The sequence below is a fragment of the Rheinheimera mangrovi genome, assembly GCF_003990335.1.
Taxonomy (GTDB): Bacteria; Pseudomonadota; Gammaproteobacteria; order Enterobacterales; family Alteromonadaceae; genus Pararheinheimera; species Pararheinheimera mangrovi.
This window is the reverse complement of record NZ_CP034683.1, coordinates 4,026,715-4,084,385: the sequence shown is the minus strand read 5'-3', so window position 1 is coordinate 4,084,385 and position 57,671 is coordinate 4,026,715. Positions and strand designations below refer to the sequence as shown.

Annotated in this window: 45 protein-coding genes and 2 pseudogenes (1 of these 47 running past the window's edge); 39 read left to right on the top strand and 8 right to left on the bottom strand. The window is 46.6% G+C overall.

The genetic code is table 11. The features are described from left to right. The 15 genes and pseudogenes from EK374_RS18405 to EK374_RS18340 form a co-directional block, all read left to right on the top strand. A protein-coding gene (locus tag EK374_RS18405; RefSeq protein ID WP_127025991.1) for a hypothetical protein crosses the window boundary here: on the top strand, nt 1-611 show its 3' portion. Its footprint begins 40 nt before the window's first position; the window shows 611 of its 651 coding nt (coding positions 41-651); its start codon lies off the left edge, out of view; the stop codon is at nt 609-611. After that, entirely contained in the window at nt 589-918 is a 330-nt protein-coding gene (locus EK374_RS18400; protein WP_127025990.1) for a hypothetical protein, read from the top strand. The genes EK374_RS18405 and EK374_RS18400 overlap by 23 nt, the downstream gene beginning before the upstream one ends. After that, nucleotides 915-2,609, top strand: coding sequence for a pilus (MSHA type) biogenesis protein MshL (gene mshL, locus EK374_RS18395; RefSeq protein WP_127025989.1), 1,695 nt, complete (start codon nt 915-917; stop codon nt 2,607-2,609). Before EK374_RS18400 ends, mshL begins: the two co-directional genes overlap by 4 nt. 2 nt (nt 2,610-2,611) lie before the next feature. Further along, nucleotides 2,612-3,523, top strand: a complete 912-nt coding sequence (locus tag EK374_RS18390; protein WP_233280280.1) for an ExeA family protein — start codon at nt 2,612-2,614, stop codon at nt 3,521-3,523. After that, complete coding sequence (locus EK374_RS18385; protein ID WP_127025987.1) at nt 3,520-4,767, top strand: tetratricopeptide repeat protein; 1,248 nt, start codon at nt 3,520-3,522, stop codon at nt 4,765-4,767. The genes EK374_RS18390 and EK374_RS18385 overlap by 4 nt, the downstream gene beginning before the upstream one ends. A 4-nt stretch (nt 4,768-4,771) precedes the next feature. After that, entirely contained in the window at nt 4,772-6,517 is a 1,746-nt protein-coding gene (locus EK374_RS18380) for a GspE/PulE family protein (protein ID WP_127025986.1), read from the top strand. After that, nucleotides 6,517-7,734 carry a type II secretion system F family protein gene (locus tag EK374_RS18375; protein WP_127025985.1) on the top strand — a complete coding sequence of 406 codons (1,218 nt, stop codon included), beginning with the start codon at nt 6,517-6,519 and terminating at the stop codon, nt 7,732-7,734. Before EK374_RS18380 ends, EK374_RS18375 begins: the two co-directional genes overlap by 1 nt. A gap of 104 nt (nt 7,735-7,838) precedes the next feature. Further along, the gene (locus EK374_RS21100) at nt 7,839-8,531 is read left to right on the top strand and encodes a prepilin-type N-terminal cleavage/methylation domain-containing protein (RefSeq protein WP_127025984.1); all 693 of its coding nucleotides are present in this window, start codon (nt 7,839-7,841) and stop codon (nt 8,529-8,531) included. A 23-nt stretch (nt 8,532-8,554) separates the two neighbouring features. Further along, nucleotides 8,555-9,157: a prepilin-type N-terminal cleavage/methylation domain-containing protein gene (locus tag EK374_RS21095; RefSeq protein WP_127025983.1), complete on the top strand. Its 603-nt coding sequence runs from the start codon at nt 8,555-8,557 to the stop codon at nt 9,155-9,157. A 3-nt stretch (nt 9,158-9,160) separates the two neighbouring features. Further along, nucleotides 9,161-9,685 (top strand): prepilin-type N-terminal cleavage/methylation domain-containing protein, encoded by a 525-nt coding sequence (locus EK374_RS18360; protein WP_127025982.1) that lies wholly within the window; start codon nt 9,161-9,163, stop codon nt 9,683-9,685. Further along, nucleotides 9,679-10,326, top strand: coding sequence for a type IV pilus modification PilV family protein (locus EK374_RS18355; RefSeq protein ID WP_127025981.1), 648 nt, complete (start codon nt 9,679-9,681; stop codon nt 10,324-10,326). The genes EK374_RS18360 and EK374_RS18355 overlap by 7 nt, the downstream gene beginning before the upstream one ends. Further along, nucleotides 10,326-10,409 (top strand): annotated as a pseudogene (locus EK374_RS21170) (prepilin-type N-terminal cleavage/methylation domain-containing protein); the annotation flags it as partial. The gene EK374_RS18355 and the pseudogene EK374_RS21170, both read left to right, overlap by 1 nt. Nucleotides 10,410-10,442: 33 nt before the next feature. Continuing rightward, the gene (locus tag EK374_RS18350) at nt 10,443-11,156 is read left to right on the top strand and encodes a hypothetical protein (RefSeq protein ID WP_233280279.1); all 714 of its coding nucleotides are present in this window, start codon (nt 10,443-10,445) and stop codon (nt 11,154-11,156) included. Next, the gene (locus EK374_RS18345) at nt 11,146-11,577 is read left to right on the top strand and encodes a type II secretory pathway component (RefSeq protein ID WP_127025979.1); all 432 of its coding nucleotides are present in this window, start codon (nt 11,146-11,148) and stop codon (nt 11,575-11,577) included. Before EK374_RS18350 ends, EK374_RS18345 begins: the two co-directional genes overlap by 11 nt. Before the next feature lie 240 nt (nt 11,578-11,817). Then, complete coding sequence (locus EK374_RS18340; RefSeq protein WP_164731907.1) at nt 11,818-16,965, top strand: DUF6701 domain-containing protein; 5,148 nt, start codon at nt 11,818-11,820, stop codon at nt 16,963-16,965. 422 nt (nt 16,966-17,387) lie between these two features. Here EK374_RS18340 and EK374_RS18335 read toward each other — a convergent pair. Continuing rightward, nucleotides 17,388-18,550 (bottom strand): IS3 family transposase gene (locus EK374_RS18335; protein ID WP_206099215.1). Its coding sequence is split into 2 segments (ribosomal slippage): nt 17,388-18,295 and nt 18,295-18,550, totalling 1,164 coding nucleotides; the frame shifts between segments, so codons are not numbered across the junction. A gap of 228 nt (nt 18,551-18,778) precedes the next feature. Between EK374_RS18335 and EK374_RS18330 the strand changes: the two genes are divergently transcribed. From EK374_RS18330 to pssA, 9 genes are all read left to right on the top strand, one after another. After that, entirely contained in the window at nt 18,779-19,822 is a 1,044-nt protein-coding gene (locus tag EK374_RS18330; protein WP_046521342.1) for a rod shape-determining protein, read from the top strand. A 14-nt stretch (nt 19,823-19,836) separates the two neighbouring features. Further along, entirely contained in the window at nt 19,837-20,724 is an 888-nt protein-coding gene (gene mreC / locus EK374_RS18325) for a rod shape-determining protein MreC (RefSeq protein WP_127025977.1), read from the top strand. Beyond that, entirely contained in the window at nt 20,724-21,206 is a 483-nt protein-coding gene (gene mreD, locus EK374_RS18320) for a rod shape-determining protein MreD (protein ID WP_127025976.1), read from the top strand. Before mreC ends, mreD begins: the two co-directional genes overlap by 1 nt. A gap of 8 nt (nt 21,207-21,214) precedes the next feature. Beyond that, nucleotides 21,215-21,778, top strand: coding sequence for a Maf family protein (locus tag EK374_RS18315; RefSeq protein WP_127025975.1), 564 nt, complete (start codon nt 21,215-21,217; stop codon nt 21,776-21,778). Beyond that, complete coding sequence (rng, locus tag EK374_RS18310) at nt 21,775-23,244, top strand: ribonuclease G (protein ID WP_127025974.1); 1,470 nt, start codon at nt 21,775-21,777, stop codon at nt 23,242-23,244. The genes EK374_RS18315 and rng overlap by 4 nt, the downstream gene beginning before the upstream one ends. After that, nucleotides 23,244-27,230, top strand: coding sequence for a YhdP family protein (locus EK374_RS18305; RefSeq protein WP_325049684.1), 3,987 nt, complete (start codon nt 23,244-23,246; stop codon nt 27,228-27,230). The genes rng and EK374_RS18305 overlap by 1 nt, the downstream gene beginning before the upstream one ends. Then, nucleotides 27,223-28,062 carry a carbon-nitrogen hydrolase family protein gene (locus EK374_RS18300; protein ID WP_127025972.1) on the top strand — a complete coding sequence of 280 codons (840 nt, stop codon included), beginning with the start codon at nt 27,223-27,225 and terminating at the stop codon, nt 28,060-28,062. Before EK374_RS18305 ends, EK374_RS18300 begins: the two co-directional genes overlap by 8 nt. Beyond that, entirely contained in the window at nt 28,059-29,498 is a 1,440-nt protein-coding gene (gene tldD / locus EK374_RS18295) for a metalloprotease TldD (RefSeq protein ID WP_127025971.1), read from the top strand. Before EK374_RS18300 ends, tldD begins: the two co-directional genes overlap by 4 nt. A 152-nt stretch (nt 29,499-29,650) precedes the next feature. Further along, nucleotides 29,651-30,994, top strand: coding sequence for a CDP-diacylglycerol--serine O-phosphatidyltransferase (gene pssA, locus EK374_RS18290; protein ID WP_127025970.1), 1,344 nt, complete (start codon nt 29,651-29,653; stop codon nt 30,992-30,994). 32 nt (nt 30,995-31,026) lie between these two features. On the opposite strand, the gene yjgA is transcribed toward pssA, so the two are convergent. Next, a complete protein-coding gene (yjgA, locus tag EK374_RS18285; protein WP_127025969.1) occupies nt 31,027-31,554 on the bottom strand; it encodes a ribosome biogenesis factor YjgA in 528 nt (175 codons plus the stop codon). Between the two features lie 303 nt (nt 31,555-31,857). On the opposite strand from yjgA, the gene pmbA reads away from it, so the two are divergent. Beyond that, nucleotides 31,858-33,204, top strand: coding sequence for a metalloprotease PmbA (pmbA, locus tag EK374_RS18280; protein WP_127025968.1), 1,347 nt, complete (start codon nt 31,858-31,860; stop codon nt 33,202-33,204). A 240-nt stretch (nt 33,205-33,444) separates the two neighbouring features. Continuing rightward, nucleotides 33,445-33,987 carry a hypothetical protein gene (locus EK374_RS18275; protein WP_127025967.1) on the top strand — a complete coding sequence of 181 codons (543 nt, stop codon included), beginning with the start codon at nt 33,445-33,447 and terminating at the stop codon, nt 33,985-33,987. 108 nt (nt 33,988-34,095) lie between these two features. On the opposite strand, the gene EK374_RS18270 is transcribed toward EK374_RS18275, so the two are convergent. Both EK374_RS18270 and EK374_RS18265 read right to left on the bottom strand, forming a co-directional pair. Then, a complete protein-coding gene (locus EK374_RS18270) occupies nt 34,096-36,279 on the bottom strand; it encodes a M3 family metallopeptidase (RefSeq protein ID WP_127025966.1) in 2,184 nt (727 codons plus the stop codon). 273 nt (nt 36,280-36,552) lie between these two features. Then, the gene (locus tag EK374_RS18265) at nt 36,553-37,467 is read right to left on the bottom strand and encodes a pirin family protein (RefSeq protein ID WP_127025965.1); all 915 of its coding nucleotides are present in this window, start codon (nt 37,465-37,467) and stop codon (nt 36,553-36,555) included. 384 nt (nt 37,468-37,851) lie between these two features. On the opposite strand from EK374_RS18265, the pseudogene EK374_RS21090 reads away from it, so the two are divergent. The 7 genes and pseudogenes from EK374_RS21090 to EK374_RS18235 all read left to right on the top strand — a co-directional run. Beyond that, nucleotides 37,852-38,181, top strand: a pseudogene (locus EK374_RS21090) (GreA/GreB family elongation factor); the annotation flags it as partial. 96 nt (nt 38,182-38,277) lie between these two features. Next, a complete protein-coding gene (gene rnk, locus EK374_RS20950; RefSeq protein ID WP_233280408.1) occupies nt 38,278-38,706 on the top strand; it encodes a nucleoside diphosphate kinase regulator in 429 nt (142 codons plus the stop codon). 175 nt (nt 38,707-38,881) lie between these two features. Then, complete coding sequence (locus EK374_RS18255; protein ID WP_127025963.1) at nt 38,882-39,910, top strand: FAD:protein FMN transferase; 1,029 nt, start codon at nt 38,882-38,884, stop codon at nt 39,908-39,910. Between the two features lie 39 nt (nt 39,911-39,949). Beyond that, complete coding sequence (locus EK374_RS18250) at nt 39,950-40,351, top strand: cobalt transporter (RefSeq protein ID WP_127025962.1); 402 nt, start codon at nt 39,950-39,952, stop codon at nt 40,349-40,351. Between the two features lie 57 nt (nt 40,352-40,408). Beyond that, nucleotides 40,409-41,716 carry a TolC family protein gene (locus EK374_RS18245; protein WP_127025961.1) on the top strand — a complete coding sequence of 436 codons (1,308 nt, stop codon included), beginning with the start codon at nt 40,409-40,411 and terminating at the stop codon, nt 41,714-41,716. After that, nucleotides 41,713-42,948 carry an efflux RND transporter periplasmic adaptor subunit gene (locus EK374_RS18240; RefSeq protein ID WP_127025960.1) on the top strand — a complete coding sequence of 412 codons (1,236 nt, stop codon included), beginning with the start codon at nt 41,713-41,715 and terminating at the stop codon, nt 42,946-42,948. Before EK374_RS18245 ends, EK374_RS18240 begins: the two co-directional genes overlap by 4 nt. A gap of 9 nt (nt 42,949-42,957) precedes the next feature. Beyond that, nucleotides 42,958-46,077, top strand: coding sequence for an efflux RND transporter permease subunit (locus EK374_RS18235; protein WP_127025959.1), 3,120 nt, complete (start codon nt 42,958-42,960; stop codon nt 46,075-46,077). A 68-nt stretch (nt 46,078-46,145) separates the two neighbouring features. Here the strand turns inward: EK374_RS18235 and EK374_RS18230 are convergent, their stop codons facing one another. Then, nucleotides 46,146-47,213, bottom strand: a complete 1,068-nt coding sequence (locus tag EK374_RS18230) for a pectate lyase (RefSeq protein ID WP_127025958.1) — start codon at nt 47,211-47,213, stop codon at nt 46,146-46,148. A 268-nt stretch (nt 47,214-47,481) separates the two neighbouring features. Between EK374_RS18230 and EK374_RS18225 the strand changes: the two genes are divergently transcribed. The 3 genes from EK374_RS18225 (at nt 47,482) to EK374_RS18215 (ending at nt 50,741) form a co-directional block, all read left to right on the top strand. Beyond that, entirely contained in the window at nt 47,482-48,834 is a 1,353-nt protein-coding gene (locus EK374_RS18225) for a GGDEF domain-containing protein (protein ID WP_127025957.1), read from the top strand. Nucleotides 48,835-48,935: 101 nt separating this feature from the next. After that, the gene (locus EK374_RS18220; RefSeq protein ID WP_127025956.1) at nt 48,936-49,706 is read left to right on the top strand and encodes a substrate-binding periplasmic protein; all 771 of its coding nucleotides are present in this window, start codon (nt 48,936-48,938) and stop codon (nt 49,704-49,706) included. A gap of 159 nt (nt 49,707-49,865) precedes the next feature. Beyond that, the gene (locus EK374_RS18215; RefSeq protein ID WP_127025955.1) at nt 49,866-50,741 is read left to right on the top strand and encodes a hypothetical protein; all 876 of its coding nucleotides are present in this window, start codon (nt 49,866-49,868) and stop codon (nt 50,739-50,741) included. Nucleotides 50,742-50,745: 4 nt separating this feature from the next. On the opposite strand, the gene EK374_RS18210 is transcribed toward EK374_RS18215, so the two are convergent. Further along, complete coding sequence (locus tag EK374_RS18210; RefSeq protein ID WP_127025954.1) at nt 50,746-51,627, bottom strand: SMP-30/gluconolactonase/LRE family protein; 882 nt, start codon at nt 51,625-51,627, stop codon at nt 50,746-50,748. A gap of 497 nt (nt 51,628-52,124) precedes the next feature. Here EK374_RS18210 and EK374_RS18205 point away from each other — a divergent pair, with 497 nt between their 5' ends. The 3 genes from EK374_RS18205 to EK374_RS18195 are packed head-to-tail and all read left to right on the top strand — an operon-like array spanning nt 52,125 to nt 56,404. Next, nucleotides 52,125-53,387, top strand: a complete 1,263-nt coding sequence (locus EK374_RS18205) for an efflux RND transporter periplasmic adaptor subunit (protein ID WP_127025953.1) — start codon at nt 52,125-52,127, stop codon at nt 53,385-53,387. After that, the gene (locus tag EK374_RS18200; protein WP_127025952.1) at nt 53,380-54,057 is read left to right on the top strand and encodes an ABC transporter ATP-binding protein; all 678 of its coding nucleotides are present in this window, start codon (nt 53,380-53,382) and stop codon (nt 54,055-54,057) included. Before EK374_RS18205 ends, EK374_RS18200 begins: the two co-directional genes overlap by 8 nt. After that, on the top strand, nt 54,050-56,404 hold the full coding sequence (locus EK374_RS18195; RefSeq protein ID WP_127025951.1) for an FtsX-like permease family protein: 2,355 nt from the start codon (nt 54,050-54,052) through the stop codon (nt 56,402-56,404). The genes EK374_RS18200 and EK374_RS18195 overlap by 8 nt, the downstream gene beginning before the upstream one ends. Before the next feature lie 51 nt (nt 56,405-56,455). Here EK374_RS18195 and EK374_RS18190 read toward each other — a convergent pair whose 3' ends face one another. Both EK374_RS18190 and EK374_RS18185 read right to left on the bottom strand, forming a co-directional pair. After that, on the bottom strand, nt 56,456-56,980 hold the full coding sequence (locus tag EK374_RS18190) for a hypothetical protein (RefSeq protein ID WP_127025950.1): 525 nt from the start codon (nt 56,978-56,980) through the stop codon (nt 56,456-56,458). Nucleotides 56,981-57,028: 48 nt separating this feature from the next. Continuing rightward, nucleotides 57,029-57,553 (bottom strand): hypothetical protein, encoded by a 525-nt coding sequence (locus tag EK374_RS18185; RefSeq protein ID WP_127025949.1) that lies wholly within the window; start codon nt 57,551-57,553, stop codon nt 57,029-57,031. Nucleotides 57,554-57,671 lie beyond the last annotated feature (118 nt).

The window sequence follows — 57,671 nt, the reverse complement described above, 5'->3', positions numbered from 1 at the left end:
TACAAGAACGGGAAAAGTACACAGCTCTGGCTGGAGCATTGTTGTTATCTTTGTGGCTTTTTATGCTACAGCTCCTGGTGCCTGCTTTTGAAGAGCTGAAAAAAGCCGATCAGCAAATAGCCAGTGCCACAGCGATGTTGCAACAGCAAAACACGACCCTGACGACGTTGCAGCAACAAGCAGGGATTGATATTGATGCCAATTACAAACTCGAACTGCAAAGCCTGCGACATCAGGAACAGGATTTGCAGCAACAAATTTCTAAACTGACCAGCTACTTCATAGGTTCGGAACGCATGGCGTCTGTGCTGCAAGATGTGCTAAAAAGTAGCAATAATGTAAAAATGAAATCAGTGATTGCCAATCCGCCTGTTCCTTTAACCTTTTCAGAGCAGGGTACAGATAATAAAGCGGTTATTTATCAACACTCTACAGTTGTAATCTTAACAGGTAATTATTTTGCACTAACGGCTGTGCTGGAACGGCTTGATACGTTGCCCTGGTCGTTGGGTTGGCAAAGTGTTGACTATAAAGTAACTGAATACCCTGATGCAGAGCTGACTTTGCATTTACTGACTGTGAGTGACAATGAAAGTTATATTAAGTTGTAGCCTCTGTTTGGTGCTGAGCCTTACTGTGCATGCGGCTTCAGACCCAACCAAACCTGATATAGCCATAGCTGTGTCTGTAAGTACGGCTGCAGAGCCGGAACCAGTGGACCTGGATGCGAAATTCAAATTGGGTCTGATCAAAACTGTGCAGGGACAACATATGGCGTTTATTAATGGCCAATCAGTGAAGCAAGGTGATGAAATTGATGGCTATAAAGTGCTGAGCATTAATCACAAGCAGGTGGTGTTACAGCGAGAGAATGAACGTTTAACCTTAAGTTTGTTTAAAGCGATGAAAACTCGATGAATTATTTTAAGAAAAACTATTTTACATTAGCTTTCATCAGCCTCAGTTTAGCTGCTTGTCAGGGCTTGCAGGAAACTAAAGTGCCGCAACAGGCGCAAGCTGCTTTGGCTGAGTCGCAGAACCAGTCAAAACCTGCTGCACCTGTTGTGCCTGATAGCGTCACTCAAGACTTGTTAGCTTTAGCTGCACCCATGCAACAAGGCCAGTCGATGCAGCCACGTTTTAATGTGGCTGCAGCAAATGTAGATATAGCAGATTTCTTTACTTCGCTGGTTGCAGATACAGATTACAGTGTTGCGATTCATCCTGCCGTGTCGGGACAGATCACGCTGGATTTAAAACAAGTGACGTTAAACGAAGCTTTTGCGGTGGTTGAGCAGCTGTATGGTTATCATATTCAGCAGGTCGGCTCCATATACAAAATCATGCCTGGCGGTCTGCGCACAGAAACAATACCAGTAAACTATCTACTGATGCAGCGTTCAGGTAGTTCCTCCATTTCAGTCACTGCAGGCGGTATATCGTCATCACAAAATGGCGGCAGCGGTAGTAATTCGGGTGGGAGTAACCAGAGTAATAGTCAGAATAATGGCCAGAACTCCAATCAAAATAATAACGGTCAGAATGGCAATCAGAATAATCAGGGGGGACAGGGAAATGGCAGTTCGGTACAGAGTTCCAGCCAGACTGATTTCTGGAAAGATCTAAAAGAAGCAATCACAGGTGTGATGGGCGCAGGACCTGATAGGACTGTAGTTATCAGCCCTCAGGCAGGTTTAGTCACAGTACGGGGTTTACCTTCGGAGATCGAAGCTGTGCGGGCTTATCTGGGCCAGACTGAGGAGAGTTTGCAGCGTCAGGTAATACTGGAAGTAAAAATTATCGAAGTGACCTTAAATGATGACTACCAACAAGGTATTAACTGGACCAAAATTGCCGGCACTATAGGGTCCACTGATATTAATTTCAGCAATAATACTTTTAGTCTCGGTAATAACATCACTGCTCAGGTAGGCGGATTAGGCAGAATAGGCTTTGAGGGTGATGATTTTAGCGGTGTAATTAACCTGTTGGAAACCCAAGGCAATGCGCAGGTGCTGTCAAGCCCTCGAGTCACCGCCATTAACAATCAGAAAGCCGTGATTAAAGTAGGCTCGGACGAATATTATGTGACAGGAGTAAACAGCAGTTCCAGCGTCACAGGCAACAACAACGGTGGTGTGACCAACATTGATGTACCTATCCCTACGCTGGAGCCGTTTTTCTCAGGTATTGCGTTGGATGTAACGCCCCAGATTAATGTCGAAGGTGATGTCATATTGCATGTGCATCCATCTGTGTCTGAGACCACCGAGTTGTCAAAATCGATCAGTGTTTCAGGCCAGGCACCTTACTCCCTGCCTTCAGCTCAAACCAATATCCGCGAATCAGATACCATAATTAAAGCCCGCAATGGGGAAATCGTGGTGATTGGCGGATTAATGCAATCGACTATAAGTGACAATGAATCCAAAGTACCAGTGCTTGGCTCAGTGCCTTTATTGGGCAAGTTGTTTACTAACATAAGCAAAGTGGAGCGGAAAAAGGAATTGATTATTCTGATCAAACCTACGGTCTCGTCCGGTAATGCTATGCAGCAACAGCTGAAGCAGTCAGCCGATTTGATTGAACAATGGTATCCGAAGAACTGATTATGTTGTATTTACGCCACTTTGGTTTACAGCAAACCCCTTTCAGTCTGACTCCAAATACGGCGTTTTATATAGATTTGCCCCAGCACCATGAAGCCTTAGAAGTGCTGACCACTGCTTTGAATGTGGGCGAAGGTTTTATCAAAGTGACAGGCGAAGTGGGCACAGGAAAAACCATGTTGTGCCGCAAGCTAATGAATGAAGCGCCAGACGATTGGGTTATTGCATATATTCCAGATCCTTATTTATCTCCGCTGGAATTGCGTTGGGCTTTGGCCTGCGAATTAGGCTTAAAACAATCAGATACTATTGATAGCCAACAGTTAGTGCAATTAATACAGCGACATTTAGTGGTGTTGGCAGGCCAGGAAAAAAGGGCAGTGTTGATCATCGATGAAGCTCAGGCTTTGCCAGACGAAACATTGGAAGCTTTACGCTTATTAACTAATCTCGAAACTGAACAACGTAAATTGTTGCAAGTGGTGTTGTTTGGTCAGCCCGAGCTCGATACCCGTCTGGCCAGCTATAAATTTCGTCAGTTGCGTCAGCGCGTTAGTTTTTCTTATTTGTTACGTGGCATGTCTTATTACGAAGTTCAGGCCTATGTCAATGCACGCGTCGATATTGCTGGTGTTCGACAGCCATTGTTCTCACCCGGTGCGTTAAAAGCGATTTGGAAATACAGCAGAGGGATCCCACGCTTAGTGAATGTGTTAAGTCATAAAGGTCTGATGTTGGCTTTTGGCGAAAATAAGCTGCAGGTGGATGCCAAACATTTACGTTATGCCGCAAAAGACACCGAAGATGTATATGAGACTATATCTGCTCTTCATCCCATAGTGATTGGTTTGCTGGTTTCTTTGTTGGTAATTGCCGCCGCAGCTGCCTGGCATTTTCGAGGGTTGTGGTTATGAGTGTGATCAATAAAATGCTGCGTGATTTAGACAAGCAGCAACAGCAGCAACATCACAGAGGTTTTATCAGCTTCAAACCACAGCGTAAATCATATCTGTTATTGTGGGTGGCAGTGCCTCTGGCGTTATTAGCGGGTTGGTGCGGTCAGGCCTGGTATAAAGAACGTTTTTCCATCAAAACAGAACAAGCAGCAACAGCAACTGAAGTGCAAAAAGGCCAGGTTCATCCATTAGCTGCCGTGACACAATTGGTGCCACAGGCTCAAAGCTTAGCGGCGGTCACAAGTCTTTCTACAGCGCAGTTAGCAGAAGAACCGATCACCTTGCAGGATGTAGTCGCGACCCGTGTGTCACCAGAGGTGGCGGCTCAGCTTGGCAAGAAAAAGACAGCAGAACCAGCCGCAGTTACAGAATCAGGTTTGAAACCTTTTGTGGAGCAACCTGTTGCCGAAGAGCGTGTTGTGCAGGTTGTTTTAGCTGATCCTGAACCAGCTGCAAGTACAGATCTAATGTTAGCTGGTTCAGCTGACACAGCCGAAGTTCAGGTTACAGAATTTGATCAAAGCGGAGACTTTGCCGCAGATTCGGAAACGACTGTAGAGCCGGATTGGAGCGACCAGCCGCCAGTTTCGGACAAACCCCGCTCTTTGGCTATCGAAAAAGTACAACTGAGCCCGGAGCAGCAAAAAGGGCTGCTGCTGCAAAAAGCAAAAAAGGCTGAATCGGTAGGCAATTTAAATCGGGCTGTGGAGTTTTGGCAACAAGTACGTCAGCTCGACCCTTCCGGCAGCGAGGCTTATTTAGAGTTATCGCGTTTGGCTCAGCTTCAGCGTAATGATGCGGCAGCGGTACAAATTTTGGAACAAGCCAGCGCGACAGGAGTGCAGGATCCAAAGCTGTCAATGGCGCTGGCCGCTTTAGCTTTAAAGCAGCAAGACTGGACCAAAGCTCTGACTTATTTGCAGGACGAGCCTGACATTTTTAATTACACAGACTTTTATGCATTAAAAGCAGCTGCTTTGCAGAAAACGAATCAGCATGCGCAATCCGTGCAAGTGTTCCAACAACTGGCGCGGCAACAACCTGAACAAGCGCGTTGGTGGTTAGGTATGGCATTAAGTTATGATGCGATGCAACAAAGTGAACAAGCATTACTGGCGTATCGTCAGGTGGCAGTCAATGGGGTTGGCTTATCTCCGGCCAGCCTGGACTATGTAAAAAAGCGCATAGCAGCGCTAGAGTGAATTTATGTTAAAACCCAGACTGAAAATGCGACTTGGTGATCTGTTGGTGCATGAAAACATCATCAGTGAGCAGCAATTGCAGCAAGCGTTAGCACAGCAGCAAAAAACGGGCCGCAAGCTGGGTAGTAGCCTGATTGATATGCAGTTTTTAACTGAAGATCAGTTACTACAGTTTTTATCGCAACAGCTCAAAGTGGATTTGCTGGATATCAGCTCGCAGCAAATTGACCCTAAAGCTGTTGCCTTATTACCAGAAGTGCATGCCCGTCGTTTCCGCGCTTTAGTGCTGGAAGACAGAGGGACCTCCGTCTTGCTGGGCATGAGCGATCCTGCCGATTTGTCTGTGCTGGATCAGATAGCGCCTATGCTGGCGCCGAAAGAAATCTCTATTGCGATAGTGCGTGAAAGCCAACTGATCAGCGCTTTTGACCGTTTGTACCGCCGCACTAAACAAATTGAAAGTTTTGCCACTCAGCTCAAAGAAGAGTACGCCGAAACCGATATTCTTGATTTTGGTGCTTTAAGCGACCCAACAGATAACGACAACACTATCGTCAAACTACTGCAATCCATTTTTGAGGATGCTGTGCAGGTTAGGGCTTCGGATATTCATATCGAACCGGACGAAAAACTGCTGAGGATCCGCCAGCGGGTGGACGGTGTGTTGCAGGAAAACGTATTAAAAGAAGTCAGTATAGTGCCGGCTTTGGTTTTGCGTTTAAAGCTGATGGCGCAGCTGGATATATCGGAAAAGCGTTTGCCGCAGGATGGCCGTTTTCAAATCAAAATTAAAGGCCGCACTATAGATGTGCGGATGTCGACTATGCCGGTGCAATATGGCGAGTCGGTGGTAATGCGTTTATTGGACCAATCAGCTGGTTTGCTGACGATGGAACAAACCGGTATGCCGGATGCGCTGCTAAAACGTTTGCGCCGTATCTTAAAAACACCTCACGGTATGATTTTGGTCACAGGTCCTACAGGTTCGGGTAAAACCACCAGTTTGTACGGCATGCTCAGCGAGCTGAACAAAGAAGGCAATAAAATTATTACGGTGGAAGATCCGGTGGAATACCGTTTGCCCCGTATTAATCAGGTGCAGGTGAATCACAAAATTGGCCTGACCTTCAGTAATGTATTAAGAACCAGCTTGCGTCAGGATCCAGACATTATCATGGTCGGTGAGATGCGGGATCAGGAAACCGCAGAAATTGGCTTACGTGGAGCTTTAACTGGTCACTTGGTGTTGTCGACTTTGCACACCAATGATGCGATCAGCAGTACCTTGCGTTTAATCGATATGGGCGCTGCCGAGTATCTGGTCGCCAGCGCACTGCGGGCCATTCTGGCACAGCGACTGGTTCGGCGTTTATGCCCACATTGCAAAAAGCCGTACACGCCGGATTCGTCTGAAATCAGCTGGTTACAACATAAACATATAACACCAAGTCAACAGTTTTGGCGTGGTGAAGGGTGTCAGAACTGCAACCATACGGGGTATTCTGGCCGTATAGGTGTGTTTGAATTGTTGGTAATGAACCGCGAGCTGGCTGATGCGCTGCGCCGCAGTGACGCTGAAGGTTTTGCTATTGCAGCCCGCAACAACGAAGGCTTTAGGCCTTTGGGCGATATGGCGCTGGATTATGCGATGCAAGGGCTGACCAGCATAGAAGAAGTCATTAAGGTTTCTGAGTATCTTGAACTGGAAGAGCCGGTCAGTATCATTACCACAGAGCTGGATCCTCTCTAATGGCTACCTTCAGCTACACAGCAAGGGACAGGCAAGGTCAAGCGGTCACTGGCAGCATTGAAGCCAGTAGTGAAACGGCCGCTGCCGATATGCTGCTGCAACGCAGTCAAATACCGATCAAAATTCAACTGCAGGAAGAGAAGCAGGCTGGTGCCGCTATCGTCTGGCCATGGCAACGGGTCAGCATGACCGAGTTGATTATATTCTCCCGTCAGATGTACTCACTGATGAAAGCCGGTATTCCTATTATCCGCGCTATTGTCGGCTTAGCAGAAAGCACCAGTTCTAATGCTTTGAACACTGTACTGTTGGATTTAGCGGATCAACTGGAAAAAGGTCGTACTTTATCTGCGGCCATGACCATGCATCCCAAAATATTTAGCCGCTTAGTGGTTTCTCTAGTGCATGTTGGCGAAAATACCGGCCGCCTTGACGAGTCATTTTTACAACTTTCCGGCTATTTTGAGCAGGAAATGGAAACGAAAAAGCAAATTAAACAAGCCACCCGTTACCCAACCTTTGTGCTGATCGCCATTACCGTAGCTATGGTGATTATGAATGTTCTGGTGATCCCACAGTTTGCATCTATGTTTGCCAAATTTAATACCGAGCTGCCCTGGGCGACCAAGGTTCTGCTTGCCAGCTCGAACTCTTTTGTGAATTACTGGGAATTGATGTTAGCGGTGTTGATAGGATTTATCTGGGCTTTGAAGATATATTTACAAACAGATAAAGGTCGTTATCAGTGGAGTTACTGGAAGTTAAAAATGCCACTGATGGGTTCTATTTTAGTGCGGGCAAGCTTAGGACGTTTTAGCCGTAGCTTTTCGATGATGTTAAGAGCTGGTGTGCCATTAACCTCTGCTTTAACTTTAGTGGCAGAAGCGGTGGATAACGACTTTATGGCGGAAAAGATCCGTGATATGCGAAAAAACATCGAACGGGGCGAAAGCTTGTTGCGTGTTTCGGTGCAAAGTGAATTATTTACGCCTTTAGTGCTCCAAATGTTAGCTGTGGGCGAAGAAACAGGTCAGGTTGACGATATGTTGACGGAAGTTGCGTCTTTTTATGAACGAGAAGTGGCATACGACTTGAAAGGACTCACCGCAAAGATAGAACCTATTTTGATTTGTATAGTGTCCGGCATGGTGCTGATATTAGCTTTAGGTATTTTTACTCCAATGTGGGATATGTTGAATGCATACAAAGGTGGTTAGTAAATATTTGTAAAAATGAAAAAAATAGAAGACAACTTAGAGATTGTGAGTAAAATAAGCACAATTAGCGATATACTAACAAATAAAGATGTGGAGTTAACAAAATGAGACGACAGAGTGGTTTCACTATTATCGAAATTATCATTGTAGTGATAATTTTAGGTTTACTTGCAGCTACTGCTTTGCCGCGGTTTCTGGACGTTGTGGATGATGCTGAGGATGCCTCGTTGGAAGGTGTAACAGGTGCTTTTGCAACTGGCGTTGGCTTGGTGCGCGGACAATGGGAAGTGGCTGGTCGTCCAAGTGGTTCTTCAGCCAGTGGCAGTACTGGTACTAACCAGGCCAACCTGACCTTTGTAACTATCGATAACCGAAGAGTGGGCGTGGACGCTAGTACAGCTCAGGTTTTGGGTGGTTTCACCCGTGGTTACCCTAGTGCCGGTGTCACAACTGCAGCAACTGCAGCGGTTGTTAGCGGTACAGCCAACAACACACAAGTAGCGAACATGACAGAAGCACGTTGCCTGGAAGTGTTTAACCTGCTATTGCAAAACCCGCCAGCAGCCATTGTGGGTACTGGTGCTACAGCTGCTACTTTAGCGCAAAATAAATTTGTTGTTGTAGAAGGAACTGGTACTGCTGCTAACATTTGTTTCTATTTTCAGACGGCAGGCAATGCGGCTGTGCCAACACCACCAGCAACGGCAACAAACAATATTCCGACCTCTGTTGCATTTAACTATTTTTGGTATAGTCCCGCTACTGGTGTAGTGAACGCGGTACGTAATAAACCGTAAAACATTTTTAAATGAGGTGAAGTATGAAGACTTTAAATAAACAACAGGGTTTTACTTTAGTAGAACTGATTATAGTAATAGTTATTTTAGGTATCTTAGCTGTAACAGCAGCGCCCAGATTCTTAAATATGAGTGGTGATGCTACCCGTGCAGTATTGACCTCTGTACAAGCATCACTTGAAACAGGAGTTCGTTTCGCAAACAACAAAGCTTTGATTCAAGGCGTGCAGAACGTTAACCCTACTGCTGCAACTGCAACTTCTACGGTAGATGGAATTACCATCACTCACGGTTACCCTGATGCTATTGCAACGGGTGCAGGTGCTGTACTGGATTTACCAGCTGGTTGGGTTGTGGCTTACCCTGATACTGTAGTTGCAAATCAGATTACAGCTGCAGAAGTAACAGCTGCAAACATTACGGCAGCAGTGTTAACTCCGGCATCTCCTCCGGCTCCGGCTTTTATCGCTACAGCAGATGGCGGTATCATGCGTATAGCTCCGAGCTATGATGATCTGAAGGCTACAGGAACTTGTTATATTCAATATAAATCTGCAACCAAAGCCAGTGCTGTAGCTGCTGTTACTCCGCCAGTTATCACAGCTGTGACTACAGGCTGTGATTAATAAATGAATGCTCTGCCAACAAAAGCTCATTCAGGGTTTACGTTGGTTGAGCTTGTGATAGTGCTGGTATTAATTGGTATTTTGGCTGCGACTGCGGCTCCTAAAATCCTTGGACGTTCCAGCACTGATGCATTGACAACGCGGGATCAGATCATCTCTGTCCTGCGTTTGTTGCAGTTGCGCGCTATGCAGAAAACTGATTTGACAAGCTGTCGGCAAGTGTTGATCACTGCTACTTCTGCAGGCTTGTCTGATCCTGCGACATGCAGCCCTGCGACCATAGACAACTCTGATCAATTTGTAGTGAATTCAACCAGCCAGCTTGGTATTAGTGTGTTTAACCAGGTAAGCGGTGGTGCGCAATTATTACCTCCTGCCAATGAGTTCCGGTTTTTATTCAGTATTAAAGGCCAGCCCTTGCAAGACAGTACCGGTGTTCAGTATCCGGATGGCCTGCGCATTGAGATCTCGGCTGGTGATACCTATAACATCTGTATTGAGGATGAGGGGTACATTCACCCATGCTGAGCGCACGCATTTATTTCAGATTATCCCCTTCTAAAGGCTTCACCTTAATAGAGCTGGTGGTCGGCATTGTTATGTTGTCAGTAGCTTTACTGGTCATTACCAAGGCATTAGGACCATTATTTCAACGCACCGCAGATCCATGGCATCAGGTTCGGGCTGCTGAGTTGGGTCACAGTTTCCTGAATGAGATTATGGCACGGTCTTTTGATGAAATGTCTGACAAAGCAGGTGGTGAGTTCAGATGCAGCCATGATGGTGTCAGCTACGAGCAAGGTGCTGTTAATTGCACAGTCGGTAATCCGCCTGAGCCTGTAGCTTGCATAGATAGGACGCTCTCGACACCGGACTGTGGTGTTTCATCTTGTTGGGGGCCAGAGAATGATGAAGACAGAACTCAAACCAGTACTTTTGATGATGTTGATGATTTTCACGGCCTGGTGCTGACGGGCAAGGACCTAGTGAAGAATATAGTCAATGAGAGTCTGGCCGCTGATTACAATAGTTACACTATCTGTGTGGACGTACGTTATGCAGGTTCAGAGTTAGGTTCGGCGCAGGAATCTGCAAAAAAAGTGACAGTGAGTGTTGTTACCCCTTTAAATGAACAGATCAATTTTGCGGCTTACCGGAGTAATTGGTAATGATAGTGTCGTTGCGATCGCATCAGGGCTTTACGTTAATAGAGCTCATTCTAGTGATCGTTATCATTGGTATACTTGCAACTTTAACTAGCAGCTTTTTAAGTCTGGGTTCCCGCATGTATACTGAAACTGCAGACCGTGACAAATTACTAAGTCAAAGTCGTTTCGCGTTGGAACGTCTTACCCGAGAGCTGCGAAATGCGATACCAAACAGTGTTCGAGTTCATAGTGCTGCAGGGCGTTGCATTGAGTTTGTGCCTGTGGAAGTGGCGTCCCGCTACACTTCAATTCCATTAGCGGCTCCTGGTAAGGCAAGTATCAGCTTTTTTGGTTTAGCCAGTGAATGGCAAACTTTGGCTGCACCAGGCGCAGGAGTAGACGGCTACAGAGCTTATATCTATGCGACTGACCAGACGCAGATTTATTTAACTGGTTCAGGTTCGAGCCCCGGGCGTTTTTTTGAGATAGATTCAGCGCTGTTTGACGCTACCACAAACGGTTTCAATGTGACTTTAAATTTTGCCTCAGACATCTACTTTGCAGTGAATTCTCCAAGTAACAGGATTTATCTGGCGAAAAGTCCTGTTAGTTATTGTATTAACAATGCTGGGCAGTTGCACAGGTATGCAGGTTACGAATTTGCCGCCACCCCAAATCTGAGTGATGGCTCGTTAATGGCAGAAAATCTGGATCCTTCGCTATCCACTTTTCAGGTAGACAATCCTTCACTAAGCCGTAATTCCATATCTCATCTGGTATTAGTTTTCCACACGACATTGAGCGGGAAGTTGTTTTTCAACCAAGAGGTTCATATTCCCAATGTACCCTGAACCTAAACTGTTTACCTTGAAAAGACAGCAAGGCAGTGCGCTTGTTATCGCCATTTTTATTAGCGTGATCATGGTATTGCTAGTGTTGTCGATGTCGCAGATACTTAATAAAAGTAAAGCGAGTATTGCTTATGAAGTTTTAGGAACCAGGGCTTTTTTTGCGGCGCAATCAGGTATGGAACGTGCTCTTTCGTTATTGTTCCCACTTAATTCTGTGGCATTAACGGCTTGTCCTGCTTCACTAGCACCTCTTACTATTGCCTTTAATAGGATAAGTGGTTTGGAGTCGTGCAGAGTAGACGTTAGCTGTATCCCAGAAACTAATGGTACTGTTACACATTTCAGACTTCGTAGCACCGGAAGCTGCGATGGCGAAACAATCCAAACCTCCCGCACTATAGAAATGGAAGTATGGCAGTAATGGTTTGTCTGAAGGCAGTGAATTATGAAATGTAATGCAGCAATGACTTCTGTCCGACTGTTTTTTCTGTTAATTGTTTTAGCTCTGCTGGAAATGTCGCAGGCAAGTGCTGCCACTTATAGCCTTACCCCAGGTAGTACTCCAATCAGCACACCAAGTAACGCACCAGCATTGTGTAGTGGTAATCAGGGCAGCTGGAGTGGCAATACCTATCGATGTGACTGGAATCAGCATTTATCGTTGCAACAAGGCGATGTAATTACATCGAATGCAGCTGTAACCATTCATTCTAATAGTGGGATGAATCTAACTAATGTTACTTTAGGTAGCGGCAGTAACCCTATAACCTTGACTGCAGAAAGTGGCAGTACCATCCAACTGAATAACTCCGTTTTATATAGCTCTATTGGCGGCGGCAGCACTCAGAATGTTGTTTTAACAAATAATACTATTGTGCATGGCAGCATCAGTGTTAGTGGGACTATCCAGTCCACCAATTCAACTGTAATGGGCACTATTACTTCAAGCAATGGAGCTGTAACTTTTACCGGTGGTCAGGCATTTGGCCATATTAATGTTCAATGCTGTAAGGTTACCGTGTCGGGTGGCGCTGTTATCCACGCGGGGATTCGTGCCGGTAACAACGGTATAGATATTAGTAATAGTACGGTAACAGGTGATTTAAACGCGGGTGACAACGAAATTATTCTGACCAATGTCACTATGCTTTCAGGGAATATCAGCGCAGGCTCAAACAATGTCACTATTAACGGTGGTGATATTACCGCCAATGTAACTAACTCCAATAGAGTATTTATCAATAATGGCGCTGTGGTGCACGGGGATCTGCAGGCTCGTTACCTGGTGGAAGCCAGTAACAGTACAATATATGGTGATATTGAAACTACGGATAATTTCCCTGAAGGTTTGCACCATGTAAAACTAACAGATTCAACTGTATATGGTAATGTCACTGTGAGGACAGACTGGGGGACCATTATAGGTAACTGGCCAAGCAGTGCTATATACGGTGATTGTGATTATAAATCGGTAACACCTTCCCTGTGTAGAGCGCCAGCAGCACACTGGAAGTTTGACGAAGCTCAGTGGAGCAACACTGCTGATGAAGTTTTAGATTCATCTACAAATCAACGGCATGGCAGGGCTCGTAATGGTGCTGTAACTGCCACTAACAGTCCATCGCCAGCTTCATGTACATATGGGGATTTCCAGCAAAGCTCTTCCTCGGACTATCCTTATGTTGATATAGGCAGAAATTCATTTTTTCACGATGCTGACAACTTCAGTTTTTCTTTATGGCTCAAGATGAATGGCAATGAACAGTCGGGCAGTCGCCAAGTGATTTTGGCTTATGGTGATGAAGAGGGGGTTATTGATGATGATGATGGCCGCTTTGAACTGTATCGGAGAAATTCGGATAATGCCTTAGTTTTCGCCGTGCGAATGCAAAACGACAATTTACGTTATGTTGAAGCAACAGGCAATGTGTTTAACGGACAATGGCACCATGTGGCGTTTAGCTATTCGAAAACTGAGAGACGCATGCGTCTTTATATAGATAATGTGTTGGTTGATGATAATCCGAATCAAAATATAGGTAACTCGGACGATCAAAAAACGCCAAAGAAAGGCGATGATGAGGGGCTATCAATAGGTGCTTTACCTGATGGTTCTCGCGGTATTAAAGGCCAAATCGACGAAGTGCGGTTTTTGAATTTTGAGCTAACAGCTGCAGAAGTTGCTACTTATGCAACTGAAACAGCAAGCTGTGCAAGTGCAGCACCCGTTTTGTCGTGGAATTTAAACGTGTCAGCCTGGACTGGGGCTGCCAGCGAAGTACTTGATACGTCGGGTAATAGTTTAAACGGTCGTACTTACAACAGCCTGTTATCCTCTGTAAGCGCTCCGGCACTGACTGGAGACCCTGGTACCTGTGCCTTTTCGCAGTTTAATGGTAGTAATCAGTATATTGCTGTAGCAGATAATGCGAAACTCGATATTACTGACGAGCTAACAGTTGCTATCTGGGTAAGACCAAGAGCTTATCCTGGCTCAGATCTCATGACTATTTTGTCAAAAGATACTAACTATGAATTCCATTTAACTCCTGCGGGCAAAATATATTGGTGGTGGCATGATCAGGATGGAGTTGAGAGAACTCTAACCAGTAACGGTAGTGTTCCGCTTAATCAATGGACTCATGTAGCTATTACTTATAAAAATGGTGCGCAACGCATTTATATTAATGGCACCCAAGATACAAGTACTGGCAGTTATACAAAGAAACTTGCAACCAACAATCTGGCGCTGGAAGTTGGTCGTGATAACGCAGCAAATCGCTATTTTAATGGTGATTTAGACGAGGTGCGCATTTATGCCCGAGCCCATAACCAAACTAAAATAGAAGAGATCAGGCAGGAACGTAACAGCTGTGGTTTGATTGCAACTTGTTTGCTGACAGAGGAATTTACTGATTATGCCCAGTGGTACAGAACAGTTCGCAGTGGCACAGTGCCAGACCTTGTGAATGGTCGTTTACAATTAACAACTAATGACCAAAATCAATCCACTTCAATTACTTTTAAGCAAGCCTTTCCTACAGAAGGCAATAAGCTGACGATAGAGTTCGATCATTTTGCATATGGTGGCAACGGAGCTGATGGCATAGGTTTGGTGTTGTCTGATGCTACTAAGACACCAGTCCCGGGCAGCTTTGGTGGGAGCTTGGGTTATGCACCGCGAAATAATGTCAGTCCCGTGCAGCCTGGCTTTGCCGGTGGTTGGTTGGGAGTTGGCTTTGACGAGTTCGGTAACTATGCCAAAGCTACAGAAGGCCGATCAGGCGGTGTGGCAAGTAATACGGACAGTGCTCAGGCTATAGGTATTCGTGGAGCGGGTTCTGGCACCAACGGCTATCAATGGTTAGGTTGGAGCGGTAAGTTGTCGCGCAGCCTGAGCATTAGCGGAAGCACTCCTGGGCGAGGTGACAGATTCAGGATCACTATTGATACGGCTACTAATGCCAGCCAGGTTGCTTTTAGTCTGGAAAGGCGACCAGCCGGAACCAATACTTTTACCGAAGTATTAAATTCATCGAATGTGGATTTAGCGAATCAGCCCGCAATGCCCGCCAATTTTTTGTTGTCTTTTACAGGCTCTACCGGCACCAATACTAATTTTCATGCTCTGGACAATGTACAGGTATGTAGTATAAAAGCCCCTATTCCTATCGCTATAGGTGAAGAGAGTATTCACCATTTTGAACTTAGTTATGGTAATTCGCTGACATGTAGCCCAACTGAAGTAACGGTAAAAGCTTGTGCAAACTCAGATTGCTCGCAACTTTATGCAAATCAGGTTTCATTGCAACTGACCGCAACTAACGGCGCTGTTTTTGAGTCCTCAGGCAGCATTACCTTTACGGGCAGTCAAAGCATTAATTTAGTGAAAACTGTTGTGGGCGCAACAACTATTGGTATTCAGCCCGGTTCTGCTTCTGTGTCTACAACAAATGCTCTGCAATGTAAACAAAACGGAGTAACAAGCAATTGTTCTCTGAGTTTTGCCGACAGTGGTTTTGTGTTTGATGTACAGGATATGATTGCGAACCAGTCGCAAAATGTATTGATCCGCGCTGTGCGCAAAGATGATTCCAGCCAACAATGTGTACCTGGTTTTAGAAATGTCACCAGGCCGGTAAAACTTTGGTCTGACTATATAGAGCCAAATGCATCTGCCAGACCAGAAAGTCGCTCTGTGCTAGTGAATGGAATAGCTATACCAAAAAGTTATGACTCTAATACATCGCAAGATCTGGCGTTCAATGCTAACGGTCAAGCAAGTGTAGCGCTCAATTATACAGATGCTGGCCAAATGCAATTGAATGCTCGGTATGACGGTGCAGCCGCTACTGGAGATAATAATCTGCTAATGACAGGTAATGATCAGTTTGTGTCAAGGCCGGCAGGTTTGTGTATCAGAGAAGGTAATGATAGTGCTGCTCCTGTGAGTTGCGGATTGCCATATAGCAACTGTGTGGCATATAAGAAGGCAGGTGAAGATTTTAACCTGTCAGTGATTGCTAAAGCTTCTGAGAATAATGGCGACACCAATATATGTGCTAACGCTATAAACACACCAAACTTTAAACTAAATTCTATTGCATTGTCTCACTCTTTGATTGCCCCACTAGTGGCTGATGGTGCAAGTCCTGGAGCTCTTGGGGTCGGATCTTATAATCATATACAATCTAATGGTGGCATTGTCACAACCGCTCAGACCGTCTCCGAAGTGGGGGTCTATACCTTTACTGCAACCCCAACTGTGAATAGCTATTTTGGTTATACCATAGCTCCTGCAACCACTGCTCCTGTAGGACGTTTTACTCCAGCTTATTTTACTGCAACAGTAAATACGCCTGTATTAGCCGCTTGCAATGCAGACAACCCGAATCCTGTGTTGACAAGGTTTGCTTACCTTGGACAACCTGTGGGTTATCAGATTTTTCCTCGTGCTACGTTAACCGCAAAAAATGTACAGAATCAAATTACGATTAACTATGGCCTTAGTTTTTTCAAAGCTCAATCGATGACTGCAGCTTTAGGCAGTGAAATGCTTAGCGCAACCAGTTATTCCACTTTAAGCACTGTAGCAACGCCTTCAGCCACCAGCAGGGGCAAACTGGAGCCAGCAAGTTTTGATAATTATGATGGTCAGTTTGACCTGACTATGAGTGATGTATCAACACCGACTGCTAGTGCAGAGCAGCTTAGTTTTGCCCGAACTTTACCTTATAGCCCGCCTGTTTCAAGTTCTGCGTTAGGTTTGAAACTAGACTTGGTTGATACCTTTGTAAGAGACGGTGATGGGGTTTGTGTGAAAACTGCGGACAATGGCAGTTGTTTACCTGTTACATTTAGTAATATTACAGCACCTGAGTTGCGGTATGGCCGGTTAATTTTAAGGGGGGGGTCTGCACCTGATACCCATCCTACTAACTCGGTATCAATACCTGTAAGTCTTTCTGCTGAGTATTGGGATGGCACGGCTTTTATTATTAATACTGCAGATAACTGCAGTGCAGTAAACTTTAATAATATGACAGTTGAATCTGGTCATGGCCGAGATGGTGTTGTAGGCACTCTTATAGCCGGTGAAAATGCCCTTGATAGTTTAATAGTTCAGGTGCCTGCCGACACACAAGGCAGCTGGCCTGTGTTTTATGACGCACCTCATTGGTTAAAGTTTGACTGGCTAAAAGAACCTGTTGGCCAGCCTCTTGTGCTGGAAAACCCATCCTCAGAAGTTAGTGTTGGTCGTTTTCGTGGCAACAAACGTCAAATTTTCTGGCAGGAAAGGCTGAACTAAATGCATCGGAAGCCTGATTAGAGTTTTAGCATTGGATTGTAATTTTGAGGGGCAGGTGCAAGACCCGCTCCTACGAATTATTAACCCAGATTATGTTTATTAATATGCAATGTTCATTGTGGGGGCCGTGGCTTGTCCCGGCCCGTCTCGAAATTCACATAAACCCTTCCAGCCCAGGCTGATTTCCGCTGTGTATTGAACCATTGAACCTAGCCTTACCATAAGCGGGTTCGAGACCCGCTCTTTGTATGCTCTTCGAAAGGTTTGTCAAAAGGGACTTTAAAAATTCAGCAATACGTTTGAGTTAATACGAATAGACGCCCGGATTTTCGTAGTTCCGCCTTCGCAATATTGCACCAGGTCCATTGCTAAAACGTCAAGTTTCGGTGTCTCCTCCACTATACTGTGGACTTCCCCCAATCTCATAGACACTCGTTAACCTCGTTGAGATTAGCTTTTTCCTCATAATCTGCTGGTGATAACTGTCCTAAATGACTGTGTCTGCGCCGACGGTTATAAAATACCTCGATGTACTCAAAAATGTCACTACGCGCTTCTTCACGGTTGTTATAAATTCTCCGTTTAATCTGCTCTTTTTTCAGTGAACTAAAGAAGGATTCGGCAACCGCATTATCCCAACAGTTACCGCGCCGACTCATGCTGGCTGAGAGTTTGTGTGTATCCAGAAATCGTTTCCATTCATCGCTACTGAACTGGGAGCCTTGGTCAGAATGTATGATGACCGGTTGTTTCGGTTTCCTGCGCCAGACAGCCATTAACAACGCATCAAGCACAATTTCTTTCGCCAGCGTGGCCTTCATCGACCAACCAATGACTCGTCGAGAGTACAGATCTAACACTACGGCAAGATATAAAAAGCCCTCGTAGGTTCTGATATAGGTGATATCAGTTACCCAGGCTTTATTTGGCTCGTTATAAGTAAATTCACGCTGTAACTGGTTTTTTGCCGGTACAGCGGGTTTACCCGCACGATAACGTGGCGTTTTATAACCACGAATAGCTTTGAGGCCAGCCAAATTCATCAAGCGAGCTACGCGATTCTCCGAGCAGGTTTCACCGGCTTCACGTAAATCAACATGGATACGAGGGCTGCCATAAATGCCGCCGCTTTCAAGCCATGACTCTTTAATCAGTGCCGTTAAACGCTGGTTCTCACGTGCTCTGTTTGATTCAGGCTGCTTCAGCCATTGATAATAGCCGCTGTGATGGACACGCAGCATGGTACACATCAACCGCACAGGATGGCAGTTCTGGTTATCGCGGATAAAGGCATACCTTAACTGAACTGCTTGGCAAAGTATGCGGCGGCCTTTTTTAGGATGTCCCGCTCTTCTTCAGCCCGTTTTAAAGCGGCTTTTAGCCTGGCATTTTCAGCGGCTAAATCCTGCTGCTGCGTCACTACAGGATCTGGATTAGTGGCCTGATTATGTTCCTTGAGCCACTTATAAAGGCTGTTGTCTGATACGCCTAAGCGCTCAGATACATCTTTAACGGAATATCCACGTTCTGTGATTTGTTTGATAGCTTCGGCTTTGAATTCTGGTGTAAAACGTTGCTTGGACATGGTGCCCTCCTAAAGTTGTATTTTAACCTAAGGAGTGTCTAGTGTTTTAGGGGAAGTCCACATCTCTCTTGTCTGACTATGAAACATTTGGCTTTTCAATGGCTTTGGTTTAATTTGGTAAAAACTAAAGATAAAGCTATTTTCTTGGCGTTTTGTTACTTAAAATAAGCACCATTTCGTCGGGCACCTTGTGTCACCACCTCTTAGTTAAAAGGATTAGTCTGTTCCATGTTAAATAAATTGCGTGGTCTGTTTTCAAATGATCTGTCGATCGACCTGGGGACAGCCAATACACTCATCTATGTAAAAGATCAGGGCATAGTCCTGAACGAGCCTTCAGTAGTTGCTATTCGTCAGGAAAGAACTGGCGGACCTAAGAGTGTTGCGGCCGTTGGCCACGCAGCCAAGCGTATGCTTGGCCGTACTCCTGGCAATATTAAAGCCATTCGTCCAATGAAAGACGGTGTCATCGCCGACTTCTATGTGACTGAAAAAATGCTGCAGCATTTTATCAAACAAGCGCACAGCAACAGTTTCCTGCGTCCTAGTCCTCGTGTACTGGTTTGTGTGCCTTGTGGTTCTACGCAAGTAGAGCGCCGTGCTATCCGTGAATCAGCTCAGGGTGCTGGTGCCCGTGAAGTCTACTTAATTGACGAGCCAATGGCCGCTGCTATTGGTGCGGGTTTACCTGTGTCTGAAGCGACAGGTTCTATGGTGGTCGACATTGGTGGTGGTACTACTGAAGTTGCCATTATTTCTCTGAACGGTGTGGTGTATTCCTCATCAGTTCGTATTGGTGGTGACAAGTTTGACGACGCCATCATCAACTATATCCGTCGTAACTACGGTATTTTGATTGGTGAAGCCACTGCAGAGCGTATCAAAACAGAAATTGGTTCAGCTTACCCAAGCGACGAAATTCTGGAAATTGAAGTACGTGGCCGTAACCTGGCTGAAGGCGTACCTCGCAGCTTCACTATGACCAGCAACGAAATTTTAGAAGCCTTACAAGAGCCTCTGGCTGGTATAGTTTCTGCTGTTATGGTTGCACTGGAACAGTCTCCGCCAGAACTGGCTTCAGATATTTCTGAACGCGGTATGGTATTAACGGGTGGTGGCGCATTACTGCGTGATTTAGACCGCCTGCTGATGGAAGAAACCGGTATCCCTGTGGTTGTAGCCGATGATCCACTGACCTGTGTTGCTCGTGGTGGTGGTAAAGCCTTAGAAATGATCGACATGCATGGCGGTGATGTGTTTAGTTACGACTAACAAGTCAGTCCTGAATGAAACCTATCTTTGAGCGTGGCCCATCTCTGCCATTACGGCTGTTTTTTGCAGTCTTATGCAGTGTTGGGCTAATGACGCTGGATCGATTTACCGACAGCTCCACACAGTTGCGTAGTTATTTAACCGCAACTGTGAGTCCTTTGTATTATCTGGCCAATTTGCCCCAGGCCATGATGTCCGATGCCTCCGAACAATTTATGTCTCACCAGCGTTTACTGGAACAAAACCAGAAGTTGCGTGAAACTTTGCTCAGACAAAACACTCAGATGCAACGGCTGCAGTTTTTGCAGCAGGAAAATGACAAACTTCGTTCCTTGTTAGGTTCTGTGCCTGTCGCGGATAATAAAAGACTGGTCGCTGAAGTATTAGCGGTGTACAGCCATCCGTTCAGTAACCAGATTGTGATCAACAAAGGCAGCAATGACGGAGTCGTGGCGCAGCAACCTTTAATTGATGATTTAGGTGTACTTGGGCAAATCGTCAGTGTGGGGCCGACCAGCAGTCGCGCTTTACTCATTTCTGATACCACTCATGCGATATCTTTGCGGGTAGAACGCAACGGCGATCATGTAGTGGCTGAAGGTTTAGGTCAGTCGGACGAAGTGCGATTGATGCATATCCCGCACAGTGCCGATATTCAGCAAGGTGACAAGCTGATTACCTCAGGTTTGGACGGTGTTTTCCCTGAAGGCTACCCGGTAGCTGAAGTGGTGCGTATCAGCCGTAATGCACAACAACCATTTTTACAGGTCTATGCCCGGCCTTACGCCCAACTGGATCGTATTCGCTACGTGTTATTAGTCTGGCCTAAAGCTAAACCGGAAATTGACGAACAAATAGCTCCGCCTGAAGCTGAAGCCGCTGCTGTGGCAGGAGATCGCTGATGGAAAAGTCGCATCGTTTAATTCTGGTGTATTTATCTTTAATGTTTTCTCTGGTGCTGGCAGTAGTGCCACTGCCTGCAATAGTGAAGTTATTCAGGCCTGACTGGCCTTTGCTGGTGTTGTTTTACTGGGCTTTGGCTTTGCCGTTTCGCGTCAGTATTGGCACTGCATTTGTGGTGGGGTTCTTATTGGATGTATTGGTAGGCACTGTGCTTGGTGTGAATGCGCTGGCCTATTCAGTCATTATTTATTTCTGCTCAGCACATCATTTAAAAATCCGTAACTTTTCCATTTTGCAGCAAAGTTTAGTTATAGCGCTGTTTTTGGCTTTCTATCATTACTTTATCTTTTGGCTCAGTCATTTCTTAACAGGTGTGGTTTTTACCATGGCTTATTTATGGCCTGTGGTGACCGGAGCTGCAGTCTGGCCATGGATCTTCTGGTTACTACGCCGTATCCGCCGCCAGTTTAAAATTCATTGAGTGTTTTTATGATAGCCCTTGCGTCCGCTTCACCCCGTCGCCGCGAATTATTAGGCCAGTTGCAGCAGGATTTTGTGCTGGTCAGCGGTACTATTGACGAAACTCAGCTTGCAGGCGAAAACGCTGATCAGTACGTACTGCGTTTAGCAGAGCAAAAAGCCCGCGCAGGTTTTTCCAGTCAAACCACTCCACTTCCCACCTTAGGTGCCGATACCATAGTGCAGGTCGATGAGTTAGTTTTAGGTAAACCTGCAGATTTGGCTGATTTTCAGCGCATGATGAGGTTATTATCAGGGCGTAGTCATTGGGTGAAAACTGCTGTGGCTATTGCAACTGAACAAGACATAATCAGTACCACTGTCGTGACTAAAGTCTGGTTTAAAGCTCTGTCTGAACAGGAAATACTCTGGTACTGGAATACAGGTGAACCTGCTGATAAAGCGGGCGGTTATGGTATTCAGGGACTGGCTGGTCAGTTTGTACAACGCATAGATGGCAGTTACTTTGCTGTGGTAGGTTTGCCTTTATATGAAACCGCACAGCTGCTGCTCACACTGAAGGATGCACTATGAGCGCAGAATTACTGATCAACGTCACGCCAAGTGAAACTCGTGTGGCCTTGATTGAAAACGGTGTATTGCAGGAAGTGCATATTGAACGTCAGGCTAAACATGGTCTGGTCGGCAATATTTATATGGGCAAAATCAGTCGGGTTTTGCCTGGTATGCAGGCTGCATTTGTTGATATAGGCTTAGATAAAGCCGCGTTTTTGCATGCATCCGATATTGTCACGGCCGGTTTAAATATTGCCGATGCTGAGTTAAAAGCCGGTCCGGTGAAAGATATTCGGCTTTTAGTGCATGAAGGCCAGTTTTTGCTGGTGCAAGTGGTGAAAGACCCATTAGGCACCAAAGGCGCTCGTTTAACGACAGACATCACCTTGCCTAGCCGCCATTTGGTGTTTATGCCGGGTTCTGCTCATGTGGGTGTATCGCAACGTATTGAAAGTGAAGCAGAACGCCAGCGCTTAAAAGATATTGTCAGCACTTGTCTGGATGAAACTGGCGGTTACATAGTGCGTACTGCCGCCGAAGGTGCCGGTGAAGATGAACTGCTGCACGATGGTAAGTTTTTGCAGAAGTTATGGGCCAAAGTATTAAAACGTAAAAAAAATGCCCGCAAAGAAACCATGCTGTACGAAGAGCTCACTTTGGCTTACCGCATTTTGCGTGACTTTGTTGGTTCTGATTTAGAGCGGGTGCGCATCGACAGCAAGCTGACCTACCAGCAGTTACATGCGTTCACCGAAGAGTTTGTCCCAGAGATGACTGCCCGGCTGGAGTATTATCCGGGCGAGCGGCCAGTGTTTGATTTATTTGATGTCGAAAATGAAATTCAGCGGGCGCTGGAGCGTCGGGTCATGCTGAAAAGTGGCGGTTATCTGATGATCGATCAAACCGAAGCCATGACCACTATAGACGTCAATACCGGTGCTTTTGTCGGGCACCGTAACTTAGAAGAAACTATTTTTAATACCAACACTGAAGCCACTCAGGCGATAGCCCGCCAGCTGAGATTACGTAATCTGGGTGGCATAATTATTATCGACTTTATCGACATGCAAAGCGAAGACCATCAAAAGCGCGTATTGCATAGTCTGGAAGTGGCATTAGGCCGGGATAAAACCAAAACCAATATTCATGGATTTTCAGCTTTGGGTTTAGTCGAAATGACCCGCAAACGCACCCGTGAAAGTCTGGAACATGTGCTTTGTGGTGAGTGTCCAATTTGCGCTGGCCGTGGCAGTTTAAAAACGGTTGAAACTGTCTGTTTTGAGATTTTGCGCGAAATAGTGCGGGTGAACCGCGCTTATGTGGCAGATAAATTTGTGGTTTATGCGTCACCTGCGGTAAAAGATGCGCTAATAAACGATGAATTTCATAGCATGGCTGAACTCGAAGTGTTTATTGGTAAACAAATCAGCGTGGTGATCGAACCTCAATACGGTCAGGAACAATTTGATGTGGTGATGATGTAGTGCGGACTGTGAAACAGGCCTGGTTTTATTGCTTACACAAAATCTGGATTTTCTTTGCTATCTTCGTGGTGTTGATGGCCACACTAGTCTCAGCTCTGCGTTTTGGCCTGCCATACGCCCCAGGCTATAAAACCGACATAGAACAGTGGATCAAAGCTGAATACGGTACTGAAGTACGGATTGGCGCTTTGTCGGCTGGCTGGCAAGGCACAGGTCCGGCTTTGGTTTTGCAGCAACTTGAAGTACTGGACAGTAGTTTTCAACCGCAACTCACAGTACGGGAAACAGGTATTCGGCTGGATTTCTGGCGATCGTTACGCACTATGAAACTCAGTGCTGCTCATTTTGAACTGACAGGCTTAACCTATAGAGTAGATGCTCAGCGCTGGTTAGGCACTGGGGTTGCCACTCCTACGGATAACCAACAGCTATTTGATGCCTTGCAAGATCTGTTTTTTAAGCAATTGCAGCATTTTTCTGTGCTCGACAGCCAATTGGTGTTTAACAATGCGCAGGATGAAGATATCCGGCTTGAAATCAAAGCACTGAACTGGCAAAACGATGGTGACCGCCACCAGGGGTGGGGCGAGTTATCTGTAGCCGATGTGACCGCTAACACCTTGTCTTTTATTATTGATTTAACCGGTGAGCCAGCTAAAGCCCAGGGCCAATTGTATCTGGCCAGCCAGCAGCTGGACTTATTGCCCTGGTTCCAGCAGTTATTACCACAAACCCGCAAACTTAATAGCGCCAAACTAAACTTTGCCGCCTGGGGCGATATTAAAGCCGGTAAGTTGCAACAAATTGACGTGGCTTTATCCGACAACAATGTCGGCTGGCTGAAAGATGGTGTTTGGAACAAAGTAGCGCTTTCTGACGGTTATCTGCGTTGGGTGCCTATGGCCAAAGGCTGGAATTTAAGCTCCAGTCCTATGACATTGAGTAACAGCAACCAAAGCTGGCCGGGTTTACAACTGCAACTCAGACAAAATGAACTGGGTTATCAGGCTTCGTTACAAAACCTGCAACTAGGTATAGCGCGGCCTTTGCTGGAGTTATTCTCTGATGGCTCTGAACAATTGCAATCTTTGTTGGCCTACCAACTGGATGGCAAAATAGACAGACTGGATTTACTAACAGAAAACGACCAATGGTATCTGTCAGGGCAGTTTAATGAATTGTCTTCAGCTCCTGTGGCCGATGTTCCAGGTGTGAAAGGCTTTAATGGCCGTTTTGTTGCATCGCCGCATTTTGGCTGGGTGGGCTTAAAAGCGAAAGATGGTGCATTGCAATGGGACCAGGCTTTTAGTAAGGACTGGAGCTATAAAGGCGCTGAGTTGGAGCTGGCCTGGCGGAAGCGCGCTGGTAATTGGCAAATTCTGGTGCCTTACCTGAGTTTATGGCAAGACGCTTTTAGCCTGGAAGCCGAGCTGGTAGTGGATCTGGACGATAAACCCAATATGGATTTAGTTGCAGAGCTACATGGTGTACCTGTGCAAAACGCAGAACAGTTTTTCCCGAAGTTCTATATGCCAGAATCTGTGATTAAGTATCTCAAACCTGCGTTGTTATCCGGTGATGTCAGTTCAGGTAAAGTGCTGTGGTCTGGCGATTTTGCTGCTTACCCTTATGCCGAAAAAGACGGCGTATTTCAGGCGCTGGCGGACGTAACTAATGCTGAGTTTTTATTTGATCAAAACTGGCCAAGTTTAACGGACTTATCCGCAGAGTTATTTTTTGAAAATGCGTCCATGCTGATAAGCAGTAAGTCTGGTTATCTGGTTGATGCTCCTGTGGAACAAGGTGTGCAGGTCGGCATTCCGGATTTGTTTCATGCCGACAACTTAATTATTGATATCAAACAACAACTGCTGGCTGAACAGATCACTACCCTGATGCAGGCTTCACCTTTGCACGACTCTGTGGGTGAAACTCTGGCGTATTTAGGGGTGACAGGCCCGGTGAAAGGTGATGTGCGGCTGACTATAGGCCTGAATGAGCCAAGTGTTGATGTAAAAGGGTCTATCGACTTCGAGCGAAATGGGCTGTCTTTGTCAGCACCTGCTTTAGTCGGCGAGAACCTGACGGGGCGGCTTGAATTTCATAACGACATACTGACAGCCGATGATTTGCAGCTGTTTATCAGTAATATTCCGCTGCAGTTTAGTTTTCGAGGCGAACAGCAACAAGACAACTACAAAGTGTCGTTATTAAGCCAAGGCTTGCAGAACAGCCATGAATTGCTACTGAGTTTAGCTCCTCAACTGGAGCACTTTGCAACCGGTCCTTTAAACTGGCAGTTTAAACTCGACTTACTGTTGGCTGGTGAAGGCTATACCTATCAGGCTGATTTAGCACTGGATTTAACTGATACACAATTGTTATTACCTGCACCTTTAGCGAAAAAATCAGGTCAGGCCGGCACTGTGTACTGGTCGTCCAGCGGCAGCCAGGACAATTCAATCATTGCTCTGACCTATCAGGATTTAGTGTTTTTTGACGCCAGCTATGTGCATGCCCAAGGCCAGATCGGCCGGGCTCATTTAAGTTTAGGCGCCAAAGAAAATGCCGGTTTTGCCGATGGTTTTACCATCAGTGCAAATTTAGATAAAACAGACTTCATGCCCTGGTTTGATTTAGTGCGCCAGCAAGTCAGCCAACAGTCTGATGAGGCTGGACTGCTGCCAGCTTTGACGTCAGTGAAAGCCACTGTAAATAGCCTACATGTGACAGATGACATCCAGTTGGATCAAGTGCAGTTGCTGTTAAAACCTGAAACAGATTTTTGGCTGGCAGATATTAGTTCAGCTCAAACCAAAGGCCAGTTAAAGCTGGCAAAAGATCTGATGGCGCAAGGTATAGAAGCCAATCTGGAATTTTTAAAACTCTTCCCTTACGATCCGAAGCAGGCTGAAGCCGAGAGCTTAGCTGCGGCAGAGTCCATTGCAAAACTGACCAAAGAGCAACAAATTGCCAAAGCTCTGGCTGACGTGGTGAAACCCGAACCTATGCCATGGCTGGCCGATTTGCCACCAATCAAACTGGATTGTAAAAGTTGTGTGTTTGGACCCTTTGATTTAGGCCAGTTAAACATGCACACCGACTCTGACGGAGAGCGCTTAACTATTCATAGCTTTGAGTCCCGTTACAAAAATCATCAATTGAGTATTAAAGGTCAATGGCAAAAAGATGCTGAAGCCGGTGTAACGACTTTATCTGCTAAATTGACTAGCCCTGACTTTGGCCAACTGATGAAAGACTACCATTTAAGTGCAGCTATAGCAGGCAGTCCGGCTGAAGTTCAAATCGACACATTAAGTTGGGCTGGCGGTCCTACTCAGTTTAATTACGCCACCTTAGGCGGCAAATTAAACTGGCAGTTAGGCGAAGGCTCTCTGTCTGAGGTCAGCGACAAAGGCGCTCGTTTATTGTCTGTGTTTAGTCTGGGATCTCTGGTGCGCAAGCTGAAACTGGATTTCAGAGATATATTTGCTAAAGGTTTTTTCTACACCGAAATGAAAGGTGATTTGCAACTGGATAAAGGTGTGGTTCATACCAACAATACCTTAGTGGACGGTGCTGCCGGAAAAATTGAAATTCAGGGTTACGCAGATTTAGTCACGCGTCAGCTGGATTATCAGATGGCGTTTTTACCAAAAATCACCTCAAGTCTGCCAGTGCTTGTGGCTTTGTTGCAGTTTAACCCTGCGACTGGCTTAGCTGCTTTAGCACTTGATGAACTGGTCGAATCGGCTGAAGTGGTGTCTAAAGTCAATTTTGTCGTGACAGGTAATTTTGACCAGCCAGAAGTGGTGGAAGTGGCGCGTCATACCACAGAGGTCGAAGTGCCACGTTCTGAGCTGTTAAAAGCCGAGCAGGAAAAACGTATACGTTTGCAGCAAGAGCAAGAGTCACAACAACGGCCTGTCAAACCTGCGACAAGCAGTAAAGCAAAGGATAAAACCAAGGAAAAAGCTAATGGCTAACCTCTGGCGTTTATCTGCTGTGCAGCTGACCAGTGGCCCTGATCCTATGGCTAATCTGGCCAAAGTGGATCTGTTACTGTCGCAACTGCCTAAAACAGAACAACACCTTGCTGTATTGCCTGAAGGTGTGACTGTATTTGCCGGGCCTGATGGGCTAAACCTGCAGTTGGCGGAAGTCTTAGGCTCTGGTCTGTTACAAAAGGCTTATGCGGCTTTGGCAAAAAAGTATCAGTTGTATTTATTAGTGGGCACTTTGCCAACCTGCAGTTCTGATCCAACACGTTTTGCCGCCAGTAGTTTGTTATATAGCCCGGAAGGCGAGTTGATTGGTGATTATCAGAAAATTCATTTGTTTGATGCTTTAGTTAACGACAGCAGCAAGCAGTATCTGGAATCAGCCACTACTATGCCCGGTGATAAATTAAGCCTGGTGCAGCTGCAACAGCTAAAGCTAGGTATGTTGATTTGTTACGATATGCGGTTTCCCGGATTAACCCAGGCTTTAGCAGCTCAGGGCATGAACGTAATGGCTGTGCCTTCGGCCTTCACTACAGTGACAGGGGAGGCACATTGGCATACCTTATTAAGAGCAAGGGCGATAGAAAGCCAGAGTTTTGTTGTAGCGCCGGCTCAGGTTGGTACTCATCCTAATGGTCGTCAGACCTATGGCCATAGTTTAATTATAGACCCATGGGGCCGCATTCTGGCCGAAGCCGATGGCAGCAACGAAATGGTGCTGAGTGTCGAAACAGATTTAGATCTTTGCCAGCAGCTGGCAGAGAAAATGCCGGTAAGGCACCACAACAGATTTCAAAGTGAGTTCAAAGCATGAGTAACGTCGAACACAACCTGTTAAGCGCCAGTGACTTAAGCGCCAGTGATTTACAACAAAGCTTAGGTTTTTTGTTTGCGCACAAGCTGGATTACGCCGACCTGTATTTTCAGTCCAGTGTGCATGAGTCCTGGGGTTTGGAAGATGGTTTAGTCAAAGACGGCTCCTTTAATATCGAACGTGGTGTTGGTGTTCGCGCTATTAGCGGTGAAAAAACCGGCTTCGCTTATGCCGATTCTATTTCTGCTGCAGCTTTAAAACAGGCGGCTGAGGCGGCCCGTGGCATCGCTGGTGCTGGCAAACAAGGATCAGTGCAGGTATTTAAACAGCAATCCCAGCCACAAATTTATTTACCTTGTGAGCCGCTGCAAAGTTTAGACAATACCGCCAAGGTTGAGCTGCTCAAGCAGATGGAAGTTTATATTCGCAGCCTCGATAGTCGCGCTGAACAAGTAGCTGTTAGTTTATCCGGTGTGTATGAAGAAGTGCTAGTAGCTGCATCTGACGGTACTTTTGCCACAGATATCCGTCCTTTAGTGCGGTTAAACTGTTCTGTGCTGCTGCAGCACAATGGTCGCCGTGAACGTGGCGGTAGCGGTGGTGGTGCCCGTACCAACTATCAGTATTTCCTTGAAGACGTCAATGGCTCACCACGCTGGCAGGGGTATGCCCGTGAAGCTGTGCGTATGGCTCAGGTGAACTTAACAGCGGTCGACGCTCCAGCTGGTACTATGCCTGTGGTATTAGGTTCAGGCTGGCCTGGCGTGTTATTACACGAAGCCGTAGGCCATGGTTTGGAAGGCGACTTTAACCGCAAAGGCTCTTCGACTTTTGCTGGCCGCATTGGTGAACAGGTTGCCTCCAAACATTGTACTATTGTCGATGATGGCACCTTAGCCCATCGCCGTGGTTCATTGAATATCGACGACGAAGGCACAGCCAGTCAATACAACGTGTTGATCGAAAACGGTATTCTGAAAGGTTATATGCAGGATAAACACAACGCCATGTTGATGAACGTGGCGCCTACAGGCAATGGCCGACGTGAGTCTTTTGCCCATTTGCCTATGCCTCGTATGACCAATACCTACATGCTGGCGGGTGAATACGACCCACAGGAAATTATCGGCAGCGTGAAAAAAGGTATTTATGCACCGAATTTTGGTGGTGGTCAGGTGGATATCACGTCAGGCAAATTTGTGTTTTCAGCCTCAGAAGCTTATCTGATTGAGGATGGCAAAATTACCACACCTATTAAAGGCGCAACCCTGATTGGCAACGGCCCGGAGGCGATGCAGCAAGTGTCTATGGTCGGTAACGACCTGACGCTGGATGCTGGGGTTGGCGTCTGTGGTAAACAAGGCCAAAGCTTGCCTGTAGGTGTGGGTCAACCGACCTTAAAACTGGATGCGATGACGGTAGGTGGTACAGCGTAAGCTGGTTTAGACGAAAAACACTAGGACTTTGTGCCGTTTTGCGGCAAGATCCCACTCATTAAAATTAAGCTCTTAAATGGGGTCAGATCACATTGTTAGCTGCTAACAATGTGATCTGACCCTAATTTAACTGACTGAGAATTTTGCCTGTTATGTTACAAACCTTGTTAAACAGACGTCGCCTGGCCAAATTGCCAAAAACAGATCTGGTGGCTGAAACCTTTTCTGTGTTGTGGTCAGCTGCTGAATATAAAAGCACTGTGCTGGATCTGATCCAGCGCGCTCAACATCGTATTGTGATCACTGCTTTGTATCTGCAGGCTGATGAAGCGGGCGAACAAATTCTGCGGGCCTTGTTTGCGGCCAAACAGCAAAAACCAGATTTACAGGTAACTGTTTACGTCGATTACCACAGAGCTCGTCGTGGCCTGATAGGTCAGGAAGGCGCTCGCACCAATAACGATTTTTACCGTGAAATAGCCAAAGACTACGACTTGCCTATTCAAATCATTGGCGTGCCGGTAAAAAAGCGTGAGCTATTTGGTGTACTGCATTTAAAAGGTTTTGTGTTTGATCAAACCCTGCTGTACAGCGGTGCTTCACTGAACAATGTCTATCTGGCAGAAGAAAACCGTTATCGTGCCGACCGCTATTTAGTACTGCAAAATCAGGTGATGACAGACGCCATAGTGCAAGCGCATCAGCAGTTATTTGGCGATGAAGAACAAACGCCTGAACTCTTGGATGACGAGGCTTATGTTAGTCAGGCGGTCAAACGTCAGTCGCGTTTATGGCTGAAGCACGCCAAAGCGACTCGTTATCAGTATGAAGATAAAACAGACTCAGCGCTGCGCGCATCCTTACTGATGGGCTTAGGCCGTCGCAACAATGAGCTCAATAGCACTGTACTGGCTCTGCTTTCGGTGGCGCAGCAGGAAGTGCTGATTTACACCCCTTATTTTAATCCACCTGTGGCTTTGGCCAGAGCGCTGCGTAAATGTTTAAAACGTGGTGTCACTGTGACCATAGTGGTAGGTGATAAAACCGCTAACGATTTTTATATTCCACCAGGTCAGCGTTTTAGCAAAATTGGTGGTTTGCCTTATTTCTACGAAACCATTTTGCGTAAGTTTGTCCGTGCTAATCAGAAATTTATCGATGCAGGTATACTGCACGTCAAACTGTGGAAACACCAAGACAACAGCTATCACCTTAAAGGCTTAAGTGTGGATGGTGTAAAACATCTGTTTACCGGTCACAATTTAAATCCGCGTGCTTTTGCTTTGGATTTTGAAAACGGTATTTATGTGGAAGACGATCTGCAGCAATTAAAAGCCTTGCTGGAACAGGAAAAGCAGGTGATCACAGCCCACAGCAGTGAAATCGTGCATTATTCTGAAATTGAAACTGTGCGGGATTATCCGGACGTAGTACAAAAGCTGTTAGGCCAATTACGCCGTATAGGTGCGGATTTAGTGGTGAAACGTCTGATATAGATGGGTCAGAGCTGATAGCTCTGACCTCAGCATTAGTCTTCTAAAATAGCTGGCTTAATCAGCTGGAACAATTCACGGAAAGCCTTAGGTGGCAGATCCTTTTCCTGTTCTCTTTTTGCATTACGAATAAGTGCGCGTAACTGCTGTACGTCCACTTCTGGAAAAGCTGCAACAAATTCAGTTAACGCATCCGGACTGGCAATCAGTTTATCACGCCAGGTTTCCACTAAGTGAAACTTACGGGTCGCGGCCTGATTGGTGTTACGCAGCACAGCCAAAGCACGTTCAATAGGCTCCAGATCACGGGTACGCATTAAACGACCAATAAACTGAATATGACGACGCAGCGCTTCGTGTTTTTTCGACAGCTTATCAGCCAGAGCCAAAGCGTCTTTTAATTCATCATCTAAATCTAACTTAGCACGGGCAGCAGGGCTTAAAGCCACCAGGTCTTCACCCAGTTTCTGCAGCGCAGTCATCTCTTTTTTAACTTGGGTCTTACTTTTACCATACTCAACATCCCAGTCGTCGCCATGGGTAAAGTCGGTCAAATCGGCCATAGAATTCTCTTACCATCTAATTAATGTACATAGTATACCCGATCTACTGAGCAATAGCAGCGGCGCCCTTCGTACTTGAAGCCGCAGCGGCGTTGACTGCGCTCATAGCCCCAGTCACATAGACAACTATGCTCCTGGGGTCTCTCTCGCTTGTCGCCTTGCTGCAACTCCAATTACTTTGGGCCGAGTTGTCCAACATAGTGGCAGCTGCGTTGGTGGCCCCTACGTCCAATTTTTTCAGAACTATGGTAAGCTGAAGCCACATTCTGGCAGTCAAAACAGAACACTCTGACAGGTAAAGCAATGAGTCAAACCGAAGTTACAATCTGGCAAGAAATCGCCGAAGTAAAAGATGCTGTCAGCCAGGTGCTGGCACATGCAAAACAATTAGGTGCCAGCAGTGCCGAAGCCTCGATGAATCGTACTCGTGGTTTAAGTGTCGAAACCCGCCATGGTGAAGTGGAAACCGTTGAATTTAATCAGGACGGTGGTTTAGGCATCAGTATTTATGTTGGTCAGCGTAAAGGTTCTGCTTCTACAGCAGATTTAAGCCCTGCCGCTTTAAAACGCACAGTCGAAGCTGCTATTGATATAGCCCGATACACCTCTGAAGATCCACATGCGGGTTTAGCTGATGCGGCCTGGCTGGAATTATCGCCACCGGATCTGGATTTGTTCCACCCGGCTTCTGTCTCTACCGAACAAGCTATCGAATGGTGTAAAGCCTCAGAAGAAGCCGCTTTTGCTTATGATGCCCGTATCACCAACTCTGAAGGCGCGTCTTTTTCTTCCCATCAGGGCTTAAAGGTTTATGGTAACAGCCATGGTCAGTTGGTCGGTTACCCAAGCAGCCGTCACAGTTTAAGCTGTGTGGTGATTGGTGAAGACGGCGACGATATGCAGCGCGATTACAGTTACACAGTGGCCCGTGAATTAAGTGCTTTATTGGACCCGGCACAAATCGGCCGCGAAGCTGCACTGGAAACAGTACAACGCTTAAATGGCCGCAAGCTGGGCACGCAAAAAGTGCCGGTGATTTTCCGTGCTGATATCGCCAGCAGTATTTTTGGTCATCTGGTGTCTGCGATCAGTGGTGGCAGTATTTACCGTAAATCCAGTTTCCTGCTGGATAAAGTAGGCCAGCCAGTCATGTCTGATAAAGTCACTATCATTGAACGTCCGCATTTAAAACAAGCTTTAGCTTCCAGTCCTTTTGATGGCGAAGGTGTAAAAACCCGCGATTTAACCATACTGGATAAAGGCGTCTTAAATACCTACCTGACCACCAGTTATTCAGGCCGCAAGTTAGGTTTACCAAGCACGGGTCATGCCGGTGGTATTCATAACTGGTTAGTGCAACATGGTGATGCCGACTTAGCTCAGCTGTGCCGTGATATGGGCACTGGTTTGTTAGTGACAGAACTGATGGGGCAGGGCGTCAATACAGTCACAGGCGACTATTCACGTGGTGCTGCTGGTTTCTGGATTGAAAACGGCCAAATTCAGTTCCCTGTATCCGAAATCACTATAGCCGGTACTTTGCAGCAAATGTTTATGGATATTCAGGCCATAGGCAAAGACGTTGACCCTCGTGGTGGCGTGCTGACAGGTTCAGTGCTGATAGGCCAGATGCAAATCGCTGGTCATTAACCCCGTCGTCCTTGAAGCTGCAGCTTTGTTGACTGCGCATATTTGACTCAGAGGAGCTCGACATGGAGACGGGCGGGGACAAGCCCGCGCCCCTACATTGTCGCCTCGCTGCATCTTCAAGTAACTTGGGTATATCTGCAGGTTGGAGTCTACGACTCTGATCTGTTTTCCTCCTTGATTTTTCTGAACTTTCCCCCAGCTATACCCACTAAAGCATTAATTATTTTCCCCGGAGTTTTTATGAAGTCCTTATCTTTTTTAGTACCAGCTACTTTATCTTTTTTGTTGACCAGCTGTGGCTATTTAGCCGGGGATGAAAAACAGCAGTTAGAACAAGCCTGGCTAGCGAAAGATCAGCAGCTACAGCAGGCGGTAGAGCAAATCCGTACTCAGGGTTTGGAAGCTGTTGCCAATGGTGCAGAAGCTGGCACAGTCGCTTCTTGTGTGGCTACCACTTTAGTGGCCGATCCGGTTGGTCGTTTAATCAGTGTGGAAGGCGCTTTGGTTGAGTCAGCCAAGGTGTCACAGTTACTGGCTGATTTACAGCAGGTGATGGAACAGGATGTATCACTGGAGCAAATGGCGGGTTTCTTACAACGTGGTGCTGATGCCGCTCTGTATGCTAAAACCTTAATTGAACAACAAGGTTTAGAGCAGGCATTACAGACATTAAAGCAGATGGCAATCGCCAGCCAGCAGTTTGCCCAACAGGACTTAGGTGCGCATTTACAGCAGCTGTTAAGTACTTGTCATACCAAGCCCGCTGAGAATAGTGAAGCGTGACAAATAATTTGTAGAATATAGTCGCAACAACCTTCCTGATAGTTGCGACATACCGTCCATAAAAAAGCCGCTCAGAGAGCGGCTTTTGTGTCTTGAAACCAGCAGATCTTAGTTAATACCAGTCTTTAAACCACGGCGTATTAACAGCGCATCTGTGGTAGGTTCCTGACCACGGAAAGCTTTGTAAGCTTCCATAGGGTCTTTGCTGTTACCAATAGACAGAATGTTTTTACGGAAGTTAATGCCGTTTTCCAGCTTCAGGCCACCCTGAGTTTGCACATAGGCAAAAGCGTCAGCAGCCAGAATTTCACTCCACATATAGGCATAGTAACTGGCTGAGTAACCACCAGAGAAAACGTGAGCGAAGAACGTCGACTTGTAACGTGGCGGTACTGCAGCTAAATCCACACCGTGCTTTTTCAGTGCTTCGGCTTCAAACTTCTGTACGTCCTGCAGTGGAGCGTCGGCTGGCAGAGAGTGCCATTCCATGTCCAGCAGTGCAGAAGACATATATTCCAGTGTGTCATAACCCTGGTTGAAGCTGCGTGACTTCATGATTTTTGCCAGCAGTTCAGCAGGAATAGCTTCGCCTGTTTTATAGTGCTTGGCGTAGTTGCCAATCACGTCAGGGTGAGCCGCCCAGTCTTCCTGGAAAGTCGACGGGAATTCAACGAAATCGCGTGATACTGAAGTACCAGCTAAAGTCGGGTAAGTCACATCTGAGAATAAACCGTGCACAGCATGACCAAATTCATGGAACATAGTAGTGACGTTGTCATAGCTCACCAGCGTAGGTTCACCGGCCGGGCCTTTAGGGATGTTCATCACGTTCACAACGACAGGCTTCTGGTTTAACAGCTTGCTTTGCTCAACAAAAGAACTCATCCAGGCACCACCACGTTTGCCGTCACGGGCGAAGTAGTCAGCATAGAAAATTGCAATGCTTGTGCCGTCAGCGTCAAAGACTTCATAAGCTTTTACATCCGGGTGATACACAGGTAAATCCGGACGGGCTTTCATGGTAATACCAAACAGTTTGTTCATGGTGTAGAACATACCGTCATTCAGTACACGCTCAAATTCGAAGTACTGACGAACTTCGGCTTCGTCTAAATCGTATTTGGCTTTACGTACTTTTTCGCCGTAGAACTCCCAGTCCCATGGTTGTAATTCAAAGTCACCGCCGGTTTCTTTGATCATCGCCTGAATAGCTTCAGCTTCTTTTTTGGTGTTTTCCACTACGGCAGGAACCATAGAAGCGAACATATCCAGTACAGCTTTAGGAGTTTTCGCCATGGTCGGTTCTAACTGGTACGCAGCCCAGTTGTCATAACCTAACAGCTTGGCACGCTCTGCACGTAACTGAGCTAAACGGGCAACGATAGGCTGGTTGTCTGTGTCACCTGAAGTACCACGATAGGCCGAAGCTTCCCAAACTTTTTTCCGTACTTCGCGGTTTTCCAGTGAAGCTAAAGCTGGCTGACGGGTGGTGTTGGTAATTTCAATAATAAATTTACCTTCTTTACCCTTAGCTTTAGCGCCTTCTGCCGCTGCAGTAATTTCAGCTTCTGATAAACCCGCTAATTCTTCTTTAGTATCCACATAAACCGCGATCTGATCTTTCATCGCCATCAGGTTTTGCTGGTACTTGTTGGTCAGTGTGGACTGTTCTTCGTTTAACGCGCGGATTTTAGTTTTTTGTTCTTCAGTTAAGTTGGCGCCAGCGCGAACAAAACGCTCATAATAATCTTCCACCAAACGGGTTGCTTCACCGTCTAAACCTGAAGTGGCACGAGCGTCATACACTGCTTTTACGCGGGCAAACAATTCCGGGTTCAGGTTGATATTGTCTGAGTGCGCAGCAAATTTAGGCGCCATTTCGGACTGAATTTTCAGGATCTCATCGTTGCTGATAGTGCCTGTCATATTAAAGAATGTAGTGGAGGCACGAGTTAACAACTCACCACTTTTTTCCATGGCCACAATGGTGTTTTCAAAGGTAGCTGGTTCTTTGTTTTCAGCAATAGCCAGGATCTCAGCCATATGCTGCTTAATCCCTTCTTCCATGGCTGGCTGGTAATGTTCAACTTTAATTTTGTCGAATTCTGGCGCTTCGTACTGCAGAGTACTTTTTACGAACAATGGATTACTCACTGCACTTTGCTCCGTTGCTGGTGCAGCAGGTTGAGCTTGCTCAACTGCTGCTGTGGTTTTAGCTTCTTCGGCTGGCTTGGAACAAGCACTTAAAGCGACTGCCGCACCAATGGCGCTGGCGATTAAGGTCTTACGCATGGATTTTTCCTCTGGGTATCTTGGTTGTTTTTTTGTTATGGAATGACAGTAAAACTCATTAACTGTTAACTGGTCGAGTATGCCAAAAGCGAGGGTCAAATAATAGGTTTTGCAGTAAATGGCCTGTTTGGTGGGATAAGTGGTGAGCAGTTGAGGCTTTTGTTTCTGAGTCGGTGATTTACACTGATGTGCGGCTGTTTTGCAGGGCATCTGGGGTCCTGTGGGTCATAGTGGCTGCACAGGCAAAAAGCCTATGCTGCCAGATACACAAACTTACTTCGGCAATGGGATAAACTCAACTTCATCTTCCGGGACTTTCGGAAACTTACCAGCCAGCCAATCCTGCTTGGCTTGTTCTATCCGCTCTTTGCGGCTGGAAATAAAATTCCATTCAATAAAACGTGGGCCTAAGTTCTTGCCGCCAATCAGCGCTATTCTGCTGTTTTGTGTGGCTTCAATCACCACGCCTTCAGCTTCGGATAAAACTACCATGTCATATTGGTTGATCACTTTATCTTTGAGCTTCAACTGGCCTTTGGCAACATACAGAGCTCTTTCCTCTGCATTCGCCAGCTCAAGGCGTTGACCTGTCTGCAAATCTGCTTCGACGTACAAAGTGTCTGAGTAGGTTTTTACCGGTGACACCAGGCCATACGCATCACCTATTAATACCCGCAGCGACACGCCATCTATATTGGCGGCCGGAATATCACGGCTTGGGTAGTGGTAAAAGGCCGGATCTATTTCTTCAAATTCTTCGGGTAACGCCATCCATAACTGAAGACCATGTAAACGATGAGGTAAACCATTGATTTCATGACGCTCGCGCTCTGAATGCACTATGCCTTTGCCCGCCACCATCAGGTTGATATCACCCGGAGTGATAGTTTGTTTGCTGCCCAGTGAATCGCGATGCAGAATTTCGCCTTCAAATAAGTAAGTGACAGTCGCCAGATTAATATGTGGATGTGGCCGCACGCTGATGCCTTTGCTGGCCGGAAAGTCAGCGGGTCCCATATGGTCGAAGAATATCCATGGCCCAACCATCTGACGTTCTCTGTTGGGCAGGGTACGACGTACAGAAAAATCGCCTAAATCTGTCGAACGTGGGGTAATTACCAGCTCAATGGCGTCACAGCCGCCTTCTGTATTGCACTCCAGTTCTGCGCTTTTGGTCGTAATGCTCATGCTTTGTCCCTGCTTAGTCAGTTAAATACAAAGGAATTGGCTGTTGTTGTTAGCCTCTGCACAAAGTGTAAGCATGAATGGCGACAATAGAAAATAGTAAAAATAGCGGATTAGCTTCTGATTTTATGAATGGTTGCCTGTTGTGGTTGTCATGCAAGACCCGATTTTGAGTTTTGCCGCTAAATGGGATATGGTGTCCGTCATCGAATTCCCTTTTCCATTGCAACAAGACGGAGGTCATTTTGTTCAAAACAGCAATAAAGTCGCCGTCTTATCACGCTGCTTTTTTTACCGTCTTCCATTCCTGAGCCGGCTCCATTTGTATGGGGTCGGCAGGTTTTTATATCCCCTGATTTTCTGACTATATAAATTCCGGAGTCTGGAATGACTATGTTTATTAAAAATACGTCGGGTAAAACCGATGTTTCGGCTGTATTTTTTATGGCTAGTTCGGCTATTCAGCCGCTACCTCCGTGGCAGTTACAACAGTTGCTGCTGCAATTAGAGTCTGCTGCAAAAGGCAAACGCAAAGCCTTAAGCGAAACCGGCATGATGCCTGGCTGTTCAGCTCGTCTGCTGGATTTATCCGATCAAACCGAAGTCTGGCTGACTTTGGTATATCCACAGCAGGAGCAACCAGAGCGGGGCTTTATTTCTGTGTTATCCCCCTTAGGTGCTGCTTTACTTGGCAAAAATGTTGGTGAAGTGGCCGAACTTACGCTATTTCGCCGCACCCTGAGATTTATGTTATGTGACCTGATGTCGGTGAAACAACCACCGGCTTTCCATCCTTCTGTACAGGAGAAACCTATGAATCAAACCTTAGCCGAACAGGCGTTACCAAAAATAGTACTGTCCAGTCTGGATCTGGACCGATTAGATCAGCTGTTAAGCCGCTTACCTGCCAAAGATCCGGCTCGTTTGCAGCTTGAACAGGAGCTGGACCGTGGTGCTGTGGTTGAACCTGCGGCTATGCCAGCCAATATTGTCACTATGAATTCCACAGTGCGGCTGCGTTTACTGAAAACAGGTGAAGAACCTTGTCTGACGCTGGTGTATCCCAAGGATTTGGACGCAAGCGGGGATAAAGTGTCTGTATTGGCTCCTGTAGGTTCAGCGTTACTTGGCCTTAGTGAAGGCGATCAAATTCACTGGCCTATGCCAGATGGTGAGATTCAGCCCATACAAGTGTTGCAACTGGTGTACCAGCCAGAAAGGGCAGGGCAATTGCACAGATAAATCCGCACTGTTATGTGGTTGGGGATGGCCAGTAAGCAGGCTGGCCATTACTGATACAGCGATTCAGGGCGTTGGGCTTTGGCGATGGGTAAGCCATAACATCAGATAAGCACAGGGCTTTGGCACAGCACTCTGTGGGATAATAACCTCAGAGCTGTCCTGAAGGAAAAACCACTTGAATACTGCATCTACACTGAGTCTGAACCAAAAGCTTTTCGCCTTTTTTGTGTTGGTTACCTTAGCCGCTTGTGCAAAACCAGAGGCCGAAAAAGTGTTGCTGGAAGGCAAAACTATGGGGACTACCTACCATGTTACCTATGTAGCTCAGCCAGGGATGCCAGATCAGCAGCAGGTGCAAGCTCAGATTGATCAGGTGTTAAAAGAAGTGAACCAGGTAGCCTCTACTTATATCAATGATTCCGAGTTGTCGTTATTTAACCATAGTGATTCCACTGAGCCGCGTGAAGCGTCACAAATGCTGCGATTGTTGTTTGCCGAAGGGATCCGACTGGCCCAACTGACAGATGGGTATCTGGATGTTAGTGTTGGTCCGTTGGTGAACTTGTGGGGCTTTGGCCCAACCCACAGACCAGAAAAAGTGCCGGATGATGCCGCTATAGCTTTGGCCAGAACACAAACAGGAGTGCAGTATCTGCAGCTTGAAGGCAGTACTGTCCGTAAAACCAAACCGGAACTTTATGTCGACTTATCCACTATAGCCAAAGGTTATGGTGTTGATTTGGTGGCGGAGGTGCTGGAGCAGCAGGGGATTAATAACTTTCTGGCTGAAATTGGCGGTGAAATCCGTATTAAAGGCGTGTCGCTGGAAGGCAAAGACTGGACTGTAGGTTTGGAAAAACCAGTCGCAGAAGGACGGGTGTTACAGCGCCTGATCCGGCCGAAAGACAATGCTGTTGCTACCTCAGGTGATTACCGTATTTTCTTTGAAGAAAATAACCAGCGTTATTCCCATTTAATAGACCCTAAAACAGGCAAACCTATTACGCATATGATGCTGTCGTCTACTGTCATCCATCCGTCCTGCATGACGGCTGATGGACTCTCAACAGCTTTTATGGTGATGGGTGTTGAAAAAGCTATGCAGCTTGCCAATAAACAGCAAATAGCAGCTTTGTTTATTGTTAAAAACCAACAAGGTGAATTCGAAGAACTCTACTCACAAGCCTTTGAAGCCTATTTATAACCCTATTTGATTGCTTGAGTTAGCGCAGGGTTTAAGGCTATGATGAGAACAATTCTTATCGAGGGCGTTATGCCAAAACCCATTCTCCGCTTTGTGTTGTTAATGCTGATTATGCTGAATCACGCCGTTTCGGCCTGTGAGAGCATTGTTATGCATTTACCGGAGGAGAATCATCCATTTTCTGTGCTGGACAGCTCCAGTCACACTGAACATCAGCACTGTACTGTTGAAGCCAGTGCTGTAGATAGTGCTGATGATGCTTCAAAACATGAAGCTGAACATAACGATGACCATCATCCCACTCATGCCCATGTTGCCTGCTACATAGCCGAACTTTATGCTGTGTCTGCCACTCCTGCTGTGCACAAGGCATCAGCTTTAGCTCAGTACGCCTTAATTACCACCACTTATAGCCCGCCAGTCCCTCCACCTAATCATTAAATTCTGCTTTAAACATTAAATTTTCAGCTTTATTTCAATAATTTATTGGGTGTAGTTATGACTATAAAACTTAGCCATGCGGCTTTTGTGCTGCTGGCCTCGCTGTGGGTTATTCCTGCTCAAGCGACAGAACTTAGCCTTGCTGAAGCGTTAAAACGTACGCTAGTGCAAAACCCTGGTTTGCAATTGTATCCCTATCAGCAGCGTATCAATGATGCCGCTGCTATCAGTGCCGGAATGCGGCCTAACCCTGAACTTCAGCTGGAATTGGCCGATGTGCTGGGTACGGGCGAAAGCGCTGGTGTAAAAAGCGCTGAACTGACCTTAAGCCTGAGCCAGTTGATTGAACTGGGTGATAAACGCCAGAAACGCCTTGAGCTGACAAAATGGCAAAGCAAATTAACTGAGCAGCAATATCAGCTGGATAAAGTGGATGCGCTTGCGGCTACTATGCGTAGCTTTTTGCAGTTGTTGCATCAGCAAGCACTGCTTAGCTGGACAGAGCAAAAAATTGCCACTGAGCAACAAGCACTTGCAGCAGCCAAACAGCGCGCTAAAGCGGGCAATGTGACAGATGCCGATATCACTAGGCTGGAACTAAAAGTACTGCAAAGCCGGATGGAGCAGAAAAGCCTGCTCGCTGAAAAGCTGGTGAATTTGCGTCTACTGGCTAGTCATTGGGCAGAACAGCCTGACTTTGATGCGGTGTCTGGTGATTTAACTCTGCTTCCCACTTTGCCTCAACTCGCTGCTGTGTTGACCCAATTGCAACAAGCCCCGCAGCTGCAATGGTGGCTGACGCAAAACAGGTTGCTGGATAGTCAGTTGCAGCTGGCCAAAGCTTTAGGTCAGGCTGATTTAACTCTGGGCGCAGGACTGCGCCGCAATGAGCAAAGTAACGACAATGCTTTTGTACTGCAGATCAGTATGCCGCTGACGCTGGAAAATCCGAATCAGGGCGCCATTCTGTCCAGCGAAGCTTTAGCCGAACAAGCCAAGCTGCAGCAGCACCAGAACATGCAGCAACTGCAATTGCAAATAGAGCGTAGTCATTTGCAGCTGACTCAATTCAGCGAGCAGATCGGCGATTACCAAAAAGCCATTATTCCAGTGGCGCAAAAAGTACTGGATCAGATGCTGGCCGGTTATCAGCAAGGCGTGTTTGATATGACCGACTTACTTGCAGCGCAGCAGGAAATTTTGCTGGCCAAACGCACCATTATTGACCTGCAATACGCTCTGCATTTGCAGCTGTTAGAGCTGGAACGTCTGACCGGTTTACCTATGGTGGTCAAGGGGCCAGAAGCTTTAACCCCGCAGCGCAACCCTTCTTCTCTCCCTGCACAACAGGAGCTTTCTCAATGAATTTTTTATCTATTTTAGTGCTGACTATCAGCCTTAGTTTTACCGCTATTGTCCATGCCCATGGTGAAGAGCATAACGAAGAACAGGCAGAACATCAGCATGCAGAAGCCGCCAAAGGCCCACATGGCGGGCGTTTACTGACACAAGATGACTTCGCTCTGGAAGTGACTATTTACGAAACCGAAGTAGAGCCTGAACTGCGGCTTTATTTGTATCAAAACGACGAGCCAATCAAAACCTCGGAGCTAAAACTGCAGGTGACTTTGCAGCGTTTAGGCGAAGCTGCTGAGCTTGTTAACTTCAGCCCTGAACTGGATTATTGGCTGGGGGATACAGTGATCCGTGAACCACACTCCTTTGAAGTGGAAATCAGCGCCAGTTATCAGGGCAAAAACTTCGAATGGCATTACGACTCTTTTGAAGGCCGCACCGCTTTATCAGAGCGTTCTGTGCAAAAAGCCGGTATAGAACTGCAGCAAACCCAGCCAGGGCAAATTCATACTCAGCTGCATTTATTTGGCGTCGTGGCGCCTGTGCCGGAGCAGCAGTATCAGGTTGGCGCTGCGTATGCTGGTGTAGTGCAACAACTGGCGGTCAAAGTTGGCGATAAAGTGACTAAAGGTCAGTTAGTGGCCATAGTGCAAAACCCGGTGAGCTTAAAAAACTATTCTGTTTTTGCGCCAGCAGCAGGTGAAGTAACGGCCAAATACGTCAGTGTGGGCGCCAAAGTTTCAGAACAACCGATAGTCGAAATCAGCGATTTTTCATCGGTTTATATCGAAATGTCAGCTTTCCCCTCGGACACAGAACAGCTGAAGTTAGGGCAGGAGTTTTTAATCAAAGACTTACATGGCCATCAATCTGCAGCCAGTCAAATCAGCTATATAGCTCCACAAATGACAGGGGGGCATATAGCCCGCGCCCGTGGTGTGTTAGTCAATCCCGACGGCCATTGGCGACCAGGCATGCATGTCAAAACCGATGTCACAGTGGCGACAGTAGATGCTTCTTTGGTGATCAAAAAATCAGCCTTGCAGTTATGGAATGGCAAAACGGTGATTTTTATCAAAGTAGGGGATATGTTTGAAATCCGTATGCCTGAACTGGGTCGCGCTGACGATACGCAAGTTGAAGTCTTGTCCGGTGTGCCGCTGGGTGTGCAGTACGCTACGACCAATAGTTTTATCCTCAAAGCCGACGTGATGAAGTCTGGCGCCAGCCATGATCACTAGGAGCTTCTGATGATAAATACCCTATTAAAAACAGCGCTGGCAAGGCCTGTGCTGATCATGCTGCTGACGCTGTTATTGGCGGCCGCTGGTCTGTGGCAAGCATCACGTTTGCCGGTCGACGCCGTGCCTGATATCACCAATGTGCAGGTACAAATTAATACAGCGGCAGAAGGTTTTTCGCCGCAGGAAACCGAACAGCGAATTACTTATGCCATTGAAACGGCGATGGCGGGGTTGCCGCAACTGGAGTACACCCGTTCTTTATCCCGTTATGGTTTGTCGCAAGTCACTGTTGTGTTTACCGAAGGCACAGATATTTATTGGGCCAGACAACAAGTGGCAGAGCGGCTGCAAAACGTTCGAAACGAACTACCAGCGGATATAGATCCGGAAATGGGGCCTATAGTCTCTGGCCTGGGCGAGATTTTTTCTTTTACAGTCAAAGCTTTGCCCGATGCCAAAAAAGCCGATGGTTCAGCCTACAACCCAGAGGACTTACGCACTATTCAGGACTGGGTGATACGACCGCAGCTTTTGAAAGTACCAGGTGTGACTGAAATTAATACCATAGGTGGTTATGTCCGTGAATATCAGGTGTCGCCTGATTTGGTCAAACTGCTGGCCTTTAAGCTGACGTTGGATGATTTGGCGCAAGCTTTGGAGCAAAACAACAGCAATGTCGGCGCTGGTTATATTGAGCGAAATGGCGAGCAGTGGCTGATCCGATCGCCTGGCCAGCTGAAATCCTTGGAGGACATCAGTCAACTGGTGATTGCCAAACGTGACGATGGCCCTGTCAGGGTAAAAGATGTAGCCGATGTCGCTATAGGTAAACAACTTCGTACCGGCGCCGCGACACAAGATGGCAACGAAGTAGTGCTGGGCACTGTGATGATGCTGGTAGGGCAAAATAGCCGTACTGTATCGCAACAAGTCGCCAGTCGCCTTGATGAAATCAATCTGCGCCTGCCTGCTGGAGTGGTTGCCGAAGCCAATTACAACCGCACTACCTTAGTGGATAAAACCATCAGAACAGTGGAAACCAACTTGCTGGAAGGGGCTGTATTGGTGGTGGTGATCCTGTTTTTGTTTCTTGGTAATGTGCGGGCGGCTTTGTTAACAGCTCTGGTGATCCCCTTAAGTATGCTGTTTGCCATCAGTGGTATGGCGGCCAATAAAATGAGTGGCAACCTGATGAGTTTAGGCGCAATAGACTTTGGCCTGATAGTCGACGGCTCTGTCATAGTGGTCGAAAACTGCTTACGCCAATTAGGTTTAGCCCAGCATCAGCAAGGCCGGTTGCTTAACTTAAAAGAACGTTCTGCAGTGGTATTAGCAGCCACCAAAGAAGTGATGACACCCGCTATGTTTGGGGTTTTTATTATTATGCTGGTGTACCTGCCGATTTTTGCCTTAAGTGGCGTCGAAGGCAAAATGTTCCAGCCTATGGCTTTTACCGTTATAGCCGCTTTGTTAGGTGCTTTAATGCTGGCTATTACCTTTATTCCGGCTTCCATTGCCTTGTTTGTCAGCGGCAAAATATCAGAGAAAGAAAATGCACTGATGCTGGCGTTGCGTCGCGGCTACCAACCTCTATTGGCGCTGTCGATAAAAACACCCTTGCTGGTATCAGCTGTTGCGATACTGCTGCTGAGCACTGCTTTATGGTCGGCCAGTAAAATGGGTTCAGAGTTTTTACCGCAACTGGATGAAGGCGATATAGCCATGCACGCCTTGCGTATTCCCGGCACCAGTCTGAGCCAGTCAGTACAAATGCAAATGCAGCTCGAAGCGGATATTGCCACTTTGCCTGAAGTCGCACGGGTGTTCTCAAAAATTGGCACACCTGAAGTAGCGACAGACCCTATGCCACCTAATGTCGCCGATACCTTCATTATTATGAAAAACCAGCAGGACTGGCCCGATCCGGCGAAAACCCGTGCTGAATTTGATGAAGAATTACGAGCCTTAGTGGAGCAAATTCCGGGGAACAAATACGAATTTACCCAGCCAATCGAAATGCGCTTTAACGAGCTAATCGCAGGGGTTCGCACCGATGTGGCGGTGCGGGTGTATGGCGATGATCTGGATACGCTAGCCGAAGTAGGTGAACAGGTTGCTGCTGTGCTTGCTGCTGTGCCGGGCGCTGAAGATGCTCGCATGGAGCAGTCAGCCGGTTTGCCTTTGCTGTCGATAGAACCTCAGCGTGACCACCTGGCTTTGGTGGGAATGGATGTGGCGCAAATGCAGCAACTGATCCAAACCGCTATTGGTGGCCGCCAGGTGGGGCTGATGTATGAAGGCGATAAACGCTTTAAGTTAATGCTGAGGTTGCCGGAAGAATTGCGGCAAGACCCGGCTGCTTTGGCGCGTATTCCAGTCACCTTACCAGTCGATGATTCGCCCGAACTACGTTATGTGCCGCTGGGTGAAATCGCCACTATTGCCGAAATTACAGGGCCAAACCAAATCAACCGGGAAAGTGGCAAACGTAATGTGGTGGTGACCGCCAATGTCACAGACCGTGACCTGGGCAGCTTTATCGCCGAAGTACAACAACGTATGCAGGATTTGCCGTTACCTGATGGTTATTGGCTGGATTATGGCGGTACCTTTAAGCAGTTGCAGTCGGCCACAGAGCGTTTAAGCATAGTGGTGCCTTTAACCCTGCTGCTGATCATTGGCCTTTTGTATGGCGCGTTAAACTCAGTGCGGGACACCTTAGTGGTCTTCAGCGGCGTGCCCTTGGCTTTGACAGGCGGAGTTTTTGCCTTGCTGCTGCGGGATATGCCGTTGTCGATCTCAGCCGCCGTTGGTTTTATTGCCTTGTCGGGTATAGCTGTACTGAATGGCATTGTGCTGGTCAGTTTTATCCGCCAGCTGCGTGAGCAGGGTTTGGAGCTTTTGGCTGCACTGGAACAAGGCGCTATGTCGAGGTTAAGGCCAGTGCTGATGACAGCTTTAGTCGCCAGTTTAGGTTTTGTGCCCATGGCGTTTAATACAGGCACAGGTGCTGAAATTCAGCGGCCACTGGCTACTGTGGTCATAGGCGGCATTATCAGTTCTACTTTGCTTACCTTACTGGTGCTGCCCGCTTTATACCGGTTGGTGAATTTCAGAAAAGCTTAAGCAGTAAATCAACAAAGCAGGGGCTTTTGACTGAGGTCCCTGCTTTTTTACCACTAAGCTTTCATAAATTAAAGCTTAGTTACGTCGGTTTTACTGACATTACAGCTGGCGCTGTTCCAGTATTCTTTATCTTTGACAGACTTGCCCTGGCCTTTTTTTACACCCTTATAGTGTTCACAGACAGGCGGTTTGCCTGCTGCATAATCTTTAATCTTCAGATTACGGATAGTAGCCACATCTTTATAGTTGCTGTTTACCCCAGCTATGCTGCCAATTTTGCCGTTAATAGTTACACCTGAAATTGTCAGATAACGTGGGCCGCCATTGTCGGTGCAGTCACCACAAGAGCGCCATAACTTGCCGTTTTCACCTGTTAGAGTGAAGTTGCCTGTCAGCACTGTGGTGCTGTTTTTTGAATTGTGCTGAAACACTTTGTCGGGTTTGCCACCAGGGCCATTGGCACTATTAAAGGCCATACCACCTTTGACTGTCATGGTTTTACCATTGTTGGTGGCTGCATCTTCACAGATATCCTCCCATACGACGTTTTCAATAATGCAGTTGCCGCTGCTGCAATGAATGCCGTCGGCTCCGCCGCTTGCTGAAATGCGCAGGTTTTTCACTGTCGCGTTTTTCAGCGTGATCACAGGTTTTTGCCCTTCTGCATCGCTGGCACAACTGCTGCCTACTGTGATACCACCGCAATCTATGCTTTCATTTTCGAAGGTTGCGCCTGCTTTACAGCGGCTGGCATTGGCTGTGGTAGCAAAAGGCTGAAAGCTGAGTTGAGGTACTGTGGCTGATAAGTTAGACAGATGTTCCTGACCATCAGCATCCACCACTTTGAGCCAATACCAATAATCCTGATTCGGATCAAAGCTGCTGTCCTGCGCCACTTTTTGGTAAGGATCTAATACCGAAATACGTTCAGCTTGTTCAAATACACTGCTGGTGCTGCGGTAAATTTCCTGTCGGGCCACTTCCTGCACCTCAGTTGACCAGCTCAAATAAGTGTTGCCAGCTTTTTTCGTCAGCATCAGTGTGGTACTCGGTTCGCTTTGCGCAGTAATAGATAGCGACAAAGGCAATAACAGGGCACAAGTTAATACTTTGATGGAACTGCGTAGTAAGTTCATAGAAACTCCGGTTGTTGTGTTCCCGGTAATACTACGAAATTTATTAACAATAAATAAACCATTTAATAACTTAATGCATTAAGTTTCCAATAGTGAAACTTTCAGCTCAGGAAGGGGCTTTACGAAAATCGTCAGTTTTGTAGCTGGCCCGACTTTATTCTGCAAATCAGCCATTTAGCGTTAATATAGTATACAACTACAGAGCCATCTCCTTTAAGCAGGTTTATTACTCAGAGCCCAGCAATGCTCTGCTCTTACGGAACTTCTTATGCAACAATGGTTTAATGCGTCTTTACAGCGTAAAATCAGTGGTTTACTGGTGGTGCTGCTGTCGTTTTTATTTGTCGTCATTATTTACTCCATCTACAAACTCAAACTGATCGATGCCGAAATGCACGAAGTGGCTGAAATAGATGTGCCGCTGACGGAAATGGTCAGTGAGCTGGAAATGATGCAATTAAAGCAGCATTTGCTGATTGAGCAGTTTCGATTAAAAGGCGAGCAAGCCAAAGTTGAACTCAAACCTGAACAAGCTTTTGCTGCGCAACGTGAAGGACTGAAGTTTTTGCTGGATAAAGCCGAGCGGGTGCTGAATAAAAGTCTGCAGCAACACCAGGTGCGTTTTGCTGCAGACGAACATCAGCAAATACTTGCCAGTATTAAAGAATTTCACCAGCAAAGTGACAGTTTTGAACAGCAACTGAAACTGGCTTTACAACAAGGCCATACCAGTAATCAGCAATGGCTGAAGTTTGAAGAAGAAGCCGCCAGTTTAGATCAAAGTATTATTGTCATTTTACGGCATATGGAAAAACTAACTCTCGAAGCCAGCCGTTACACCGATAAACACGAAAACGAATTTATGCTGGTCAATACAGGCCTGGGGTTTTGTGCTTTTGTCATAGGTTTGTATCTAACCTTTTATATTTTGCAGATTTTCCGCCTGCGTATTGGTCGTATTCAAACCGAAATCAAAAATGTGCAGCATTCGATAGAACAGGGTCAACCTATTACCAGCCCGGAATTTCACCAGCCACAGCATCAGGATGAGCTGACAGAACTTGAGTACGACTTAAAAATGATGGTGCAACGGTTATCACAGGAAATCAGTAACAGGCAGGAAATAGAGCAACAGCTGCTGGTGCTGGCGACGCGGGATAAGTTAACTGGGGCTTTTAACCGGCATAAATGGGACGAACAACTGCGCATGGAACTCAGCCTGGCGGAACGTGGCAGCGTATTTAGCATTGCACTATTGGACGTAGACTTCTTTAAAAAGGTCAATGATCAATTTGGCCACCATATGGGTGACAAAGTACTGCAGGCTTTAACAGAGCATATCAGCAAGCGTTTGCGTAAAACCGACAGTCTGTTCCGTTTAGGTGGCGAAGAATTTGTGATTTTATTGCCACAACAAAAAGCCGAAGCGGCCTGTCAGTTAGCTGAAATGCTCAGGCAGTCTGTCGCCACTCTGGATGAAACGGGGTTGCCTGCCTTTACCATTAGTTTTGGTGTCACTCAATATCAGCCGCAGGACGATGACGACTCTATCCTGAAAAGAGCCGATCAGGCGTTGTATCAGGCCAAAGCTATGGGCCGCAACAGAGTGCAGCTAGGTTAAAAAACTAAAGATTTCAATTGTTCTGAACGCAACTAAAGATCTGCTGAAAATCGGCATAGAAGTTCATTCACTGTGTAGTTAGTTTGTCTGGGAGCCACGTTATGATACAAAGGTTGATAGGGCTGGTTCTTGTTATTTCCCTGTTTAATCCAGTCGAAGCCAAACCACAATTGCGTTGGTGTCTTGGTACTTTTCCGGGTTTTTATGGCTTTAATGCGGTAACAAAGCAACCTGAAGGGCCTTCGGTACTGTATTTGCAGGAACTGGCCCAAAGAGCCAACTTTACCCTGCTCCCCAGCGCAGAGACTCCGTCCTCACGATGCTTCGCACAAATGGCAGCAGGTGAAACAGATCTGATGATTAATATTCTAAAAACCGGCGCTGGCAGACCTGATATTCATTACATTCCTTTTGCCGCCCGCTGGCCTGACAGGGTGTATTACGCCAGTAGCAAAAATCTGAGATTGGATACTCCCGGGCAGTTAGCCACTATGACTATTGCGACGATCAGAACTTACAAAGTGGCACCAGAAATCCAAATCGTGCTGGATAACATGAAAAAAAGACAGCTGGTGCAGGTGGATTCAGTGCTGACGGCTTTGCAAATGGCGGCGAAACAACGCATAGACGCCGCCTTGTTGCCTGCCACTCAGGTACAGGCTGTGCTTAAAACTAACCCCGAATTAGCTACAGAGATCAAAGAAATAGGCTTCCCTGACGATTTGGTAAAACCCCAGACTATCTACATGGGGCTGTCGGTCCACTGTCACTGCCCACAACTGGAAACTGCCATCAAACAAGGCATTCAAAGTATGCGAGCTGATGGCAGCAGTCAGAAGATTTTTGCTGGCAAAATTATTGTTGATTTCTAGCAGCATTAAGTCAGAGCCGGATGGCGGCTGTTGCACTGTATCAGCCGCAGCAGTTTGGCTTGGCTAAAGAATAGCCAAACACCTTGGGAACACAGAACTGTCCTTTACTGTTGCTGATACTTTTCGCACACTAGCTGTTTAGTGAACAGGAGAACGAGAATGGCTAAAGGGATATGGCGATATAGCTTCGTATTGATTTTTTGGTATTGCCAGAGCTGTGCTGCAGCCATTCATGTTCCGATCCAGCTGGAATTTCAACATTACGACCCGCAGACGGTTCAATTGAGCAATGCGGGTAGGTACAACTCCATTACCACCGAAACGAACTTTCTTCTGTTTAAACAATTCTCCAGATCTGTCCCTGTGATTGAAGTTCCAATAGCACGAACAGAGCATATGATGGACAGCGGCGCGTCTATCTGCACCATGGACAGGGTGAAAAACAGCAGTAGAGACGCTAAGTACTTATTCTCTAAACCTGTTAACTTTTATTTGGGTTATAGGCTCTATCAACTGGCGCAGTTTCCGGTTCTTGCAGCTGAACTACTGAATGAGCAGGGCCAGGTGAAAAGTATTGCGCAGGTGATGCAGGCGCTACCTCAGGCTAAACTGCTGGTTCCAGAGCATTTTTCTTTTGGTGAAACTCTGGATCAGCAAATCCGCCAGTTGCCGGCAAAACAGATTTTGCCACTTGCAGCACCTCACTATCACACTAATTTTATTGGCATGTTTGCTTCAAAGCGGGCGGATTTTGTTATTGCTTACCCGACAGAAATGAACTTGTTTATGCAAAGCAAACCAGAGCTGCATACGCGCAGCTATGGAATTGCAGGTTCGCCTGCGTTGATCACCGGGCATGTGATGTGCTCAGACACAGCCCGAAATCGTCAGTTTATTCAGGCTGTAGATCAGGCGTTAACGACCTTGTATCGGGAAAAAAGCTTTTTACTGGCTCACACCCGCTATCTGGGCAAACAAGAAGCAGAGCAAGTCAGCCGTTTTATCCGTCAGTATGCCGATAAAGAGCGGCGCTAAACTTTTATCGTTTTAGCTCAAAGGCCTGTACTGAATTTCCTAGGAAAGTAGGTACATACAAAGTGTTAGTGGCTGGATCCCAGCCAATATCGGCGGTATTGAGCTTAGCAGCTCTGCTGTCCAGTAACTGTTGTATACGGCCATCGGCATAGACGTAATAAACCAAACCAGCCCAACAACTGACAATAAAATCACCATTGCCAACGCTCTCCAGGCCATCAGCGCGCTCAGCAAAACCAATAGCAACTTGTGTGACGCTGTTACTGCTGTCGTTTAAATCAAGCTTCAGCAGTTTGTCGCCAGCTGCTATGTATAACTTTTCATCGACAACCTTCAAGCCATTGGCTGCTTCAATATTCTCCAGCCAACTGCTGATCTGGTTTTGCTCCAGCTTATAAATCCGGTTTTTGCGGGTATCAGAAATGTACACTACACCTTTGGCATCAACAGTCACATCGTTTAAAAACACCGAATCCGGTGCTTTAATTTTTTGCAGTATTTTGGCTGAAGCTATATCCACAATCACTACTTCAGTTAAATCGGCTATATAGAGTTTGCCCTGAAATACGGCTAAACCTTTAGGCGCATTCAAACCTCGTAACCAGTCCTGCTGCCGAATGCTGCCGTCAGTATTTAAAACGGCTACACCACCTACACCATCAGCTGCATTGCCCTGACCATCAATTTCTGACACAAACAACACCGTATCGGTTTTACCGTTGTGTTGCTGTTGGTACCAAAGCACTGATTCAGGCACCCGCAAATTTTTGGTATGCCATAAAGAGGCTAGTGAAGGCGAGGTCGATACTACTGCTTCGGCCAGTACTGTGGATGGCAGTAATAAGGGCAGAGTAAGGCAACACAAAAAGGGCATAAAAGGTTTCACAGTGTTTTTCCTATAAATCAAAAGCTGCCCTTACCATACCCAGCTTGTCCGGAAAATGCGAATAAGCCTGCAGGCAAGTGGATAAAAATCCTGAACTGGTTTCAGATATGGAATTAGCTTGTGAGCTTTTGCTACAGACAAAAATCCGAACAACAGATTTCTGCGGCCTTGTCAGCCTCCGGAACGCTATTCTGACCGAGCAAAAATTACAGATTTCTAATTTTAATTAGTTGTAATGTATCGGTTTTTTTATTGTTGACATTGATTTTTTTTGTCTCTATGTTAGTTACATGATTCTGTTGTTATATGGCTATTTTGCTGATGTAAAGCTGATGACTGCTGCAGTTGCTTTTCACAAGTCATAAGCTGGCACTGCACCGTCAGAGCGAATAAACCGACCACAACACAGCCATACAAAATAGTCATACGGGAACTCATTTCAGGACAAAGCCTGTTGATAAAGATAGCTTTATGTAGCTGTTGAATAAGGATATTTAATGAAAGTTTTAGAGATACCGCTGAACAATACTGCCTGGTGGCGAAATCGCTGGTTGCTGCTGCTTGTAGCTGCAACAGTTTTTTTTCTGCTGGGTCGCTACATTTATTCGGTGATACAACAAAGTCAGCAACTTGCAATTTCCAGCGCAGTGGTTAGTCAGGGCCAGGTGCAAAAGCAAATCGTAGGTTATGGCCGGTTGTTACCCCGCCAGCAAGGCACAGTGATCACTGAAGTTGAAGGTTCTGTCGCTGAGCTGATGTTACTGCCGGGAGCGGAAGTTCAGCCAGGCACTGAGCTGTTGCGGTTGCGTAACCCGGCGTTATTACGCGAACTTGAAACTGCTGAACTGCAGTTGCTGGATGCGATGGCAACCCGTGAGTCAGGTTTGGCTGATTTAGCCCGTGAGCAGCAGCAGTTAAAAAATGAAGTTGCACTGGCGGAGAGTGAACAAAAACTGGCAGCGCAAGAGCTGCAAACCATGCAAGTGCTGATGGAGCAAAAAATTCTGGCCCGGCTGGAATTTTTACGCGCAGAAACCAAACTGGAACAAGCCAAAATGCGTGTTCAGTTGGCAACAGGTAATTTGCAAAGTTTCGAACAAACCCGCAATGCAAAAACTCTTTCCCTGCAATACAAATATCAGCAGGCACAAAAGTTAGCCGAAATGGCGCGTACTGACGTCGATAATTTGCTGGTAAGGGCCGATCGCGCTGGTGTGTTGGCCGATTTACCCGAGGATATTCAATTGGGGCAAGCCATAGGTAAAGGTGTGATGGTGGCGAAAATTAATAACCCTGCCAGTTTATATGCCGATGTTCGTGTCTCTGCGGTGGAAGCCGCGCAGCTGCTGCCAGGCCAAAACGCCGATGTTGTGGTTAAAGGGCAGGCCGTCGCTGCTGTGGTTAGCCGGGTTTACCCTACGGTCAGTGATAATCAGGTGAGGGTCGAGCTGGAATTAAAAGGGGCTCTGCCTGCTGAAGCCCGGATTAATTTTGATATTGTCGCGCGGGTAACTACTGCCACCATCGATCAGGTTGCGCGGGTTGAGATCCCTTCTCATGTCACTGCTTCAGGGCGCTGGTCGCTGCATGTAAAACAGCAGGATGCGTACGAAAAACATAGTGTTGAGGTTGGTATTGTTGGCAGCCGTTATATGGAAATTGTTTCAGGTTTAAAACCTGGTGATGAAATTTTGTTGCAGGTACCTACTGCTATGCAACAACAGGAGCTTATCAAGGCTGAGGAGTTAGTAGGTGGTTGAACTGATTAGGTTACAACAGGTAAACAAAGAATTTGGGCCTGTAAAAAACAAGACTGTTGCATTGCAGCCTTTGGATTTGAGCATAGCGCAGGGCGAATGTCTGGCTATTACCGGAGCTTCGGGTAGTGGCAAGTCTACATTGTTGTCTATTCTGGGGTTATTAGACAGCCCCAGCTCAGGTGAATACTGGTTAAAACAGCATCCCGTAGCTGCACTAAGCCGCAGCCAGCTGAGCCAGTTACGTAATCAGCACATTGGCTGGGTATTTCAGAATTTTAATTTGATAGGCGAAATGACAGTGCTGGAAAACGTGGCATTGCCGTTACGTTTTAACCCGGATATTGCATCAGGCCGTTATGTGGAGTTGGCCAGAGCCCAATTGGAGAAAGTGGGGTTAAGCGAGAAACTAAATGCCCGCGTATCTGAATTATCCGGTGGTCAACAACAGCGGGTGGCTATCGCCAGAGCTTTAGTGAACCAGCCAAGCTTGTTACTGGCTGATGAGCCAACGGGTAATCTGGATTCGACAACAGGCCAAAGCATCATGAACTTGTTGCTGCTGCTTTCTGCAGAAGGATCGACAGTAGTGATTGTCACTCACGACCCGGCGATAGCAGCGCAGTGTTCAAGACAAATCAAATTACGTGATGGAGCTTTGCTGCATGATTAGTCAACCCTGGTTATATGACTTAGCCTGTGAATGGCGGCGTTGGTCCGGCCAGCGCCTGAAACTGGGTACTTTGCTACTGGGTTCTGCACTGAGTTGCGCTTTATTAGCGATCAGCCTGCAACTGGGCCATTTGTTATTCAGCGAGAAACCGGCATGGGTGAAGCAAAGTGGTTTTTTTTATAGTGTGGTACACCAGTTTCCGGACGGCATGATTTCTGGCGTGAACCGGCAAGTTGTACAGCAGATGTCGCAGTGGCCAGGAGTAGATCAGGTGGCTGCATTACAACTGGACAAGGCGGATCTTAGCCTGGAAGGCGAACTGCTCACCGATCTGAATCTGCTGTTTTATGATAGCCAGTTGCCCGAAATGCTGGGATATCCGGAATTCGCAGCTGAGCAAGGGGTGTGGTTATCTCACCATTTCTGGACCAGGCAACTGGCGGCAGATCCCAATGTAACAGGCCGTTGGTTCAGGCATAAACATATTGAACAACCTCTGCAGGTGCTTGGTGTTTTACCTGCCAGTCTGGATAAAATTGGCAGTCAGACATCTGATATTTGGTTGTCAGCAAATTACCTCAGATTTTTGACGCCCTTTGGCTCATCGTCGTCTTTTCTCATTGATAAGTATTTGGCTGCTTTCGACGGCAATCTGGTGCTGGTTCGCAGCGAGCAACCTTTATCGGTCAGCGCTATAACACAGCGATTGCAACAAACCGATTTAAGCGTCGCAGGTATGCAGATGGAACAGCGGGGTGGCGAAATGCTGGTGCAGCCAGGATTGGAATTCGACCCTGTTACCCGAAATCAGGTCTTGCAGCAGTGGCAATTACTGCTGTTGTTTGTTGTCGCATTGACTGTGGTGCTGACGCTCAACTGGCTAACTGTATACAGCAGCCGCTTAATTTTGCAGCAACATGAAATGCGGATCTATGAAATTTTAGGTGCGGATTTTTCTTATTTGTTATTTTCCGGCTTACGTGCAGCCTTAATGAAAGTAAGCATAGTGCTTGGTTTGTCATGGCTGTTACTACAGCTGTTATTGCCTTTCATTTCCAGCTATCCGGCGTACCAACAATACAGTGGTGGTAAAGTCTTTAATGTCAGTATTCAGCTGTGGGGCTTGTCTATACTGGCTACTGCGCTGCTGCTGTGTGCTCTGGCAATTATGCCTTTATTCCGTTTAAAGCAACGCCAGCTGTTTGAAAGGGCGATGCAGGTCCAACGTTCATTTATACAGCATGCATTTGCCCAGTTGACATTGATCCTGCAGCTGACAACAGCAGTGTTGGCTTTGACTTTGGTTGGGGCCTTAAGTTATCAGTTGTGGCAGCACAGTAATAGTTATTCGGTCGACACTAAGGTGCAGAGCTGGCAGCTCAAGTCTCAGGGCTCAGGACTGAACATCACTGCCATCCAACCCCGGCCAGACCCAGGTACAGCATGGTCTGCGACCGACTTTCTGGACCCACAACGTGTTTTAATCAAGGACATGCGACTTAAGGCTCCAACAGAGTTTTCGTTGTTAGGCGTCAGCCGTTCTTTTTTTACTGTGCTTGGTGTGAAAGATCCTGGCTTACCTCAGCCCTGGCAACATGGTGTGGTATTGAATCAGACTGCCGCCCGTTTGCTGAGCGCTGGCCGGCCAGATCTGGAGCTGATAGGTTCAAGCCTGGAACTGTCTGAAATGATGCAAGGTAAGCATCAAATAATAGCTGTAGTGCCGGATTTACCACACAAAGGTAAATTCAGTGCTCCTTTGCCTATGATTTATCTCAGTCTGGAAAATCCGAAACAAGGGCTGCTACCCCGTAAGATTTTTATGTATCAGAACAGCAAAGCCGTTGAACCTTTTTCGGTGTTAAAGCAGAGATTAGAGCAGCAATTGACCGGCTTAACCGTGATGCAGTTGCCGCAGTTAGGGCAGGCGATTGAGCAACAGGACAGTCGTAGTCACTATTTATTGTTGTCTACCTGGTTGATTGGCAGCCTTATTGTGCTGGCCGTGTTATTGAGTTTGTCGGACCAATTCAGGGCTCGCTTAAAACTTGATAAATTCCGCTATGCAGTGCAAGCCGCAGTGGGCGCCTCCGATCGCTATAACCTGCTGCAAGCACTCGGTCAGCCTCTGGCTGCTTTGCTGATTGCTTTACCCCTGGCCTGGCTGGTACAGCAGCTTTTGGTAAGCATCCTGGATCAGCAGTTTAGTATGGCGCTCAAGGCCGAGCCCTGGCTGGTTATTCTTATCAGTCTGAGTTTTAGTCTGGTTTTACTTCTGTTGGCTTACGTGCAAATACGTCAGGTATTGCATCAACCTTTGTCTACAGTATTACGTCAGGACAGTTAAAAGAATGCGGGAGGGGAGCAACAAGCTCCCCTTTGTTAATCCGGAGCTTTATTATCGATTTTTTGGAGTTCCTATCTGCACCAGGTATTTTTTCATGCCGTTATAATGCGATAAGGCCCTAAATTTACTGTCAATTTTTTGTAGAGCCTCATGCCCTTTCCACAGCTCCCGGACGAAAACGTCAGGTTCGATAAAAATAATCACTTTTTCTTCCGTACTGGTTTCAGGCAACTGAAATATCCGCGCCAGCTCTTGCCACGGAATATCTTTACGGCAAGGCTGCTTTACCTCTGCGCCGTTCTGATAAGAGTCTTGAAATTCTGTCCAGTGTAGCTTTAGCTCAGGCAATTGCTCAGTGGCTTGTTTTGCTGTCATCAACCTTTGCTGTTTCAGATCGTACATCACAGCACTGCCGGAGGAGATTGTGCAGTAATACTGCCGGAATAAAGCAGCGGCTTCGTCGTAAGATAAGGTCGAGGAGCGTTGCCAACTGGGGGCAACATCGGTAAAAAACTGTTCGGCTTTACAAAAAGGTGAAAACCAACAGAGCAAAAGTATTATAAAAAATAAGCGCATGATTCATCCTTAAACAGTCGACGCTATCTGGCGTCTCATTCTGTTTCGCTATCGATTTTTTGGAGTTCCTATTTGCACCAGGTATTTTTTCATGCCGTTATAATGCGATAGGGCCATAAATTTACTGTCAATTTTTTGTAGAGCCTCATGCCCTTTAAACAGTTCCCGGTTGAAGACGTCAGGTTCGATAAAAATAATCACTTTTTCTTCAGCACTGGTTTCAGGCAACTGAAATACCCGCGCCAGCTCTTGCCACGGAATATCTTTACGGCAAGGCTGCTTTACTTCTGCGCCGTTCTGATAAGAGTCTTTAAATTCTGTCCAGTGCAGCTTTAGCTCAGGCAATTGCTCAGTGGCTTGTTTTGCTGTCATCAGCCTTTGCTGTTTCAGATCGTACATCACAGCACTGCCGGAGGAGATAGTGCAGTAATACTGCCGGAATAAAGCAGCGGCTTCGTCGTAAGATAAAGTGGAAGAACGCTGCCAGCTGGGGTCTACATCCATAAAAAACTGTTCGGCTTTACAAAAAGGTGAAAACCAACAGAGTAAAAGTACTATAAAAAATAAACGCATGATTCATCCTTAAAAGTCGCTGTATTTCTGATTCGAGCCTAACTTAAATTAAAAAATGCAAGGCTATACATCACTTCGACCCTGTTTCCAGGCAATCAGATTCTTCGATATGTCCATT

Bases quoted from the DNA above. Each gene is read 5' to 3' on its own strand.
- EK374_RS18240 (WP_127025960.1), top strand. From the start codon at position 41,713: ATGAATTTTTTATCTATTTTAGTGCTGACTATCAGCCTTAGTTTTACC.
- yjgA (WP_127025969.1), bottom strand. From the start codon at position 31,554: ATGGCCGATTTGACCGACTTTACCCATGGCGACGACTGGGATGTTGAG.
- EK374_RS18215 (WP_127025955.1), top strand. From the start codon at position 49,866: ATGGCTAAAGGGATATGGCGATATAGCTTCGTATTGATTTTTTGGTAT.
- EK374_RS18315 (WP_127025975.1), top strand. From the start codon at position 21,215: ATGATAGCCCTTGCGTCCGCTTCACCCCGTCGCCGCGAATTATTAGGC.
- EK374_RS18185 (WP_127025949.1), bottom strand. From the start codon at position 57,553: ATGCGTTTATTTTTTATAGTACTTTTACTCTGTTGGTTTTCACCTTTT.
- EK374_RS18275 (WP_127025967.1), top strand. From the start codon at position 33,445: ATGAAGTCCTTATCTTTTTTAGTACCAGCTACTTTATCTTTTTTGTTG.
- pmbA (WP_127025968.1), top strand. From the start codon at position 31,858: ATGAGTCAAACCGAAGTTACAATCTGGCAAGAAATCGCCGAAGTAAAA.
- EK374_RS18220 (WP_127025956.1), top strand. From the start codon at position 48,936: ATGATACAAAGGTTGATAGGGCTGGTTCTTGTTATTTCCCTGTTTAAT.
- EK374_RS18270 (WP_127025966.1), bottom strand. From the start codon at position 36,279: ATGCGTAAGACCTTAATCGCCAGCGCCATTGGTGCGGCAGTCGCTTTA.
- EK374_RS18400 (WP_127025990.1), top strand. From the start codon at position 589: ATGAAAGTTATATTAAGTTGTAGCCTCTGTTTGGTGCTGAGCCTTACT.
- EK374_RS18225 (WP_127025957.1), top strand. From the start codon at position 47,482: ATGCAACAATGGTTTAATGCGTCTTTACAGCGTAAAATCAGTGGTTTA.
- EK374_RS18380 (WP_127025986.1), top strand. From the start codon at position 4,772: ATGTTAAAACCCAGACTGAAAATGCGACTTGGTGATCTGTTGGTGCAT.
- EK374_RS18390 (WP_233280280.1), top strand. From the start codon at position 2,612: ATGTTGTATTTACGCCACTTTGGTTTACAGCAAACCCCTTTCAGTCTG.
- mshL (WP_127025989.1), top strand. From the start codon at position 915: ATGAATTATTTTAAGAAAAACTATTTTACATTAGCTTTCATCAGCCTC.
- EK374_RS21095 (WP_127025983.1), top strand. From the start codon at position 8,555: ATGAAGACTTTAAATAAACAACAGGGTTTTACTTTAGTAGAACTGATT.
- EK374_RS18375 (WP_127025985.1), top strand. From the start codon at position 6,517: ATGGCTACCTTCAGCTACACAGCAAGGGACAGGCAAGGTCAAGCGGTC.
- EK374_RS18195 (WP_127025951.1), top strand. From the start codon at position 54,050: ATGATTAGTCAACCCTGGTTATATGACTTAGCCTGTGAATGGCGGCGT.
- EK374_RS18265 (WP_127025965.1), bottom strand. From the start codon at position 37,467: ATGAGCATTACGACCAAAAGCGCAGAACTGGAGTGCAATACAGAAGGC.
- EK374_RS18355 (WP_127025981.1), top strand. From the start codon at position 9,679: ATGCTGAGCGCACGCATTTATTTCAGATTATCCCCTTCTAAAGGCTTC.
- pssA (WP_127025970.1), top strand. From the start codon at position 29,651: ATGTTACAAACCTTGTTAAACAGACGTCGCCTGGCCAAATTGCCAAAA.
- rnk (WP_233280408.1), top strand. From the start codon at position 38,278: ATGAATCAAACCTTAGCCGAACAGGCGTTACCAAAAATAGTACTGTCC.
- EK374_RS18300 (WP_127025972.1), top strand. From the start codon at position 27,223: ATGGCTAACCTCTGGCGTTTATCTGCTGTGCAGCTGACCAGTGGCCCT.
- EK374_RS18190 (WP_127025950.1), bottom strand. From the start codon at position 56,980: ATGCGCTTATTTTTTATAATACTTTTGCTCTGTTGGTTTTCACCTTTT.
- EK374_RS18245 (WP_127025961.1), top strand. From the start codon at position 40,409: ATGACTATAAAACTTAGCCATGCGGCTTTTGTGCTGCTGGCCTCGCTG.
- rng (WP_127025974.1), top strand. From the start codon at position 21,775: ATGAGCGCAGAATTACTGATCAACGTCACGCCAAGTGAAACTCGTGTG.
- EK374_RS18385 (WP_127025987.1), top strand. From the start codon at position 3,520: ATGAGTGTGATCAATAAAATGCTGCGTGATTTAGACAAGCAGCAACAG.
- EK374_RS21100 (WP_127025984.1), top strand. From the start codon at position 7,839: ATGAGACGACAGAGTGGTTTCACTATTATCGAAATTATCATTGTAGTG.
- EK374_RS18350 (WP_233280279.1), top strand. From the start codon at position 10,443: ATGTATACTGAAACTGCAGACCGTGACAAATTACTAAGTCAAAGTCGT.
- mreC (WP_127025977.1), top strand. From the start codon at position 19,837: ATGAAACCTATCTTTGAGCGTGGCCCATCTCTGCCATTACGGCTGTTT.
- EK374_RS18230 (WP_127025958.1), bottom strand. From the start codon at position 47,213: ATGAACTTACTACGCAGTTCCATCAAAGTATTAACTTGTGCCCTGTTA.
- EK374_RS18360 (WP_127025982.1), top strand. From the start codon at position 9,161: ATGAATGCTCTGCCAACAAAAGCTCATTCAGGGTTTACGTTGGTTGAG.
- EK374_RS18205 (WP_127025953.1), top strand. From the start codon at position 52,125: ATGAAAGTTTTAGAGATACCGCTGAACAATACTGCCTGGTGGCGAAAT.
- mreD (WP_127025976.1), top strand. From the start codon at position 20,724: ATGGAAAAGTCGCATCGTTTAATTCTGGTGTATTTATCTTTAATGTTT.
- EK374_RS18330 (WP_046521342.1), top strand. From the start codon at position 18,779: ATGTTAAATAAATTGCGTGGTCTGTTTTCAAATGATCTGTCGATCGAC.
- EK374_RS18235 (WP_127025959.1), top strand. From the start codon at position 42,958: ATGATAAATACCCTATTAAAAACAGCGCTGGCAAGGCCTGTGCTGATC.
- EK374_RS18345 (WP_127025979.1), top strand. From the start codon at position 11,146: ATGTACCCTGAACCTAAACTGTTTACCTTGAAAAGACAGCAAGGCAGT.
- EK374_RS18250 (WP_127025962.1), top strand. From the start codon at position 39,950: ATGATGAGAACAATTCTTATCGAGGGCGTTATGCCAAAACCCATTCTC.
- tldD (WP_127025971.1), top strand. From the start codon at position 28,059: ATGAGTAACGTCGAACACAACCTGTTAAGCGCCAGTGACTTAAGCGCC.